60 protein-coding genes, 3 tRNA genes and 2 pseudogenes (1 of these 65 running past the window's edge) are annotated in these 56,423 nt (G+C 56.8%); 13 read left to right on the plus strand and 52 right to left on the minus strand.

Annotated features, from left to right (window positions below):
* Positions 1-77: 77 nt before the first annotated feature.
* Both ABD720_RS06720 and ABD720_RS06725 read right to left on the minus strand, forming a co-directional pair.
* Positions 78-263 (minus strand): hypothetical protein, encoded by a 186-nt coding sequence (locus ABD720_RS06720; protein WP_344762496.1) that lies wholly within the window; start codon positions 261-263, stop codon positions 78-80.
* Positions 264-697: 434 nt separating this feature from the next.
* Positions 698-2,317: an ABC transporter substrate-binding protein gene (locus tag ABD720_RS06725; protein ID WP_344762497.1), complete on the minus strand. Its 1,620-nt coding sequence runs from the start codon at positions 2,315-2,317 to the stop codon at positions 698-700.
* 206 nt (positions 2,318-2,523) lie between these two features.
* Between ABD720_RS06725 and ABD720_RS06730 the strand changes: the two genes are divergently transcribed.
* Complete coding sequence (locus ABD720_RS06730) at positions 2,524-4,578, plus strand: M13 family metallopeptidase (protein ID WP_344762498.1); 2,055 nt, start codon at positions 2,524-2,526, stop codon at positions 4,576-4,578.
* A gap of 129 nt (positions 4,579-4,707) precedes the next feature.
* On the opposite strand, the gene ABD720_RS06735 is transcribed toward ABD720_RS06730, so the two are convergent.
* Positions 4,708-5,142 (minus strand): CesT family type III secretion system chaperone, encoded by a 435-nt coding sequence (locus ABD720_RS06735; RefSeq protein ID WP_344762499.1) that lies wholly within the window; start codon positions 5,140-5,142, stop codon positions 4,708-4,710.
* Between the two features lie 218 nt (positions 5,143-5,360).
* Here ABD720_RS06735 and ABD720_RS06740 point away from each other — a divergent pair, with 218 nt between their 5' ends.
* From ABD720_RS06740 to ABD720_RS06750, 3 genes are all read left to right on the plus strand, one after another.
* The gene (locus ABD720_RS06740; protein WP_344762500.1) at positions 5,361-5,819 is read left to right on the plus strand and encodes a CesT family type III secretion system chaperone; all 459 of its coding nucleotides are present in this window, start codon (positions 5,361-5,363) and stop codon (positions 5,817-5,819) included.
* Between the two features lie 275 nt (positions 5,820-6,094).
* A complete protein-coding gene (locus ABD720_RS06745; protein WP_344762501.1) occupies positions 6,095-7,516 on the plus strand; it encodes an amidohydrolase family protein in 1,422 nt (473 codons plus the stop codon).
* A 207-nt stretch (positions 7,517-7,723) separates the two neighbouring features.
* Positions 7,724-9,721 (plus strand): hypothetical protein, encoded by a 1,998-nt coding sequence (locus tag ABD720_RS06750; RefSeq protein ID WP_344762502.1) that lies wholly within the window; start codon positions 7,724-7,726, stop codon positions 9,719-9,721.
* An 87-nt stretch (positions 9,722-9,808) separates the two neighbouring features.
* Here the strand turns inward: ABD720_RS06750 and pcaD are convergent, their stop codons facing one another.
* Entirely contained in the window at positions 9,809-11,962 is a 2,154-nt protein-coding gene (pcaD, locus tag ABD720_RS06755; protein ID WP_344762503.1) for a 3-oxoadipate enol-lactonase, read from the minus strand.
* A gap of 315 nt (positions 11,963-12,277) precedes the next feature.
* On the opposite strand from pcaD, the gene ABD720_RS06760 reads away from it, so the two are divergent.
* Positions 12,278-13,075, plus strand: a complete 798-nt coding sequence (locus tag ABD720_RS06760) for an SDR family NAD(P)-dependent oxidoreductase (RefSeq protein WP_344762504.1) — start codon at positions 12,278-12,280, stop codon at positions 13,073-13,075.
* Positions 13,076-13,232: 157 nt separating this feature from the next.
* Here the strand turns inward: ABD720_RS06760 and ABD720_RS06765 are convergent, their stop codons facing one another.
* The 17 genes from ABD720_RS06765 to apbC form a co-directional block, all read right to left on the minus strand.
* Positions 13,233-13,445, minus strand: coding sequence for a hypothetical protein (locus ABD720_RS06765; protein ID WP_344762505.1), 213 nt, complete (start codon positions 13,443-13,445; stop codon positions 13,233-13,235).
* A gap of 220 nt (positions 13,446-13,665) precedes the next feature.
* Entirely contained in the window at positions 13,666-14,508 is an 843-nt protein-coding gene (locus ABD720_RS06770) for an ABC transporter substrate-binding protein (RefSeq protein ID WP_344762506.1), read from the minus strand.
* A 40-nt stretch (positions 14,509-14,548) separates the two neighbouring features.
* The gene (locus ABD720_RS06775) at positions 14,549-15,223 is read right to left on the minus strand and encodes an ABC transporter ATP-binding protein (RefSeq protein WP_344762508.1); all 675 of its coding nucleotides are present in this window, start codon (positions 15,221-15,223) and stop codon (positions 14,549-14,551) included.
* Entirely contained in the window at positions 15,220-15,909 is a 690-nt protein-coding gene (locus tag ABD720_RS06780) for an ABC transporter permease (RefSeq protein WP_344762509.1), read from the minus strand. The genes ABD720_RS06775 and ABD720_RS06780 overlap by 4 nt, the downstream gene beginning before the upstream one ends.
* Before the next feature lie 12 nt (positions 15,910-15,921).
* A complete protein-coding gene (locus ABD720_RS06785; RefSeq protein ID WP_344762510.1) occupies positions 15,922-16,767 on the minus strand; it encodes a formate dehydrogenase accessory sulfurtransferase FdhD in 846 nt (281 codons plus the stop codon).
* Between the two features lie 9 nt (positions 16,768-16,776).
* The gene (locus tag ABD720_RS06790) at positions 16,777-17,163 is read right to left on the minus strand and encodes a DUF4399 domain-containing protein (protein ID WP_344762511.1); all 387 of its coding nucleotides are present in this window, start codon (positions 17,161-17,163) and stop codon (positions 16,777-16,779) included.
* Positions 17,164-17,175: 12 nt separating this feature from the next.
* Positions 17,176-17,535, minus strand: a complete 360-nt coding sequence (locus ABD720_RS06795) for a hypothetical protein (protein WP_344762512.1) — start codon at positions 17,533-17,535, stop codon at positions 17,176-17,178.
* Between the two features lie 13 nt (positions 17,536-17,548).
* Positions 17,549-18,676, minus strand: a complete 1,128-nt coding sequence (locus ABD720_RS06800) for a formate dehydrogenase subunit gamma (RefSeq protein WP_344762513.1) — start codon at positions 18,674-18,676, stop codon at positions 17,549-17,551.
* A gap of 22 nt (positions 18,677-18,698) precedes the next feature.
* Positions 18,699-18,935, minus strand: a complete 237-nt coding sequence (locus ABD720_RS06805) for a hypothetical protein (protein ID WP_344762514.1) — start codon at positions 18,933-18,935, stop codon at positions 18,699-18,701.
* Positions 18,932-19,558, minus strand: coding sequence for a formate dehydrogenase FDH3 subunit beta (gene fdh3B, locus ABD720_RS06810; RefSeq protein WP_344762515.1), 627 nt, complete (start codon positions 19,556-19,558; stop codon positions 18,932-18,934). The genes ABD720_RS06805 and fdh3B overlap by 4 nt, the downstream gene beginning before the upstream one ends.
* 36 nt (positions 19,559-19,594) lie before the next feature.
* Positions 19,595-22,555: a formate dehydrogenase subunit alpha gene (locus tag ABD720_RS06815; protein ID WP_344762516.1), complete on the minus strand. Its 2,961-nt coding sequence runs from the start codon at positions 22,553-22,555 to the stop codon at positions 19,595-19,597.
* Positions 22,556-22,572: 17 nt separating this feature from the next.
* Positions 22,573-22,764, minus strand: a complete 192-nt coding sequence (locus ABD720_RS06820; RefSeq protein ID WP_344762517.1) for a hypothetical protein — start codon at positions 22,762-22,764, stop codon at positions 22,573-22,575.
* A 158-nt stretch (positions 22,765-22,922) separates the two neighbouring features.
* Positions 22,923-23,540, minus strand: a complete 618-nt coding sequence (locus ABD720_RS06825) for a TorD/DmsD family molecular chaperone (protein ID WP_344762518.1) — start codon at positions 23,538-23,540, stop codon at positions 22,923-22,925.
* Positions 23,540-25,603 (minus strand): 4Fe-4S binding protein, encoded by a 2,064-nt coding sequence (locus ABD720_RS06830; RefSeq protein ID WP_344762519.1) that lies wholly within the window; start codon positions 25,601-25,603, stop codon positions 23,540-23,542. Before ABD720_RS06830 ends, ABD720_RS06825 begins: the two co-directional genes overlap by 1 nt.
* A gap of 432 nt (positions 25,604-26,035) precedes the next feature.
* Positions 26,036-26,674 carry a DUF3306 domain-containing protein gene (locus ABD720_RS06835; RefSeq protein ID WP_344762520.1) on the minus strand — a complete coding sequence of 213 codons (639 nt, stop codon included), beginning with the start codon at positions 26,672-26,674 and terminating at the stop codon, positions 26,036-26,038.
* Positions 26,649-27,158, minus strand: coding sequence for a DUF3305 domain-containing protein (locus tag ABD720_RS06840; RefSeq protein WP_344762521.1), 510 nt, complete (start codon positions 27,156-27,158; stop codon positions 26,649-26,651). Before ABD720_RS06840 ends, ABD720_RS06835 begins: the two co-directional genes overlap by 26 nt.
* Positions 27,158-28,246: an iron-sulfur cluster carrier protein ApbC gene (apbC, locus tag ABD720_RS06845; RefSeq protein WP_344762522.1), complete on the minus strand. Its 1,089-nt coding sequence runs from the start codon at positions 28,244-28,246 to the stop codon at positions 27,158-27,160. Before apbC ends, ABD720_RS06840 begins: the two co-directional genes overlap by 1 nt.
* 220 nt (positions 28,247-28,466) lie before the next feature.
* Here apbC and ABD720_RS06850 point away from each other — a divergent pair, with 220 nt between their 5' ends.
* Positions 28,467-29,183: a hypothetical protein gene (locus ABD720_RS06850; protein ID WP_344762523.1), complete on the plus strand. Its 717-nt coding sequence runs from the start codon at positions 28,467-28,469 to the stop codon at positions 29,181-29,183.
* A gap of 99 nt (positions 29,184-29,282) precedes the next feature.
* Here the strand turns inward: ABD720_RS06850 and ABD720_RS06855 are convergent.
* From ABD720_RS06855 to ABD720_RS06870, 4 genes and pseudogenes are all read right to left on the minus strand, one after another.
* Positions 29,283-30,023 (minus strand): annotated as a pseudogene (locus ABD720_RS06855) (IS3 family transposase); the annotation flags it as partial.
* A gap of 133 nt (positions 30,024-30,156) precedes the next feature.
* On the minus strand, positions 30,157-30,318 hold the full coding sequence (locus ABD720_RS06860) for a hypothetical protein (RefSeq protein ID WP_344762524.1): 162 nt from the start codon (positions 30,316-30,318) through the stop codon (positions 30,157-30,159).
* Between the two features lie 101 nt (positions 30,319-30,419).
* Positions 30,420-30,881, minus strand: coding sequence for a GNAT family N-acetyltransferase (locus ABD720_RS06865; RefSeq protein ID WP_344762525.1), 462 nt, complete (start codon positions 30,879-30,881; stop codon positions 30,420-30,422).
* A gap of 225 nt (positions 30,882-31,106) precedes the next feature.
* Entirely contained in the window at positions 31,107-31,373 is a 267-nt protein-coding gene (locus ABD720_RS06870) for a CopG family ribbon-helix-helix protein (protein ID WP_344762526.1), read from the minus strand.
* 474 nt (positions 31,374-31,847) lie between these two features.
* Between ABD720_RS06870 and ABD720_RS06875 the strand changes: the two genes are divergently transcribed.
* Positions 31,848-31,994 (plus strand): type II toxin-antitoxin system MqsR family toxin, encoded by a 147-nt coding sequence (locus ABD720_RS06875; protein WP_344762527.1) that lies wholly within the window; start codon positions 31,848-31,850, stop codon positions 31,992-31,994.
* Positions 31,995-31,996: 2 nt separating this feature from the next.
* On the plus strand, positions 31,997-32,212 hold the full coding sequence (locus ABD720_RS19290) for a type II toxin-antitoxin system MqsA family antitoxin (RefSeq protein ID WP_425547928.1): 216 nt from the start codon (positions 31,997-31,999) through the stop codon (positions 32,210-32,212).
* A gap of 232 nt (positions 32,213-32,444) precedes the next feature.
* On the opposite strand, the gene ABD720_RS06880 is transcribed toward ABD720_RS19290, so the two are convergent.
* Positions 32,445-32,807: a winged helix-turn-helix transcriptional regulator gene (locus ABD720_RS06880; protein ID WP_344762528.1), complete on the minus strand. Its 363-nt coding sequence runs from the start codon at positions 32,805-32,807 to the stop codon at positions 32,445-32,447.
* Between ABD720_RS06880 and ABD720_RS06885 the strand changes: the two genes are divergently transcribed.
* On the plus strand, positions 32,784-33,779 hold the full coding sequence (locus ABD720_RS06885) for an oxidoreductase (RefSeq protein ID WP_344762529.1): 996 nt from the start codon (positions 32,784-32,786) through the stop codon (positions 33,777-33,779). The genes ABD720_RS06880 and ABD720_RS06885 overlap by 24 nt on opposite strands.
* Positions 33,780-34,493: 714 nt before the next feature.
* Here the strand turns inward: ABD720_RS06885 and ABD720_RS06890 are convergent.
* Positions 34,494-34,982 carry a cysteine hydrolase family protein gene (locus tag ABD720_RS06890; protein ID WP_344762530.1) on the minus strand — a complete coding sequence of 163 codons (489 nt, stop codon included), beginning with the start codon at positions 34,980-34,982 and terminating at the stop codon, positions 34,494-34,496.
* Between the two features lie 73 nt (positions 34,983-35,055).
* Positions 35,056-35,298, minus strand: coding sequence for a hypothetical protein (locus ABD720_RS06895; RefSeq protein ID WP_344762531.1), 243 nt, complete (start codon positions 35,296-35,298; stop codon positions 35,056-35,058).
* 38 nt (positions 35,299-35,336) lie between these two features.
* Between ABD720_RS06895 and ABD720_RS06900 the strand changes: the two genes are divergently transcribed.
* The gene (locus ABD720_RS06900; protein WP_344762532.1) at positions 35,337-35,582 is read left to right on the plus strand and encodes a type II toxin-antitoxin system RelB/DinJ family antitoxin; all 246 of its coding nucleotides are present in this window, start codon (positions 35,337-35,339) and stop codon (positions 35,580-35,582) included.
* Between the two features lie 139 nt (positions 35,583-35,721).
* Positions 35,722-35,850: a type II toxin-antitoxin system YafQ family toxin gene (locus ABD720_RS19295; RefSeq protein ID WP_425547936.1), complete on the plus strand. Its 129-nt coding sequence runs from the start codon at positions 35,722-35,724 to the stop codon at positions 35,848-35,850.
* A gap of 196 nt (positions 35,851-36,046) precedes the next feature.
* Here ABD720_RS19295 and ABD720_RS06910 read toward each other — a convergent pair whose 3' ends face one another.
* The 3 genes and pseudogenes from ABD720_RS06910 to ABD720_RS06920 all read right to left on the minus strand — a co-directional run.
* On the minus strand, positions 36,047-36,220 hold the full coding sequence (locus tag ABD720_RS06910; protein WP_344762533.1) for a hypothetical protein: 174 nt from the start codon (positions 36,218-36,220) through the stop codon (positions 36,047-36,049).
* A 63-nt stretch (positions 36,221-36,283) separates the two neighbouring features.
* Positions 36,284-36,745, minus strand: coding sequence for a helix-turn-helix domain-containing protein (locus tag ABD720_RS06915; RefSeq protein WP_344762709.1), 462 nt, complete (start codon positions 36,743-36,745; stop codon positions 36,284-36,286).
* 44 nt (positions 36,746-36,789) lie between these two features.
* Positions 36,790-37,086, minus strand: a pseudogene (locus ABD720_RS06920) (type II toxin-antitoxin system HigB family toxin); the annotation flags it as partial.
* Between the two features lie 21 nt (positions 37,087-37,107).
* Here ABD720_RS06920 and ABD720_RS06925 point away from each other — a divergent pair.
* Complete coding sequence (locus ABD720_RS06925; RefSeq protein ID WP_344762534.1) at positions 37,108-37,965, plus strand: cytochrome b/b6 domain-containing protein; 858 nt, start codon at positions 37,108-37,110, stop codon at positions 37,963-37,965.
* A complete protein-coding gene (locus tag ABD720_RS06930; RefSeq protein ID WP_344762535.1) occupies positions 37,962-38,735 on the plus strand; it encodes a molybdopterin-binding protein in 774 nt (257 codons plus the stop codon). The genes ABD720_RS06925 and ABD720_RS06930 overlap by 4 nt, the downstream gene beginning before the upstream one ends.
* A 171-nt stretch (positions 38,736-38,906) precedes the next feature.
* Here ABD720_RS06930 and ABD720_RS19300 read toward each other — a convergent pair whose 3' ends face one another.
* From ABD720_RS19300 to ABD720_RS07025, 21 genes are all read right to left on the minus strand, one after another.
* Entirely contained in the window at positions 38,907-39,341 is a 435-nt protein-coding gene (locus tag ABD720_RS19300; RefSeq protein ID WP_425547937.1) for a GGDEF domain-containing protein, read from the minus strand.
* Positions 39,332-40,840 carry a Do family serine endopeptidase gene (locus ABD720_RS06935; protein WP_344762536.1) on the minus strand — a complete coding sequence of 503 codons (1,509 nt, stop codon included), beginning with the start codon at positions 40,838-40,840 and terminating at the stop codon, positions 39,332-39,334. Before ABD720_RS06935 ends, ABD720_RS19300 begins: the two co-directional genes overlap by 10 nt.
* A 130-nt stretch (positions 40,841-40,970) precedes the next feature.
* Positions 40,971-42,293 carry an ATP-binding protein gene (locus ABD720_RS06940; RefSeq protein ID WP_344762537.1) on the minus strand — a complete coding sequence of 441 codons (1,323 nt, stop codon included), beginning with the start codon at positions 42,291-42,293 and terminating at the stop codon, positions 40,971-40,973.
* On the minus strand, positions 42,290-42,961 hold the full coding sequence (locus ABD720_RS06945; protein ID WP_344762538.1) for a response regulator: 672 nt from the start codon (positions 42,959-42,961) through the stop codon (positions 42,290-42,292). Before ABD720_RS06945 ends, ABD720_RS06940 begins: the two co-directional genes overlap by 4 nt.
* A gap of 299 nt (positions 42,962-43,260) precedes the next feature.
* Positions 43,261-43,629 (minus strand): transposase, encoded by a 369-nt coding sequence (locus ABD720_RS19305; protein ID WP_425547930.1) that lies wholly within the window; start codon positions 43,627-43,629, stop codon positions 43,261-43,263.
* A gap of 210 nt (positions 43,630-43,839) precedes the next feature.
* Positions 43,840-43,913 (minus strand) — tRNA-Cys (locus ABD720_RS06950).
* A gap of 120 nt (positions 43,914-44,033) precedes the next feature.
* Positions 44,034-44,109: transfer RNA gene (locus tag ABD720_RS06955), tRNA-Gly, on the minus strand.
* A 107-nt stretch (positions 44,110-44,216) separates the two neighbouring features.
* Positions 44,217-44,292: transfer RNA gene (locus tag ABD720_RS06960), tRNA-Gly, on the minus strand.
* Between the two features lie 85 nt (positions 44,293-44,377).
* On the minus strand, positions 44,378-44,962 hold the full coding sequence (gene pgsA / locus ABD720_RS06965) for a CDP-diacylglycerol--glycerol-3-phosphate 3-phosphatidyltransferase (protein WP_344762539.1): 585 nt from the start codon (positions 44,960-44,962) through the stop codon (positions 44,378-44,380).
* Between the two features lie 62 nt (positions 44,963-45,024).
* Positions 45,025-46,887, minus strand: coding sequence for an excinuclease ABC subunit UvrC (gene uvrC, locus ABD720_RS06970; RefSeq protein ID WP_344762540.1), 1,863 nt, complete (start codon positions 46,885-46,887; stop codon positions 45,025-45,027).
* A 13-nt stretch (positions 46,888-46,900) separates the two neighbouring features.
* A complete protein-coding gene (gene nagZ, locus ABD720_RS06975; RefSeq protein ID WP_344762541.1) occupies positions 46,901-47,959 on the minus strand; it encodes a beta-N-acetylhexosaminidase in 1,059 nt (352 codons plus the stop codon).
* The gene (gene acpS / locus ABD720_RS06980; RefSeq protein ID WP_344762542.1) at positions 47,956-48,348 is read right to left on the minus strand and encodes a holo-ACP synthase; all 393 of its coding nucleotides are present in this window, start codon (positions 48,346-48,348) and stop codon (positions 47,956-47,958) included. The genes nagZ and acpS overlap by 4 nt, the downstream gene beginning before the upstream one ends.
* The gene (locus ABD720_RS06985; RefSeq protein ID WP_344762543.1) at positions 48,345-49,103 is read right to left on the minus strand and encodes a pyridoxine 5'-phosphate synthase; all 759 of its coding nucleotides are present in this window, start codon (positions 49,101-49,103) and stop codon (positions 48,345-48,347) included. The genes acpS and ABD720_RS06985 overlap by 4 nt, the downstream gene beginning before the upstream one ends.
* Before the next feature lie 16 nt (positions 49,104-49,119).
* On the minus strand, positions 49,120-49,959 hold the full coding sequence (gene recO, locus ABD720_RS06990; protein WP_425547931.1) for a DNA repair protein RecO: 840 nt from the start codon (positions 49,957-49,959) through the stop codon (positions 49,120-49,122).
* Between the two features lie 12 nt (positions 49,960-49,971).
* Complete coding sequence (gene era, locus ABD720_RS06995) at positions 49,972-50,874, minus strand: GTPase Era (RefSeq protein WP_344762545.1); 903 nt, start codon at positions 50,872-50,874, stop codon at positions 49,972-49,974.
* Complete coding sequence (rnc, locus tag ABD720_RS07000) at positions 50,871-51,818, minus strand: ribonuclease III (protein ID WP_344762546.1); 948 nt, start codon at positions 51,816-51,818, stop codon at positions 50,871-50,873. The genes era and rnc overlap by 4 nt, the downstream gene beginning before the upstream one ends.
* Positions 51,819-51,847: 29 nt before the next feature.
* Positions 51,848-52,234 (minus strand): DUF4845 domain-containing protein, encoded by a 387-nt coding sequence (locus ABD720_RS07005; protein ID WP_344762547.1) that lies wholly within the window; start codon positions 52,232-52,234, stop codon positions 51,848-51,850.
* Between the two features lie 59 nt (positions 52,235-52,293).
* Entirely contained in the window at positions 52,294-53,205 is a 912-nt protein-coding gene (lepB, locus tag ABD720_RS07010) for a signal peptidase I (protein ID WP_344762548.1), read from the minus strand.
* The gene (lepA, locus tag ABD720_RS07015; RefSeq protein WP_344762549.1) at positions 53,202-54,995 is read right to left on the minus strand and encodes a translation elongation factor 4; all 1,794 of its coding nucleotides are present in this window, start codon (positions 54,993-54,995) and stop codon (positions 53,202-53,204) included. Before lepA ends, lepB begins: the two co-directional genes overlap by 4 nt.
* Positions 54,996-55,202: 207 nt before the next feature.
* On the minus strand, positions 55,203-55,475 hold the full coding sequence (locus ABD720_RS07020; RefSeq protein ID WP_425547938.1) for a glutaredoxin family protein: 273 nt from the start codon (positions 55,473-55,475) through the stop codon (positions 55,203-55,205).
* A gap of 83 nt (positions 55,476-55,558) precedes the next feature.
* Positions 55,559-56,423, minus strand: partial view of a DegQ family serine endoprotease gene (locus tag ABD720_RS07025; protein WP_344762551.1) — the 3' portion only. It continues 548 nt past the right edge of the window; 865 of the gene's 1,413 nt are visible here — the last part of the coding sequence; its start codon lies beyond the right edge, outside the window — the gene reads right to left on this strand; the stop codon is at positions 55,559-55,561.

Below are 56,423 nucleotides of genomic sequence, written 5' to 3' on the forward strand. Positions count from 1 at the left end.
GGCCCGCAAACTCGCTGCGCTCAGACAGTGCGGGCCTCTTATCCTCTTGCCGTACCCCGTTTTTGGCAGCGATCTTTTTATGCGGAATTCAAGGTCAAGACCAAGCCCAGCCTTGGTGATTGATTGATGATCGGGCTCGCTTTGCGCGAGAAAACTTCCTCGTCGTGATCGACATCGACGTCAAAACCAACGTCAAAACCAGCTTCAAAATCAGTATCAAAACCAACGCCAAACTCAAAATCTACAAGGCTTTTACCAGCCATCTTTCTCGCGCAAAGCGAGCGAGAAGATCATTCAATCACCAAAGCTGGGCTTGGTCTTGACCTTGAATTCCGCATAAAAGGCCGCTGCCAAATACCGTGTCTGGGCAGGGGATAAGAGGGCCGCACTGTCTGAGCGCAGCGAGTTTGCGGCCCTCCCCCTGAACGGGCACAGTATTTGGGAACCCGAAGGGCAGCGGTCTTGCGGTCGCCTTTTTCTTGGTTACTGCTTTTTGGCGAAGCAAAAAGAAGTGACCGGCTGCCGGGCCGCACCCGGCTTGCATCAACGGAGCGCAACCCGTTTTAGCTACAGACGACCGTACGCCGTGGCGACCTACAAGGCAGCTTGACGCATGTTGGGCTTCGCAGCCCAACCTACGACCCAAAGCCGCCGCGCAAAAAACCGGCAGCCGGGATGCCCCCGGCCAACACTCCCCCTACTTCGCCATATCCACCTTGTTAAAGTAATGATGCGCCGTCGCATCCATCTTGAAACCAATCACCTCCTTGCGTACCGGCGTGAACCGCACCGAATGCGCAATCTCGATCAACGGCGCTTCTTCATGGGCAATTTCCTGCGCACGTTGATAGAATTTGGCGCGCTCTGCCTGCACCGAGGTGGCCTTGGCTTTCTGTAGCTGGGCTTCAAAATCCTTGTTGCACCAGCGCGCGACGTTGCCGCCACCTGCTACCGCGTCGCAACCCAGCAATGGCCCGAAGAAGTTATCCGGGTCGCCGTTGTCACCGGACCAGCCAAACATCATGGCCTGCTGCTCGCCGGTCTTGCTGCGCTTGCGGTATTCGCCCCATTCGTACGTCACAAGCCGGGCCTTGACGCCGACCTTGGCCCAGTCCGCCTGGATCAATTCGGCCATGCGCTTGCCGTCGGGGTTGTACGGACGGCTGACCGGCAGATACCAGAGGTCGACTTCGGCGCCGTTCGGGTAGCCGGCTTTGGTCAGCAGCGCCTTGGCCTTGGCGACGTCATACGGGTAATCGGTGATCTTGTCGTTGTAGGACCAGAGCATCGGCGGGATCGGATTCTTGGCTGCCTGACCCGAACCCTGGAAGACGGTTTTCAGGATGGTTTGCTTGTCGACCGCCATGGTCAGAGCTTGGCGCACCAGCTTGTTGTCGAACGGTTTTTTCTCGACATTGAAGGCGATGTAGCCGATGTTCAGGCCTTCCTTGGTCAGCATGGTCAGGGCCGGGTCGGCTTTCATCAGGGCTATGTCGGCTGGCTTCGGGAATGCCATCACGTGGCACTCGCCTGCTTTCAGTTTGGCGTAGCGCACCGAGGCATCAGGCGTGATGGCATAGATCAGATTGTCGATTTTTGGCCGGCCACCCCAGTGCTGGTCAAAGGCCTTGTAGCGGATCACCGCGTCTTTCTGGTACGAGACGAACTGGAACGGGCCAGTGCCGATCGGCTCGCGATCGATGACTTCGGGTGTGCCGGCGGCTTTCATTTTGTCGGCATATTCGGCCGACTGTATCGAATTGAAATCCATCGCCAGATTGGCCATGAACGGTGCTTCCGGATGCAGCAATTTGAAGCGCACCGTCATCGCGTCGACCTTTTCGATTTTGTCGACGATCTTGTTCATGCCCATGTCTTCAAAGTAGGCGTAGGTAGTGCCCGGCGTGTTTTTATAGAACGGATGCTTGGGGTTGGCCATGCGGTTGTAGCTGAACACGATGTCGTCGGCGTTCATGTCGCGGCTCGGTTTGAACTTGGCGCTGCTGTGAAACTTCACGCCCTTGCGCAATGTGAAGGTATAGCTCAGACCATCCGGTGCAATGACCCAGGATTCGGCCAAACCGGGGACGATGTTAGTCGTTCCGATATCGAATTCCACCAGCCGGTTGAACATCGGTACCGATGAGGCATCCATCGTGGTACCAGTACTGAAAAATTGCGGATTGAAACCTTCCGGGCTGCCTTCGGAGCAGAACACCAGCGTCTTGGCGGCGTTGGCATTGCTGGCCAGCCCTGCTGCGGCGCACAGCACTGCGATCATGCTTGCCTTGAGAATCAATTTGCCTTGTTGCTTCATGCGGGTTTCTCCGGTTCGGTGCTGTTCAGGTCGATCACACGGACCGGGCCAACGATCGGCCGGCCCGGCAAGCGCCCTATTCTGAACCATAAACCGGTGCGCTGGTACCCCATGCCGATGCGCGCAATCGGCCACCTGCAGTTATGGTAAATTCTTTCCCTTGCTTTGCCGACAACGGGCAAAGGAACTCAAAAGGAAACCCCTTCATGAATCGACTTCTGGTGAACGCGCTTTATCTCGGCATGGCTGCCACTGCGTCGACTGCTATCGCAGCCGAGCAATCTCCCGCCGGAACGCCAGCACAACTGGCAACCGGCATCGACCTGCAACACATGGACAAGGGCGTGCGCGCCCAGGATGATTTTTTCAAGTACGTCAGCGGAAAATGGCTGGCCACGACCGAGATCCCGGCCGACAAATCGAGCTGGGGCTCGTTCGCCAAATTGCGTGATGACACGCTGCCGCAATTGCGCGCAATCATAGAAAACGCCGCCAGGGACACCACTGCCAGCACGCCGGAAACCCGCAAGATCGGCGACCTGTACACCAGCTACATGGATGAAAAAAAGCTCGACGAACTGGGTCTCAAACCACTCGCAGCGGAACTGGCAAAGATCGCCGCTATCAACAACAAGAAAGACATCCCGGCCCTGATCGCACATCTGAATCAGCTGGGAGTGAACACGCCGTACGCGTTCGGCATCCATCAGGATGCCCGCGACTCGACCAGATACGTCGTCGATCTGGGACAGAGCGGACTGGGCTTGCCGGACCGCGACTACTACCTGAAACCGAACGACGCCAAGCTGGTGGCGGCACGCGCCGAGTACCAGAAATTCGTCCAGGCGATGCTGTCGATGTCGGGTGACAAAGCAGCCGCAGCGAGCGCACACGATGTGCTGGCACTGGAAACCGAACTGGCAAAAGTCCAGTGGACCAATGTCGAGAACCGCGATCCGGTCAAGACCTACAACAAACTCGACTTCGCCAAACTGAACGCGCTAGCGCCGAAATACGACTGGAAATCCTATCTCACCGCAGCGGGTATCGACGGCAAGGTCAACTACGTCATCGTCAGTCAGCCCAGCTATCTGAAAGGCTTCAATACGGTCTACCAGAAGACCAGCCTGCCGGTCTGGAAAAAATACTTCGAAGCGCAACTGATCAGCCGCTACGCCGGCATGCTGTCGAAGCCCTACGTCGATACCAACTTTGCCTACAAGGGCACCGCATTGCGCGGCATCCCTGAAAACGAACCACGCTGGAAGCGCGGCGTGGCACTCGTCGAAGCCTCGCTGGGTGAAGCGGTCGGCAAGGTCTATGTGACCGAACATTTCCCGCCGGAGCGCAAGGCGCGCATGGAAAAGCTGGTGCAAAACCTGCTGGCAGCCTATCGCCAGAGTATCGAGACCATCGACTGGATGAGCCCGGCCACCAAGAAGGAAGCACAGATCAAGCTGGCCAAGTTCACCCCGAAAATCGGTTACCCGAACAAGTGGAAAGACTATTCCAGCGTACAGATCAGCAAGGACGATCTGGTCGGCAACGTGATGCGCGCCACCGCCTTTGCGTATCAGTTCGAACTGAACAAACTGGGCAAGCCGATCGACCGCGACGAGTGGGGCATGACGCCACAAACCGTGAATGCCTACTACAATCCGGAGCTCAACGAAATCGTCTTTCCTGCCGCGATACTGCAACCGCCGTTCTTCGATGCGAATGCTGACGATGCGGTCAATTATGGCGGTATCGGTGGCGTGATCGGCCACGAAATCAGTCATGGCTTTGATGACCAGGGCGCGCAATACGATGGCGATGGCAACCTGCGCGACTGGTGGACCAAACAGGACCACGAAAAATTCGCGGCCAAGACGAAGATGCTGGTGACCCAGTACAGCGCGTACTCGCCACTGCCCGGCTACAACGTCAACGGTGCGCTGACGCTGGGTGAAAACATCGCCGACAACTCCGGCCTGGCGATTGCATTCAAGGCTTACAAGTTGTCGCTCGGCGGCAAGGAAGCGCCGGTGATCGAGGGCATGACCGGTGACCAGCGCCTGTATCTTGGCTGGGCCCAGGTCTGGCGCGCCAAGTCGCGTGACGCACAAACCATCGTGCAGATCAAGACCGACCCGCACTCGCCGGCCCAGTATCGCGCCAACGGCACGCTGTCGAATCAACCGGGTTTCTATAGCGCGTTCGAGGTAAAGGAAGGCGACAAGATGTACTTGCCGCCGGCACAGCGCGTCATTATCTGGTGAGGATGATGCGGGCATCATCAGCCCGCACGAATGTCTACCGATAAAAAATGCGGTTCGAAAAAAGCCCCCGACGCGTCGGGGGCTTTTTTTTGAGCGGAGCCCAGTGGCCGGGCGTTGAACGCGGCGCACTCAGGTCATTTGCAACCGGCGCTCGCGCCGCACCGCCGATTTCAGGAAATACGTGCTGCGCCATTCCTTCACTTTGCCGGTGAAGTACAGCATCGTGCCTGCGAGTTGCGCCGGCGTGGCGTCGCACAGACGCAACTGCAGCATGTACAAGACCAGGCCTGATGCCGGTGAAACACAGAAACCCGGCCCCTTGCCGGTGTAGCCCAGATGGTTTTCATTGAGCAGCGCGCGAAAGATCGCGGTCTCGTCTTTCAGCGGCGCATTGCCAAACACCACGCGCAAATGCATCGCATCAGCACAAATCTCTTCGTCATAGACGAATGAGAATTCAACGCCGTGCAATTCGACAGACTCGCCCTCAATCAGGCGCTCGGGCGCGTTAAATTTTTCGGCCCGGCAAAAGGCGTGAACGACGGCGTTGAACTGCTGCTGCATGTGATCTCCGGAGTGTAACCATTCAACGATAGGTCGCTGGCACGCCAATGCAGTTCCCCAAACCGGTTGTTCTGGCGAATTCCTGCTGATCCCATTTAATTTCCATTTATCACGGAACCGTCTGCGTCCCGACGTCACTTACTGCGTGTCACGACAAAAAACAGAATTTTTCACACCGCTGACGCTACTCCGGACAACCTCCCGCCTTCAAGGACAGCATGAATACCAACTTTGAACACCTGATTACCGGTCTGTGCCAGCTGACCGGATTCGCGTCGCCGCAAAGCATCATCGAAGGTGGCGGTATCGCGTTCAATGGCGTGTCCTTTGCGCTCACTCAAAAACCGAAGGCAGACCCGGACGGGCTGTTCCTGCATGCCGATTTCGGCCAGCTCGATCTGGAACAACAGGCGGTGCTCTATCCGCTGATGCTGCAGGAAAACCTGATGATGATGAGTAGTCGCGACTGCACCTTCAGCGTCTCACGGGTGCTCGATAGCGTTGTCATGATCGAACGAATCAGTCTGTCGACACAGACACCCGAGACCCTGCTGGCCATGATGCGATCTCTCGCGGGCAGAGCCAACTACTTCAACAAACACCACCGCGCACGCAAGGCCGTCACTCCACGACATCCGCTGCACGCTTCTGGCAAGCAGCTCACAAGCCGTATTTAATACATCAATAGCGTCAATTCATCATGCCAAAAATATTCACTATCGACAAAAAGCAGCTTGCGAAGACCGTCGTTCTTCATGCTGGGTTCGAGCAAATTGTGCCGCCTCTGTCACCTAATCAGGTGCCAGGGAAATTCACGGCACTGCCTCGCTCTCCCGCTGATACAGACCCATCGGCAGGAGGTTCTTCCGTCACTGTGCCGCCTGCAACCCTTCCGCGTGTCCATTGCGATGGGCATTTGCATCCCACCGGCTACGATCAGAAAGGGCCGTCATTGCTGCGCATGATTCAGATGGCCAACGACATCAACCTGAAGCACTTCGTTGCGATGAAAATTCCGACCAATATCATGTCGCTCCAGTGGGACGGGAAATATGGCAATCCGGATAGCGGCTGTGGCGAAACCTATTATCTGGACCAAGCGATGTTCGAAGACAACGTGCTCACCAGAGAAAAAATCATCGAAACGAAAAAAAAGGTGGAGCTGTATATCAATACCGAAGTCGACTGGGTGCAAGCCCGGGAATACATGGCGCTGACGGACGATCAAAAAGACCGTATCGATCTGGCTATTACCGGCTTGCACCTCGGCGATCCACGTGCACACTTTTCGTTTTTTCAGAAAATGGCCGATAACGATGCGCCGTTCTCGCTGGTCGGCGAGGTCACCCTGGCCAAGGAAATGGTCATGCACTTGCTACCTCACGAAAGCCAGGCTGACCTGAAGCGGCATATCAAACCGTTCTGCACGTTGATCGAAATGGTAGGACTTACCGGCTTGCCGATGAACATCCATTGCGACATGGATACGGCGATACCCGATGAAGTCAAACCCGGACATCCGTTAAACCTCAACGGCATGATCGCGCTGCTGAGCGATGTGCAGACAGAAGACACCAAGATCATCTGGTCGCATTTTGGCGGGATCGGCCGATTCGGTGGCATTCCCGACAATCATTACAAGAACATCGATTCGCTTTTGAAACGCTTTCCCCAGTTGATGATCGACTTGTCGTGGAGCCGTGTTGCCACCAAGCTGGACCCGGACAAGGTCGCCGCGATCATCAACGAATATCCAGATCGGTTCATCATGGGGTCGGATGCGCTGGCACCACGTGACACCTCGGTACTTGGACAAACCTACTCGGTATATGACCAGCCAGGCGGATTATTCAGTAAATTGACTGAGGAAGCGCTGGAAAAACTACTGGAAAAGAATTACGACACCGTGATCCGTCAGGGACGAGAAAACGGTAAAAAATTCAAGCAACATATTTTGCCCGGCATGACGGATCTGCTGCTCAACCCGGCAATCGACAATCTTCTCCCCGAGGGATTGCGCGCGTGGATGCTCAACGAGTACAAGGAAAAAGATCCGGATTATTACCATACGCTGATGGAAGAAATGCTGGTGCGCGGTCTGGCACGCAAAGCCGCCAAAACATTTATCGACGAGAACGGTCCACTGATATCGTCGTCCGAAAGCAGTAGTTCGTCGCCGGTGGTCTCGACCGCTTCGCGGCTCCGGCGCACGCTGGCGGGTATCTCCATCGCACCGATAACCGATCGGGACGTTTCTTCCGCAGCAATAGCGATGCCGGGAACAAGTCGACAGACCAACGTCCGCATCGCCCGGACAACCGCCAGCGAAACGCCTACCGGAACACCGTCCAAGAAACCTGTGTGGAAGTTCTGATGCCGCACCTGCAAAAACCGATGCCATTGTGGCAGAAGGAAGTTGCGGCACAAGAGACGGGCCGCGAGCGTCATCTGGCGCGGCGGTGTCAGGTTAAATCGCGCGTCCTTTGCGCTCACACGGAACCATCCCGGCCAAACACCGGCCACGCGCACTCGGTGACCCGTTCATGCGCCGCAATTCATTCACGCTCAAAGTCAATTTATCATGCCAAAAATTAATACTTCCGCTGAACAACAACGTACAAAATTCGTTGTTTTTCACAGCCAGCAGGCGACCCTCGAGAAACCGCTGACGCCTGACCAGGTGCAAGGCAAATTCGAAGAGCTAAAGATCTCGCCGGCTGCTGTCGATTCGTCGGCGACAAGTTCATCCGTCAATCCACCGCCAAAAGTGGCTTTCCAGGTGCACTGTGATGGCCATTTGCATCCCACTGGCTATGACCAGAAAGGGCCTTCATTGCTGCGCATGATCCAGATGGCCAATGACATCAATCTGAAGCATTTTGTTGCGATGAAAATTCCAACCAACATCATGTCGCTGCAATGGGACAAGCATTACGCGAATCCGGAAAGCGGTTGCGGCGAAACCTATTATTTGAACGAATCAAAGTACGGCAACGAAAAGCTGACCAAAGAGATCATTCTGGAGGCAAAAAAGAATGTCGAGCTGTTTATCAATACCGAAGTCGACTGGGTACAGGCCAGGGAATACATGGCACTGACGGAAGACCAGAAAGACCGTGTCGATCTCGCCATTACCGGATTGCACCTTGGTGATCCACGCGCGCATTTTTCCTTTTTACAAAAAATTGCCCTGAACGAGGCACCGTTTTCTTTGGTCGGCGAGGTCACGCTGGAGAAGGAAATTGTCATGCACTTGCTGCCCAATGAAAGCCAGGCCGACCTCAAAAAGCACATCAAGCCGTTCTGCAAACTGATCGAATTCGTCGGCCTGGCCGGCTTGCCGATGACCATACATTGTGACGTTGATACGGCCATCGCCGAAGATGTCAAAAAAGGCCATCCAAAAAATCTGAATGGCATGATCGCGCTGCTGAACGACATTCAGACAGAAGCCACCACGATTATCTGGGCGCATTTTGGCGGGATTGGGCGATTCGGTGAAATTCCTGAGGGCCATTACCGCAAAATCGATTCGCTTCTGCACCGTTTTCCACAATTGATGATCGATTTGTCATGGAGCCGCGTTGCCGCCAAGCTTGACCCGGAAGAAGTCGCCAAAGTCGTCATGGCACATCCTGATCGATTCATCATGGGTTCGGACGCGCTGGCCCCACCCGGCACCGACGTCCTTGGACACACTTACGCGGTATACAACAAACCTGACGGATTGTTCAGCAAACTGGATCCGGAGACTCTGGATAAGATACTTGTCAAAAATTACGACAAGGTGATCCGTCAGGGGCGAGAAAACGGTAAAAAATTCAAGCAGCACATCATGCCCATCGTGGAGAAAATGCTGGCCGATCCGGCCGTCGACGACATCAATCCCGTCGAGCTACGCAAGGCTATGCTGGGCGAATACAAAGTAAAAGATACACCCTATTTTATGGCGCTCAGTGAGGAGGCACTCCAGCGTGCAACTGCCCGGCGTACCGCCCGCCAATATATTGAAGAGAACAGCCCGCTTCAGTCAGCATCGTCCGATAGCGATGAAGCGTCTACAACGGTCTCGACGCGTACCAAGCTTCACAGATCACTGTTAACTGGTTCCGCACCCCAGTTGACCGAAGTGCACTCCTCTGGCAGATCAAGTGCGATGGGCGGAGGAAAAGCAGTATTCAGTCAGCCTAGGATCAGTGAAACAGGCGGCAGCACTCCTACGTCGCCTTTGCATATCCCGCGCTCGTGCAGTCCAATCCTGACCGCTGACCGAGCTCGGCTGGCCGAACAATCCCCGTTTATGGAAACCGACGCACGTATCCAGATGAGTCCAATGCAGGTCCGGCGCTCTTTGGAGTCGGACCAGGCAGCCGCAAAAGAACAGGCAGCCGGCCATACAACGGTCAGTGAATCAGGCAGAAGAGTGCATGCCAGACCGATAGCCAGCCAAATCTCTTCTGACTCAAATCTGACCGCAGGGGGCGTATCACCATCCGACCGCTCATCTCTCGCCAGAAAAACCAGCAAGGAAAGCATGACCGAGAAAAAGCCTCCTGGGCCGCGTCGCTGGAGAGGCTGATGCAGCCGACGTGACGGCGGTCTTCGACGTGCCTGCTTACAAGGCAATGGCAATGGCAAGGAACACGCCGCCAGCGATCTTTGCGCTTCACGATACCCGCCGCAAAAAACTCACCAGGTCGGCATTGAAGCGCTGCGCTACTTCCCAGTTCGGCAAGTGGGCGGCGTTCAGTTCCAGGTAAGTGGAACCGGCGATGTGTTCGGCCATGCGTCGTGTCTGGGCAGGTGCCGTGACCTTGTCGCGCTTGCATCCGATCACCAGCGTCGGCACATGGATGCTGACAAGGCTGTCCCGCAAATCCATATCGCGGATGGCCGTGCAGGCAGCAATGAATCCGGATTCGGATGTGCTGAGTAACATGGCGCGTACCGCATTCACCTGCAGCACCGCATGCCTGCGGAAATCGTCGGTGAACCAGCGTTCGATCACCAGCGGCATGATCGCCGCGATCCTGCGCTGGCGCACCAGCTCGATCCAGCTATCCCACAACGACGACGGCCCCAGCAGCGGCGCCGCATTGCTGACCACCATCCGTTCGATGCGGGCAGGATGGTGGGCCGCCAGCCAGAGTCCGGTCATGCCACCGAGCGAGAGGCCACAAAAATTGGCGCGGGCAATTCCCAGGTAATCCATCAGTGCAATCACGTCCTCGCCGAGTTGTCCGATGCTGGCAGGTCCCTCGCCCATCGCCGACTGGCCGTGGCCGCGCGTGTCGTAGCGCAGCACCCGAAAATGCGGCAGCAAGTCAGGCATTTGCGGCATCCAGATGTCGAGCGAGGTGCCCAGTGCATTCGATAGCACCAGCCACGGTGCATCCGCGGCGCCATCGATCTCATAGTGACAATGCGAGAGCGCCGACGCGACTTCGGGCAAGTCTGTCCGGTCGGCTACGGCCTGGCGCTCGCGTTGCTGCAGGCGACTTTGCAAGACACGCTCGACGAAGCTGGCCGATTGACCGGTGTACGCCGCAGGATCCAGCAGTCGGTCCAGTTCCAGCGGAGTGAGGCGGCTAGTGACTGCCCTCTGCCGGTCGAGTACGTGGCGCAGTGGTTCACCGCCTCCGGCAGCTTCTTGACAGGCTTGCCAGACCAGCTCGGTGGCCGGCAACGTACCCATCTTGCGTGCCAGCGCGAGCAGCACCGGCTCAGCCATGATCCTGCCCTGGGTCAGATCGAGATTGCGGCGCATGCGCTCAGCATCGACCGTCATGGTGCTGGCCAGTTGCAGCATCTGTGCCAGTGCAGCGGATGTAAAGCGCACGATCCGGTGCAAGGTGTCCAATTCGGACTGAGCGACTTGCAGCCCGCGCTCGTGTTCTTGCTGCAAGCCCGCCAGCATGACGGCCACCAGTGCCGGCCCCTGTTGTGCGGCCGCTAGTGCAATGGCACAGGCGGCAGGAACTGCCGGATGTGCCTGCATTGTCAGGACCGGCAGGGCCAATTCTGCCACTTCATCCTGCATCAGTAACGCGATGTCGTGGGCCATCCTGCCCAATGAGCCAATCAGCAAGCCCAACGTCGTGGCCACTTCTGCGAAGCGGTCGTGCTGGGTCTGCCAGGGCAGGTCCGGCAAGGCGAGATCCAGCATGGCGGCGAAGGAACCGGCCACCGGCAGGGCTGCGTCGCCGAGTCCGGCCAGCGTTCCGGCAGCGCCACCGATTTGCGCAACCAGCAAGCGCGGTCGCAGTTCCTGCAGGCGTTGCTGGTGGCGCAGCAGGCCATCGATCCAGCCCGCCACTTTCAGTCCGAAAGTGATTGGCAATGCATGGCGTAATCCGGCGCGTCCGATTTGTGCCGAGTGCCGGTGCTGGTCTGCGCGTTGCGACAACACCGCTAGCAAGCGATCCAGATCGGCCTGAATCAAGCACAGCGCCACCCGCAAGCGCAGCACCGTCGCGGTGTCGACCAGATCCTGATGACTGGCGCCCCAGTGCACGTAGTTAGCCGCGTCTTCATCGCGTGCGGCCACCACATCACCGAGCCGGCGCAACAGCGCATCCGCCGGATTTGCCGCTACCGCAAACGCAGCTTCCGACAAACCGGGCTCGATCAGTTCGACGTTACAGCACGCGGCGATGTGCTCTGCCGCGGCGTTGTCGATCACACCATGCCGGGCCAGCGCGTGCACCAGTGCTGCTTCGACCTCCAGCATCGCTATCATCCAGCTACGGGCAGAAAAGACGTCACCGGAGGCAGCTCTGTCAATTGCCGGATCTTCCGAGTCAGGGGTGGCTGGATTCATTGTATGGCTGCATCCGATAGGTCAAAGGCTGGCGAGACGTGAATAGACAGAGCGGCGCGAGAGTTTTTCCGATGGCGAAGGCCCATACACGTCAAGGTCAGCTTGAGGGTCGGGATCGACAACGCCACACGGCGCTTGAAAAGCCGAGTGTGTCATTGATCTTTTCGCGTGGGTCGGGTCGGTAATTGATAAGAATCAACGCTGCGACAATCAGCGGACCGATCGCCTTGAAACGGGAAAATAGCTGTGTCCAAACGCCAATTCGCCAGCACCGCTACACTGGACATTCTGCTAGTTACATCCCCGGAATCCAAGATGACCCAACCAACCAACCATGCGCTTCCACCTGTCCTGCTCGACGGATTAACCGAACCAGCGGAAGTGCTGGTGATGGGTGCGTCGGGCGGGATCGGACTGGCGCTGACCACGCAGTTGCTGGCGCATCCCGGTGTTGCCCGAGTGACCGCCGCTGCACGTGGCACAGCTGACTCGGCGGGCCTGGCGGAACTTGCCGCACACCATCCATCGCGACTCGTCATTGCACAGGCCGACATTACCGACAGCAGCAGCTTGCATGCACTCGCTTTACGCCTGGGTGGAGCACGTCTGCATCTGGTCATCAACGCGACAGGCCTGCTGCATCAAGCCGAACTCGCACCAGAAAAATCGCTGGCTGCGGTGACCAGCACCAATCTTCAGCAGGTCTTTGCCGTTAATGCATTCGGGCCTGTGCTGCTGGCGCAGGCAATGCTGCCGTTGATGCGGCATGACGCGGTTGCCGTGTTCGCATCGCTATCGGCGCGGGTCGGGTCGATCAGCGATAACCGGCTGGGCGGCTGGTATGCATATCGCGCGGCCAAGGCAGCGCAGAATCAGTTGCTCAAGACCGTCGCCATCGAAGGCCGTCGCAGCCATCCGCGATTGAGTGTTCAGTTGCTGCATCCGGGGACCGTTGACAGCGCATTGTCGCGCCCTTTTCAGCGCGGTGTTACGCCGGAAAAACTGTTTTCGCCAGAACGCGCAGCGGCGCAGTTGCTGGCAGTGATCGCGACTGCAACGCCGGCCAATAGTGGGCGATTTATTGCGTGGGATGGGATTGAAGTGGCTTGGTGAAAGCGAGCCACGAGGCATGCGTCGCTGATTGAGTTGCGGGCTCAATGGTTGTGGTTGCGCTCATGCATCCGGGTAGCGCAACCCGATCCGCAGGGTGCCGCGTGACGATAGACACGCATAACGGCATCTGCGATCTCACTGAGCGCATCCCGCTTGCCTACCCGCGTACCGAACAATCCTCCTCCGCATCCCGCCTCCCCCGCCCGCTACGCAACATCTGGCAAGTCACCACCGGCAGCAAATCGGTTCGCACCACCGCCACAGCAACCACGCCTGCTGAGCCGGTGTCCCGGACCACTTCCACGACTACCAGCATCGACAGAATCAAAAAAACCAGCAACAACGGCACCAGCAAATAAGTCAGTGGCACCGCGCCGATTAACGCAGTACTGAAGAACAAACAAAATGAAGGAAAAAATAATCGCCCGGGACCGGTCAGGAGGGATTTGAAACGCAAGAGTGACATCATCAATCTCCACCATTACGCCGCCAAAAGGTTTATCAGCGGTAACGATTCAGTGTGACTCTTGGTTTCAATAAAGTAAATACATGTAACGAAAAATTATTCAGAATGCACTGATTGGCAACTTTTAATTTGCCGCAGGAACAGCCTTGCCAGCACCTGCTCGCGCCGATGGAAAAAACACTTGCTGGCCACCGACCTGGAAGGCCGCGATTTTTTGCTGGCCGTCAGGAGAAGTGATCCATTCGATCAACTGGTTCGCACCTTGCTGGTTGACGCCCGGATGACGCGCCGGGTTGACCGCGATGATGCCGTACGGGTTGAACATCAGGGCGTCACCTTCGACCGCGATGGCCAGTCCGGTTTTGGCGCGGTAGGTGTTGTAAGTTGCCCTATCGGTCAGCGTGTAGGCCTGCAGCTCGGCGGCCATGTTCAGTACTTCGCCCATGCCGAGTCCGGCCGCGATGTAGGCACTGCCCTGCGGTTTGACGCCGGCACTTTTCCAGTAGGTCTGTTCCATTTGGTCGGTACCGGAATTGTCGCCGCGCGAGATGAAGCGGGCTTTGGAATCGACCAGCTTTTTCAAACTTTTCAAAATGTCCTTGCTGCCTGCCAGGCCGGCCGGATCAGCCACCGGGCCGACCAGAATGAAGTCGTTGAACATCACGTCACGCCGGTTAACGCCATAGCCGTCGGCCATGAATTTGTCTTCCGACGGCCGCGCATGGACCAGTGTGACGTCGACATCGCCATTTTTTGCCAGTTCGAGTGCCTTGCCGGTGCCGACTGAAATAACCTGCACCTTGGCGTTGAACTGCTTTTCGAATTCGGGCAACAGGACTTTCAGCAGTCCGGAATTTTCGGTGCTGGTCGTTGTGGATAGCTTGATGATTTGCTGCGCAGAGGCCAGTGGAACAATGGCGCTGGCGCACACGGCAAACAGCAGGTGAAGGGCGAGACGACGTGTCATGGAATTTTCTTTCAATGGAAGTAAAAACGTGGAATCGCGATTAGTCGGATTGGGTATTTGCGTCGCGCAATTCCAGCCGACCTTCTTTGAGCTTCAGGCGCTGCACGCCGGGCAAGCCGATCAGGTCGCGGTCATGGCACGCCATGATAACGCTGCGCCCTTCGGCCAGCAGGGTCGGGATCAGTGCGATGACCTGTTCGCGTGCGGGGCCGTCGAGGTTGGCGGTGGGCTCATCGAGCAACAGCAATTGCGGTCGCAGCACACGGGCACGTGCCAGTGCGACGCGCTGCTTTTCGCCACCCGACCAGTGCGATGGACGGGTGCCGCGCAAATGCTCGACGCCAGCCCATGCCATCGCATCAGCGACGCGCCGGGCCTGCGCGGCACGGGCGATGCCGCGCACCGCCAGGCCATAACCGATATTGGCTTCCACGCTGGTCGAGAACATGACCGGATGCTGATGCACGTACAGCACGGCATCGCGCAGCAATGCCGGATACGGCGACAGGCTGATCGGCGCGTCGCAAAATGTCGCCGCGTCGATCTGGGCTGATTCCAGGCCCGCGAGGATGCGCAGCAAGGTGCTTTTACCGGAGCCATTAGCACCAGTCAGGACATAGGCGCTGGCAGGAGCGATCTGCAGCCGGTCGATGTCCAGCAGGCGCCGTTGTGCGAAGCTTTTTTGCAGTCCGTCGATCGACAGCAAACTGTTCATCGTGCATCTCCCTGCAACAGTAGCAGAGCCGCATTGATCACCAGTGCGATCGCGATCAGCACCATGCCCAGCGCAATTCCCTGGGCGAAATCGCCCTTGCTGGTTTCGAGCGCAATGGCGGTGGTGATGGTGCGCGTTTCACCGGCGATATTCCCGCCCACCATCATCGCGCAACCGACCTCGGAGATGACCCGGCCGAACCCGTTGGTGATCGCCGCCATCACGCCAAACCGCACTTCGCGCAGCATGGTGGCCATGACGCGCCAGCGTGATGCACCCAGCGTGATCGCGGTTTCCGCCAGCCGGGGGTCGGCGGCCTGCACCGCCGCCAGCGTGAATGCCACCAGCACCGGCAGCGCGATGAGCACCTGACCGACGATCAGGCCCGATTGTGAAAACAGCCAGTGCAACTGACCCGCCGGTCCCTGCCGGGACAGCACCAAATAGAGCAGCAATCCAATCAGGACAGTAGGAAAGGAGAGCGCCACCTGGGACAGCCAGATGACGATACGTCGCCCCGGAAAAAACCGGGTCGCGACCAGGTAGCCGAGACCGACAGCAATCGGTGTGGCAATCAGCAGTGCAACAAGACAGGTAGAAACCGAGACCCAGACGATGTGCCACAGATCGGCATCACCGGACAACAGGAGTCCGAAGGCCGCACTGATCGCATCGATCAGTGCCATGCGCACATCAAATCAGGCAACCTTCAGCACGCCATCAAGCAAGTGCGGTTCGAACACCACGCGCTCCTTGCCGGCTAGTAATAGAAAATGCTTGCCGGTACAGCGCGCCACCAGTGCCATGCCGAGTTGCTCGGCGACCATATGGCCCATCTGGGTCGTACCAGAACGCGACAGCAGGAAAGGAATTCCCATCTGCCCGCCCTTGATCACCATCTCGGACGTCAGCCGTCCGGTGGTATAGAAGATCTTGTCGTCGCCACGCATGCCATCGAGCCACATGCGTCCGGCAATCGCATCGACCGCGTTGTGACGGCCGACATCTTCGACGAAATACAGCAACTCGCCGGTCGACGAGAACAACGCACAGCCGTGCACCGAACCGGCCTGTTTGTAGATCGATTGCTGGGTGCGGATCGTGTCGATGATGCGATACAGCGTGGACTGCGTCATGCGCGCGTCGGGCGACAGCGAGATCGCCGCAACATCATCCATCAGGCCACCGAATACCGAACCCTGTCCGCAACCGGTGGTCACGACCCGCTTGGCGGTACGCGCCTCGATATCGTCGATCCCGTTGCGCGTGACCACCGCCACTGCCTCGACATCCCAGTCGACCTGCACCGAGACGATGTCCTCGATCTGGCGAATAAACCGCTGATTGCGCAGATAGCCCAGCGTCAGTGCTTCCGGTGCGCCGCCCAGCGTCATCAACGTGACCAGTTCGCGCTTGTCGACATACACGGTCAGGGGCCGCTCGGCAGGAATCGCAATCAGCGACACCCGTCCGCGCTCATCCATGACCTCGACTTCACGCGTCAGGTCGACACTGGCCTCGGTGAGTTGCGGACGGTAAGTCATGGGCCCGATTTACTTGACGTTGACGGTGATGGATTTGCTCAGAGGCTCACCATAAGACTGGTGTGCACCGTTCGCGAATTGCATCGTCAGTTTGTAAGTGCCTGGCTTGAGCGTGACGGTCGCCTCGGTCTGACCTTTGCCGAAATGGATATGGGTTTCGTCAAACGGCACCACTTCACCGGAAGGAATCGCTGCCGCATTGATCAGCAGATGGTGATGGCCACTGGTCGGTGACAGTTCGCCCGCCGGTTTCACATCCATGCCTTCAACCGCAAACTTCACGGGGAAGGTGGTACCAACGGTGGCACCATCTGCCGGCTCGATGAACGACACCGAGGCGGCGTATGACAGGGACGACAACAGCAATCCGGCACATAACAGAGATAAACGTTTCATCGGCTGGTTTCCTTATTTTTTGACAGGTTCTTTGGCTGCGGGAGCTGCGGGAGCAACTGCTGCTGCAACGGCCGGTGCTGCCGCCGGAGCAACCGCTACAGCGGCTACTGGTGCTGCGACATACGGTCCTGGGTCCGCACAAGCTGGCAAGCCTTCCATCGGCTTGGTCGCCGGTGACTTGGCTTTCAGATAATACGCTGCCGTCTTGTCTTGCACCAGACAGAGTTTATAGGCCGAGACCTTGTCGCTCCAGGCGGCCTTGGCTTTGGTTTCGGCGGTCTTGGCTTTGGCTTCGTCGCTAGGCGCAGGCAGCTTGGCCGAAGCCATGCCAGCGAGCGTGAGTCCGAACAGTAATGCGATCAATTTTTTCATGCTGAATCCTGAATCAGGTTGCGCTACGGGGCTGCGCGCCGGACGGCGTCGCGCCTTTTTCTTGGGTGCGGATGCGCGGCACTTTGCCGGCTTCGATATCGTCGTACCACAGGTCATGGTGTTCCTTGGCCCAGGCGTCATCGACGTAACCGGTACGCATGGCGGAATACGCGCCTTCCATACCGATGCTGCCGATATAGATATGACCCATGGCCATGGTCGACACCAGCACGGCGGCGATCAGGTGCACCACGTTCGCGATTTGCATCACGCCGCGTGAATAGTCCATCCCGGGAACCAGCATATTGAGTACCAGACCCGACGCGCTGATGATCAGGCCCAGTCCGACGATGCCTGACCAGAACCACATTTTTTCACCGGCATTGAAGCGACCGGACGAGACGTGCTTGCCACCAAACATGCCGCCTAGACTCAGCATCCATTGCAGGTCGCCTTTTGACGGGAAATTATCTTTCACGAAAACAATGAACGTGACGATGAGCGACACCGTGAATACCGGTCCGACAAAGTTATGCACGTTCTTGCACAGGAAAGACAACCAGCCAAATAGCGTGTGCCCGAATACCGGCATCAGTATGTGCTTGCCGAACAGCAGAATCAGGCCCGACAGCGCCAGCAGTACGAAGCTGATCGCGGTTGACCAGTGCGCCATGCGTTCCACCGACGTGAAGCGCTCGATCAGGCGGCCGGTCGGTGTCGACTTGAGCTTGATCGGTCCTTTGAGGAAGTACACCCCGGCGACTCCCACTGCAGCGAGAAACAGCAACCATCCCCCCAGCAGCGTCAACGGCCCGTTGCGATAGTTACGCCATGCTTCACCAGCGGTAGTTGCCCGTGCCTGCCCCGGAAACTGCTGCTTGGGCTGGATCAGGACGCCGGCTTCCAGTGCCGGCAAGCTGGAATAGTTCTTGGTGCCTTCCTTGATGGTGCGAAAGGTCGGCGCCGAGTTGCCAGGCTGGTCGCGGGTGCGCTCGGCCTGGTTCTGTTTCAGGATATCGACAGACTCGACAGCCGGCGCAGCCGAAGCGGCAGCCGGGTCCGTACTTTGCGCCAGCGCCGGTCCGGCGATGGCTGCCGTCAGCGACAAGCCGACGGCAAAACGTGCAATCCAGTGATTCATGATGGCTCCCGTCGCTGCGCGATCAATTGGATCGGTTGTAGTCGTTTTGTAGCTGGCCGCGGGCGCGCATCTGCAACTCCCACTTGGTCTTGTCGCCTTTTTCGTAGCCCTTGGCGTTGTACCTGGTCGCTTCGCCTTCCCACGGTTTGCTGTCGGGCTTGCTGCTGGAACTGGACATGACCTGGCTTTTTTCGCCACATCCGGCCAGCGCCACCAACGCCACGGCGACCGCAATTAGCCCGCCATGCGCGCGCATCATGATTTCCCCGCAGGTGCTTTGGCTTGCGGATTTGGCGACTTGCCATACGCCGTGCCCCAACCCCAGACTTCGCTACCCTTGCCGCGACGCAGAACCCGGCTGCGGAAAATGTCCGCCACCACGTCACCGTCACCGCCCAGCAGCGCCTTGGTCGAACACATTTCGGCGCAGGCTGGCAGCTTGCCTTCCGAAAGACGATTACGACCGTATTTTTCGAATTCGGCTTTCGAGCCATCTTCTTCCGGGCCACCTGCACAGAAGGTGCACTTGTCCATCTTGCCGCGCAAACCGAACGCGCCATTCGATGGGAATTGCGGTGCGCCAAACGGGCAGGCATACGAGCAATAACCGCAACCGATACAGATGTCCTTGTCATGCAGGACCACGCCTTCGTCAGTGCGATAAAAGCAGTCGACCGGGCAGACTGCCATGCACGGTGCATCCGAGCAGTGCATGCAGGCCACCGAGATCGATTTTTCCTGGCCGACGATACCGTCATTGACGGTGACGACGCGGCGGCGATTCACGCCCCACGGTACTTCATGCTCATTCTTGCAGGCGGTGACGCAGCCGTTGCATTCGATGCAGCGCTCTGAGTCGCAGATAAATTTCATTCTTGCCATGGTATGTCTCCTGAGTCCTGGTGTGGTCAGCGTCGCTTAAGCGATGCGCTCGACCTGGCAGATGGTTGTTTTGGTTTCCTGCATCATCGTTACCGAGTCGTAGCCGTAAGTGGTCGCTGTATTGACCGCTTCGCCACGCACCATCGGTGCCGCACCCTCAGGGTAGTACTCCAGCATGTCCTTGCCCTGCCACCAGCCAGAGAAGTGGAACGGAATGAACGCCGTATCCGCACCCACCCGCGGCGTGACCATGGCCTTGACCTTGATGCGCGCACCCGTCGGGGTCGAGACGATCACATACTCGCCATCGCGGATACCGCGATCGCTGGCTGCCTTCGGGTTGATCTCGACAAAGTTCTCCTGCTGCAGTTCAGCCAGCCACGGATTCGAACGGGTCTCTTCGCCACCACCTTCGTATTCGACCAGACGGCCGGAGGTCAGGATGATCGGGAATTTCTCGGACAGCTTGGCTTCGACGTTCTTTTGCTGGATCGACTTGTACAACGTCGGCATGCGCCAGAACGCCTTCTTGTCATCATGCGTCGGATACTTGGCAACCAGATCCGGACGGGTACCAAACAGCGGCTCGCGGTGCAGCGGTACCGGGTCCGGGAAGTTCCAGACCACGGCGCGGGCCTTGGCGTTACCGAACGGATAGCAGCCATGGACTTTCATGACGACGCGCTGGATACCACCGGACAGGTCGGTTTTCCAGTTCTTGCCTTCGGCGGCTTTCTTTTCTGCCTCGGTCAGGTCATCCCACCAGCCGAGCTTTTTCAGCAGCAGGTGATCGAACTCCGGATAGCCGGTGGTGATCTCGGCGCCCAGTGAATGGGAGCCGTCTTCGGCCAGCAGATTAATGCCTTCGCGCTCGACACCGAAGTTGGCGCGGAAGTTACCGCCGCCTTCCATCACGTGCTTGCTGGTGTCGTACAGGTTCGGCGTACCGGGATGCTTCATTTCCGGTGTGCCGTAGCACGGCCATGGCAGACCGAAATAGTCGCCGGTCATGTCGTAGCCTGAAGTGGCATCCTTGCCGCCCTTGCAGCGCAAGGTTTTCACGTCGAACAAATGCATGTTCTTCATGTGCGCTTTCAGGCGCATCGGTGACTGGCCGGTGTAGCCGATAGTCCAGTTGCCGCGGTTGATTTCTTCCAGCATCGATTCCGGTTCCGGTTCCATCATGCCGCCTTTGCCCGGCACCATTTTCAGGCGTGCGACCAACTCTTTGGCGAAGCCCAGTTTCTCGGCGAACTGATACATGATCATGTGGTCGGTACGCGACTCGAACAACGGCTCGATGACTTTCTCGCGCCATTGCAGCGAGCGGTTCGATGCGGTGACCGAACCCGAGGTCTCGAACTGCGTGGCTGCCGGCAGCAAGTACACGGCACGCTTCGGATTGAGTTCCTGGCCATCGACCTTCATGTTGGCCATTGCAGCAGACGCCGACGGATACGGATCGATCACTACCAGCAGATCAAGCTTGTCGAAAGCTTTTTTCATTTCCAGACCGCGTGTCTGCGAGTTTGGCGCATGGCCCCAGAACACCATCGCACGGACGTTATTGTCCTGGTCGATCAGCTCGTTCTTTTCGAGCACGGCATCGATCCAGCGCGACACGGTAGTGCCGGATTTCTCCATCATCGCTTGCGACGCATACTGCTTTTTGATCCACTCGTAGTCCACGCCCCAGACAGCCGCCCAGTGCTTCCATGCGCCGGTTGCCAGGCCGTAGTAACCCGGCAGCGAATCCGGATTCGGACCGACGTCGGTGGCGCCCTGCACGTTGTCATGGCCGCGGAAAATATTCGTGCCGCCGCCCGCAACACCGATGTTGCCCAGCGCCAGTTGCAGGATGCACGATGCACGCACGATGGCGTTACCGATCGTGTGCTGAGTCTGACCCATGCACCAGACCAGCGTCGATGGCTTGTTCTTGGCCATCGTCTCGGCGCATTTGTAGACTTCGGCTTCCGGTACGCCGCAGGCTTCCTCGACTTTTTCCGGGGTCCAGGTCATGACCTCGGCACGGACTTTGTCCATGCCATAGACGCGGTCATTGATGTACTTGGTGTCTTCCCACTTGTTCTTGAAAATATGGAACAGCATGCCGTACAGGAACGCAATATCCGAGCCGGAACGCAGGCGGATATATTGGTCCGATTTGGCGGCGGTACGGGTGTAACGCGGATCAATGACGATGATCTTGGCGCCGTTTTCTTTTGCATGCAGCATGTGCAGCATCGACACCGGATGTGCTTCGGCAGCATTCGAGCCGATGTACATGATGGCCTTCGAATTCTGCATGTCGTTGAAGCTGTTGGTCATCGCACCGTAGCCCCAGGTGTTCGCAACGCCGGCGACCGTGGTCGAGTGGCAGATACGCGCCTGATGGTCGGTGTTGTTGGTGCCGAAGAACGAGACGAACTTGCGCAGCAACTGGGCTTGTTCGTTGTTGTGCTTGGACGAGCCGACGAAGAACACGGAGTCAGGTCCGGTGGCCTTCTTGATATCGAGCAGCTGTGCCGAAATTTCGGTCAGTGCGACATCCCAGCTGATGCGCTGGTACTTGCCGGCGACGAGCTTCATCGGGTATTTGAGACGGTATTCGCCGTGGCCGTGTTCGCGCAGCGCAGCACCTTTGGCGCAATGGGCACCGAGGTTGATTGGCGAATCGAAGACCGCTTCCTGGCGTACCCAGACACCGTTTTCGACGACGGCATCGACGGCGCAGCCAACCGAGCAGTGGGTGCAGACGGTACGTTTTACTTCGATCTTGGCGCCGCCCTTGGCAGTACTGCCATCGGCTGCGCGTGCGCGCTGGATCAGCCCGAGCTGGGCAGCGGCGATACCTGCACCGACACCGATACCGGAGCGTTTCAGGAAGGAGCGACGATCCATTGTCGGCAAGGCACGCGCCAGGCTGTCGGCGAGACCGGCAGAAAAGCGTGTGGAGGAGCGTTGGCCATCAAGGCCCTTGCGTGTTAGCAGCATGGAGGATCCCTCAATGATTAAAGAGTGGTGGTGCGGTAGTATTTTTTGACGTGTTCCGTCAGGCGGTAACCAGTGCCTTCGGGTTCAGCCGGCGTGGCCGTGACTTCGGCGACCACTTGCGGCGCCAGTTTGACAGCGACACCAGCCGCGGCCACCAGCCCAAGTCCGGCGAAAAAGCTGCGCCGTGCGATTTTGTTTTGCTCTGACATTTTCGTCTCCCGCGGATATCGGGCAAAGAGTGACGAACGATATCGTCAATCCTGCCACTGTTTTTTGATGATTATTTACTGATTGTTTATGGATGACAATATTCGTATTACTACGTACGGATTTACTAATGAATAAATTATCAACGTGACGGCACAGTTCAGCTCATGTCAAACGCCTGCATTTCAACCGTAAAAAACGCCCGCGCCAATTGGGTCACCGGCTGATAGAACACAGTCGATGGATGCTGCTCCAGCGCGGTACACATGTCCTCGACCCACGCCTGCATGTGGTCACTGAAAAACGTCTTCTGGGTCGCCAGGTTGGCATGCATCACATCATCGGACGCAATCAGATAGCGCATCACCTCGCACAGCGAAGCGATGTGATCCTCGCTCTCGACGACGGTGCCGACACGCTCCAGCCCGAGCATCGACAGGTCGGTACGCAGTGCCGCCAGCGGCTTTTCCATCAGAAAACCGGACAGGTAATACGAGCCGTAGAGCATGACTTCCGGCTTGCCGACACCCAGAAACAGCAGCTCGTACTCATCACGCACGATGTACGCATCAGCGCTCTTGCAGACCGCAACCAGATCGGCCCAGGCCTTTTCCAGCACGCCGTCACCTTCGGACTGCGCCGACGCGATGGTGTCGATCAGCGCCTGCGATGGCGGCGCATTGAACAGCGTGGCGAGCAAGCCGTACAGGTCGGCACGGGCCGTTTCTTCGCCCTGATCCTGGCGTTCGAATGTCAGCGGATGGGTCGTGGTTGTCATCAGGCACCCCGCTTCAGATCGGTGATCGAGGTTTCTTTGGTATTGCTCATCATGTCCACCACGCGGCAGTCGGAACACATCTTGATGCGATCGAGGTTGCCGGCAAACGCGCCGTGCAGCGACAACTTGCCCAGCATGGTTTCGATCATCTGCGCGGTACCGAACGGCTTGCTGCAGCGGATGCAATGGAATGGCGCAGCTTCATTGAGCACGCGCGATTGCTTCGCCACATCGGTCAGCAGCAGGCGTGGCGTGAGCGTGATGGCGTTTTCCGGACAGGTCGTTTCACACAGACCGCATTGCACGCAATTCTTTTCGACGAAGCGCAATTGCGGCGTCTCGGCGTTGTCCATCAGCGCCGATTCGGGACAGGCACCGACACAGGACATGCACAGCGTACAGGCGGACGTGTTGATATTCACGGTGCCGTACAGCGAGCCCGCCGGCAGCGCAATTTGCTCCGGTTTTTCAGGCGCAAATTTCAGCAGATGACCGATCACCAGATCGAGCGTTCCGCGCTTTTCGGCGGCCACGGCAAACAGCGCGCGCTGGCTCGGTACCGCTGCCACAGCCAACTGCTGCATCGCGCTGTCGAGCGCGGCAGGCGAGGCGGCCCGGATCAGCGACAAATGGCTGCCCTGATAGCCGAGTCCAGACAAAATGGTCTGGCCGATCGCGATTTGCTGTTCCAGCGCCGTCACGTAATCGGGCGCCTCTTCCCCGCTGAGCAGGATCGTCACGTGACTAGCGCCATACGCCACCGCTGCCAGCCACAGGTCGATGCCGGTCGATGCGGTGTGATGCAACGCTAGCGGTAACACGCGTGCTGGCACGCCCTGCAACTTGCCGCCGGCCTTGGCCAGACGACCGAGCTGGGTGATCAGTGCAGCACCTTTGTCGGCACTGTGCAGCAGCAGCGCCGGCTGCTCGCCACCAGCTTTTGCGAAGGTGGTGAGCATGGTCTTGATGCGCTTGCCGGTGTCGGGCGCACGCGGATACGCATAAGTCAGCGCACCGGACGGGCACACCGTGGTGCAGGCGCCGCAACCGACACACAGGTTCGGCGTCACCTTGACCAGATTGCCATCGTGGCTGATCGCTTCTGCCGAGCAGACATCGATACAGGATGTGCAACCGATCTGGCCGTTACGGCCGTGCGCGCACAGCTTGTCTTTGTAAAGGAAAAACTTGGGCTTCTCGAACTCGCCCACCATCGCGGCCAGCTTCAGGGCGGCATCGGTCTGGCGTTGCGCATCGTCGCCGGCTGCGAAGTAGCCTTGCGGCGGCTGATGCATGGTCAGGACTGGCGTATCGCACAGGTCCAGCACCAGATCGAAGTCGCCGCTGCGCTGGGTTGCGCTGCGATTGAAATCGATTGCACCGATCGGGCCGCAAGCTTTGACGCAATCACTGTGGGAGGTACATTTGTTCAGGTCGATCTGGTACATCAGATCGATCGCCTGCTCGGGGCATGCATCGACGCAGGCATTGCAGCGGGTGCAGATTTCGAGGTCGATCGGATTGGCCTGCTGCCAGCGCACCTTGAATGCACCGAGCCAGCCATCAATCTGAATCTGGTTACCGGAAAATGTCGGGAAAGTGCGCTCCTGCAGCATCCCGCTACCGCCATCGGTCAGCAGCACGCTGATGTCGAGCTGCGCGCCAAGGCGTTCGGCCCACGGCAGCACACGGTTGGCCGGACCGGTGATCAGCAGGTGGCCGCCGGATTGATAAGTGACGACCGGCACCGGCTCCGGATCGGGCAGCGCCGCGGCAGCGAGCAACGCCGCCATCTTCGGCAACGCTTTGGCTGCATCCTTGCTCCAGCCACCGGTTTCGCGAATGTTGACGAAGCGGATGGGGGCGACCGAATTCTTTTGCTGCGCCAGCTCCGAGAACAGGGCGCGCTCCTGCGTGCAGGCGACCACGACGTCATCGACGCCATCCGCAACCTCGAGAAAGGCCCCAACCTGATGGCGACAAAGTTCGGTAACTATCGGAAGTGCCGTGCCGGTATTTAGCGCCATACCAAGCTGCACACCGGCGGCATCATCGATCGGCATCGACCGGTTGCAATTGCAAACTTTGAATTGAGTAGACAAATTAATAACGCAATCTTGTGCGTGTAGAGGAGATCATTTGGAAAATGTTCGCCATTGTAGCCTTGCAGTGGGAAAAAATCTTGGCGCGCACTGACAATTTCCATTGTGCAATGCAACCATCTGCAAACGGTATATAGGCACAACAAAACCGTTATTTTTCCGATATGACTTATTTTGCTTTAATGACAATTTAAATTGACATCGTGCAGACCAGGTCGGCGTGAGCTTTTCAACGTGCGTCGCTGATGCGGGCGTTGGGATTTGAGAGCACTAATGGCTTGAGGGCATGGAGCGCATCGGTTTGGAGACCGACTATCTGGCGAACCTGGCGGCGCGATGCGCCGCCAGTATGCAGCGCGCCCCGCAACACGCAAGTTAGTGTGACCGCTTACGCTACGAACGATCGACCGCTATTCCAGTCGGCAATACCATCGAAGGTTCCGAAAGAACAGGCGTTTCCCGATCAGCTGGAAGCAGCGCCCGGTCATCATCCAGATCAGCTGCAACGCCAGGCGCATCCTCAGCCGGGGCAACCATCACCTCCGCTTCGGCAACGGTATCCTCATCCTCGATCGACTCCGATTCATCCACCGACGCATCAGCGACCTCCTCGACGACCACCGCAGTTGGCGGCGTCTCCAGCATCTGCATGAACGGTTTTTCAAGGTGCGCCAACGGGTTCATCAGCAGCTTTGCATGGTTGAGCTCGGCGACCATCTCGGCCGTCATTGGCACGAACGTGTTGTAGTCCTCGATGTAGGTATCGAGCCCGTCCATGATGTTGAAATGCGGATCGGCGAACAGTTTTTTTAACGCCAGCCGCTTGACCGCTTCATCGATACCGCGCGCCACGAAGGGCGTAAAGTCCGATGACATCGTCAGCGCTGCCGCGTCTTCCAGCGTCGGCGGTGCCACCGGCTCGGCGGGCGTGACTGACTCGACAGGTCGAAGCGGTGCAATTGATTCAACCGGCGCAGGCTTCCTCGCCCAGCGCGCAAAAAAATCTTCAGCTGCCACGCGGTTTCCCTTCATCCAGTGCCATCTGCGCAACCGCGGCGCCGCCCTCGAACGATGGCTTGCGACGCTTGCGCTTTTGTTCGGGCACGTAATAGGTTTTCACGAAGGCTGTCAGGCGCTCGATGATGTCTGCCGACGCCGCAATCGTATCGACCTTTTCGCCGCCATCCATCAGGCGGGCGCCTTCGTGATACGACAGCGTGACGGTTTTGGGTACCGCGATTTCGACCCCGTCGACTTCTTCCATGCGCCACATCACAAACCAGCACGGCGCCGGCGAACTGATGTTGAGGAAGTAGCCTTCGGCCTCGTCACTGTACAGGCGCACGTCGAAGCCGCCGAACAACCAGCGCTGATCGTCATCGCCACCACGCAGGCAACGTCGCTCGTCCGGCACACCACTGAGAATTTCCAGAGGTTGCCATTGATGGGATTGCCAGCGATTGTCGATGCGCAATCGCTGCATCACCACGCCGATATTGAGGGCCTCGGTTTCCATCAGTCGTTCTTGATCACGATGCTAGGGAATTTGCTCGACATGTCCTTGGCTTTTTCGGCCACCTTGACGGCGATCTTGCGGGCGATGCTGCGATAGATTTCTGCCACCGGACCATCCGGGTCGGCGACCACCGTTGGCATGCCGGAGTCGGTTTGCTCGCGGATCGACATCGTCAATGGCAATGCGCCCAAAAATTCGACACCGTATTCTCCGCACATTTTTTCGCCGCCGCCCTGCCCGAAAATCGCTTCCGCGTGACCGCAGTTCGAACAGATATGGGTGCTCATGTTTTCAATGATGCCGAGGATGGGAATGTCGACTTTCTCGAACATCTTGAGGCCCTTGCGTGCATCCAGCAGTGCGATGTCCTGCGGCGTGGTGACGATGACGGCGCCGGTGACCGGTACTTTCTGGGACAGCGTCAACTGGATGTCGCCGGTGCCGGGTGGCATGTCGACGATCAGATAATCGAGGTCGCGCCAGTTGGTCTGGTCGAGCAATTGCTGCAGCGCCTGCGTGACGATCGGACCGCGCCAGACCATCGGCTCGTCCGGATCGATCATGAAGCCGATGCTGGAAACTTGCAGACCGTGGTTTTCCATCGGTTCCATGGTCTTGCCGTCGACGGTTTCCGGACGACCGGTGATGCCCATCATCATCGGCTGTGACGGTCCGTAAATATCGGCATCGAGGATACCAACCTGCGCGCCTTCGGCCGCCAGGGCCAGCGCCAGATTGACGGCAGTGGTCGATTTGCCGACTCCGCCCTTGCCGGAGGCAACGGCGATGATGTTCTTTACATTTGACATCAGCTTGACACCGCGCTGGGCGGTATGGGCGATGATTTTCGAGTACACGTTGGCGCTGACGTTGCCGATGCCTGAAAGCTGACGCACGCCGGCAATGGCGGCTTTGCGGATGCCATCGATCTGGCTTTTGGCGGGGTAGCCGAGTTCGACATCGAAGGCGACATCGTTACCATCGAGCTTGATATTCTTGACGCACCTGCCGGCGACCAGATCCTTGTGAGTGTTCGGATCGATGACCTTGGACAGGGCTTCTTTGACGAGTTCTACGGTAATGCTCATTGCTGCTTCTCCAGTATTTTTTGCGCCGCCTAGTCTAAACCAAAACGTCCGATGGCTGGTCGAGATGGCTGGAATGCATAGCGTCTGCCTCTGAAAAAAACACCCACGCACGACTGGGCAACAGGTTGCGTGATATCCCTGAAAGGCTCTGCGCATTACAATGCGTGCGCATGATCGCGACCGCCTTCCACCTGGTTCATGGCAAAAGAAAGCAAGAACGATGACGATTCCCCTTCTGCCTTTTCGGGCCAGCACGGCGCAAGCCTGCCACTGGCTTGCCCAGCAAACCGGTTCGCCCTGGACACTGGCACGCCTGATAGAGAATGGCGTGATTCCGTACGTATGGCTGGACTATGACGCTGCGTATCCCGAGCTGTTCGGTGATGCCAATGGAGGTTACCCGGCGCCGATTTTTTTCGAAGGCGACACGCAGCGACTGGCCGCGGGCAGCGAGGATGTACTCATCACGATGACCAAGGATGTGTACCGCATTGTCACCCAACTCAAGCCCCCTGGATTTCGACGACCACTGGATGCACTGCGTTTTTTGAAAAAGGATCTGGAACGCCTGGCAGGCAAACTCAAGCGCGACGCCGAGCGGGTTAGCGTCGACGTCGACGTCGACGAGCCCAAAGAATCACAGCTTGGCATCAGTAAAGACCAAGTGTTGATGGCATTTGCCAGCCTGGTAAAAATTGATATGGAACAGGCACTGGCCGCTGCCGGTGGCATGTTCGGCGACGAAGGCGCACGCGTAAAAGGCAGCGTCACCAAATCAAAAAACAAGGCCATCTGGAATCCGGTGACGCTGGCGCTGGGTCTCAATGATGTGTACCGGGTACCGATGTCGCATCTGAAAAGGGCGTTCGCCACGCAGGCATGTTTAGCTGCGTGGGTTTCGGAATGGAATCAGACATTGGCGCTGCTGGGCAAGTAACGCGCAGCGGTTTGAATCACGGGCTCGAGCGGCAGTCGATAGCACCGCGACAAGCGCATTTATCGACACAAGTGCGGTGGTCAAGTTATTTCGGACACCTCAATGGAAGTTTTCTGTCAATTTCCGCTTGAAGACGGCGGGCGACAGGTTGTCCAATGCTGAGTGCAAACGCGAGCAATTGTAGACGTCGACGATGTAGGACGTGACGTCCTTGCGAGCCTCTTCCTGATTGGCATAGCGGGTACGCCAAACCCATTCCATCTTGAGATTCAGAAAGAAGCGTTCGGCCACTGCGTCAGAGCCGTGCTCTGACGCACAGCAGTTCCCCTTACGACTCATGCTGCAGACCATGCCATGTCGGTTCAGCAGCGCCTGGTACTGGATGCTGGCGTAGGGACCGCCGCGGTCCGAATGCACGATCAATCCCGCCGGCGGACGGCGACTGGAGATAGCCATGCGCAACGCGTCGCACAGCAGTGCGGCAGGCATGGCCGGTGCGGTGGCCCAGCCAATCAGCTTGCGCGGGAACAGGTCCAGTACCGTCGCCAGATACAGCCAACCGGTCTCAGTACGGATGTAGGTGATATCGCTCGTCCATGCAGTGTTTGGCGCAGCCGGATTGAATTGCCGGTTGAGCACGTTGGGAGCAATCGCCAGATCATGTTTGCTGTCGGTGGCGTGAATGAACTTGCGCTTCCCCACCGGTTTCAGGCCGGCCTGACGCATCAGGCTGCGCGTCTTGTAGCGCCCCATCCGGATGCCCTGCAGTGTCATCGCGCTGATCAGCCGCCGGCTTCCGTAGCTTTGACGATTGGCGGCAAACGCGGCCTTCAGGTGGACCGCTTCCTTCGTGAAAAGCGGTTTGGCAGCACGGGCTGTGCGTCGTAATACCCGGAGCGGCTAACGGCCTGCATTCGGAAACTACGGGCAGTCGATACGGCCTCCTTGTGCAACTGGGTCAAAAGCTGGTGGCTTATTTCAGTTCCAGGGCAACGAAGGCCGATGCTTTTTCTAAGATGGACACATCGGGGCGCAATTCCCGATTCTCGCGTTCCAGGGCACGAATGCGTTGCTGATACGACAGGTGTCCGTACAAATTAGACCACGACACATACACCTCAAATACATCGTTCAAAAGTGATTCCTGCCTCGATGAAAAAACGCTTCATTCAGGTCGATAACAAATACTATTTTCCCGACAAGACATACGCGTTTGAAGACCGCGAAACAAACATTTTATCCAGTAAATCGTAGCGACATGAAAATGCTGTTCGGGTCCTCGACATAATCACCGAAGGGACCACAGCGTACGAAGCCGACACTCTCATACAGACGGTGCGCAGGCATAAATTCCACAGCCGAGCCGGTTTCCAAACTCAAAATTTCGTAGGATCGTTGTTTCGCCGTTTGTATGATGTGAGCAAGAATGGCACGTCCAGCCCCCTGGCGACGGCGTGCTGCTTGAGTGCGCATTGACTTAATTTCCCCATGTTTGATATCTAACTCCTTCAGCGCACCGCATCCGAGTAGAAGAGGCCCCTCCCACGCGGACCAAAAGGTAATGTCCGGCTTTCGAAGTTTTTCTAAATCGAGCGCGTGGACGCTCTCGAGAGGCGAAAGCTGCCGCATGCTTTCCAAATGCTCCTGAAGCAACGAATGGATTTCCAATCGCGACAGGTCGTCGATTTCAATCTTCATTTTTCACCCTATGTATATTCAGTCGGATATCGAGACGCGGAGTTCTTATGTAAGTAAAGAAGCGGGTTGAGGTGCGGTGGAAAGGAACATCGCGTTAAGCCGGTGAAGCACAGCATCCTCAACCTTCGGGAACGGCCTGGACGGCACGTTTCGCGAACGTCAGAATACTTTCCAGACGGGAAAAGATGGAGGCGCGCATGTCGCACAACGCGACCTGCGACCCCATCAGATATGACATTCAGGAGGTTCGATATCGTCGCCATCTGCGAGCTGCGCCAGCCAGGCGTCGGCCTCGCCAGCAGTAACAGGCAACCCCGTGGTCCGGTACTCTTCCCACGCCTTCGGGGTATCTTGCCGGAAGACTTCGCGCTTTTCCTCGCGCTCTACGTATTGCGCGACAGCCTCGCGAAGCATCCGGTGCAGGATCCTGCGGCAGGATTGCGCCAACTGATCGAGGCGAGAGCGAGTTTCCGAGTCCAGCTTGACGGACATAGAGCGCAGAATTGCGTCAGTCAGGGTGTATCTCCTTTCAATCAATCATAGATAATACCTTTTCAAACGTTGCCATGACGGCAAGCCGCGATTCGTTCTGCCCAGCGAGAATGGACTTCAAACTGACGCCAGGGATGTGGCGTCAGTTACATCATGATGAGGCCGATTTTGGCAAATCGCGACGCCCACGCGTCGGCACCAAGGTCCCCAACCTGGCAGGTCTGGCCTTTAACCCGGTTTTACATTCCGTTGCGCCGGAAACACTATTATCTGCACAGACAACTGCGCGCCGAATGAAGTAAATTAACCAATTTGCCAAATTATCCAAGCAGGGAAAATTTCGCTCACGGAGAGATCAACCCGATATTGCAAGCTCACTGTAGCCCGATCTTTGGTTAACACTGGCAAGGCGCGCACCGCCCACGCCGCACAAATGAGCTGGGTCTCGCTTTTTCCAAAATGCTGGATGTGGTGATGGCACTCACGCTAGCGGATTTCTACACGAGCAGGAACACCCATACCGACCACACGATATTGCAGGATCTGTTCCGCCTAGGCGACGTGTACCTCAAGCTGAAAGTCCTTGATGACGTCCTGATCGTGTCCTTCAAGGCGCTCTGAACTTGAAGTGTCCCCTTTGCGGTGCGGTCGCACTGATTCACGACACCCGCGACCCTCCCGACAGCTACAAAGGTCAAACCACCGCCATTGCAGCAGTGACGGGTGACGTATTCCCGGCGTGTGGAGAGTCCACTCGGGATGTAGCGGTATCCAACCGCGTCATGCGACAAATGCGCGGCTTCTCGAAGCAGGTGAATACAGCCATCGTTGTATCCTGACTTCACCACCAGCGTGCGCAAAAAGCTCTGGATTGACCAGCACGAAGCCACAGAAATCTTCGGTGATCACATCGCCGCGAGTTCCGGAACCCATAATCGGGGAGAAGTGGAAAAACGAAAAATTGCGCGCTACGTTTTCGCAAAGCTTGAAAATTTGCTATTGCCTTTGGCGACTTGCCGTAATGCCTCAAAACGAATTTTGCTGTTCCGCTCACAGACACACAATAAAATCTTACTCGGAAGATTGGCTCATCCGAATGGGGCGGCTACCTAGCTTTGCTCCCGTGACCGCATCCACACCAATTGGCTGAATCTCCAGGCCTGTTTCGCCGTCCATATAGCGCGCGAGATTCTCGCCACAGTTCCGCTGCGACCATGCTCCCAACATCATCAGCACTGGCAGGAAGTCGCGGCCTGCCTCTGTCAACACGTATTCCTCGCGCGTCGGGCTTTCGGAGTACACGCGCCTTGCCAGCACACTTGCCGCCACTAACGCGCCAAGACGCTTGGTCAACATGGTAGGAGCAATTCCCAAGCTCTTGCGAAATTGCTCGAAGCGCGTTAATCCCGCGTGCGCATCGCGCAGTATCAGCATGCTCCACGCGTCGCCGACCGATTCGAGGCCGCGAGCGACCGGACAGCACAACATAAAATTATTTTTATCGATCATATCTTTTTAGTAGTGAATCAGTACTGTTTTGATAGTGCCGTTCTCTTTATCAACAATCAACCGCTGCGTCATGAAGGAAATCAAATGAACCAGAAAAATAAAGGTATTGCGCTCGTCACAGGGGCATCATCGGGCATCGGCCTGGTAACTGCCAAGTCGTTGGAACGTGCCGGCTATCGGGTGTTCGGCACCAGCCGTAAGCAAGTTGCCAGCCCTTCAGGTGTGGCGATGTTGGTATGCGACGTCACGGACGAGGCGTCGGTGAAGAATGTAATCGATGAAGTTGTCAAGCAGGCGGGACGCATCGATCTGGTGGTCAATAACGCCGGCGTCGGTTTGCTCGGTGGCGCCGAGGAATCGTCGATCGGCCAGGCGCAACGCCTTTTCGATGTCAATGTCTTCGGCGTGGCCCGTGTCATCAACGCAGTGCTGCCCGTCATGCGCGAACAGAAAAGCGGCCGGATCATCAACATGAGCTCGATCCTGGGCCTGATTCCTTCACCTTTCAACGCCTATTACGCGTCCACCAAACACGCGATCGAAGGCTATACGGAATCGCTGGACCATGAAGTACGTTGTTTTGGCATCCGGGTGGTACTGGTGCAACCCGGCGTGACGCGCACCGCCTTCGAAGAGAACCTTACCCGGGCCGACCGCCTCCTGCCCACGTATGCGCAAGACCGTTCACGCAGTGAAGGCCTGATGCGTAAATGGGTCGAGACCGGCGACGACCCGCAGGTTGTCGCCGACACGGTGGTCAAGGCCGCGACCGCTACCAAGCCAAGCTTGCGCTATCCAGCCGGCAAGCAATCGAGCCAGGTCAGCATGTTGCGCCGCTTCCTGCCGCGCGCCGTGTTTGACAAGATGATGCGCAAGTTCAACGAATTCCCGGCCTGAAGCAGTAGCGCCGGCATTGACCAGTAACCGGCTGGCGAGGCGCAGTCCGACCAACACCGCCAACAGAAGACTACTTTGAATATAATTTCCTCAGTAGAAACCCGGCGCTCGTTACGCCAGTTCGATGAAAAACATCGTATCCGCGCCGGTGGTTACGAATTGGCCCGTACGAGCATGTGTATGATTTGTGAGCGCCTCACCAACGACGTCTGTACAGCACGCCATTGACCCGCCAAAGTGGTGCCCACCAACTGGTAGTGGGGACCGCTTTGAACACAACCATCCAATCTGGCAGCCGCAAAGGCTGTCGCAATTACCCGATTGATTTCAAGAAGCAACTGGCGATCGCCGCTTGCGCTCCCGGCGTATCCGTCGCCCGTCTGGCTCTGGACAACGGGACCAACGACCACATGTTGCACAAATGGCGGCGCGCGTGTCTCGCCAGTGGGGTCGCCAGCGAGGTCGTCACGCGTAAAGCTGCGCCATTCACGTTCGTGAAAGTTCATATCACGCCTGTCACCAACGTGACGCCGGTCGTTCCAGTCCCGCTGCAAGACCCGGTTAATTCCATTGCGCCGAATGCGATACCGGCATACCCGCAAGCCATCCAGCCTGACGTTATCGAGATTAGCCTGGCGGCCATTACCTTGCGCTTGCCGAACGACCCGTTCCAAGACAGGGTCCGCTCGAACCCATTAAAACGCAGTGATCGCTCTACACAACGTCGCATCGAGCGCTCAGACCTTGCAAGGCCAGGTCACTCAAGGCTTTGGCGGGAGCTGCACAGCCTTTGGCGATGATGTGGACGTTCATGTCGCGCGCTTGCGGAGACAGGGCGGTGTGGGTGATGCAGTGCTGCGTCATCATGCCGGTGAGATAAATGTCGGTGATGCCAGCGTCGCGCACAATCTGCTCCAAATTTGTTTTGAAGAAACTGTCGGCTTCACTTTTTACAATCATTGGCGCATCACCTAATGCGGCAACGATAGCGCTGTGGGTTTTCACGCCTTCGGTATCGGGCCTGAAAAGGGGTGCATCCGGAGCACTGACGTGCTGCACCCCAACGACCAGCCATCCATCGCGCTTAGCCTGTTCAATGGCCTCTACGGCACCTCTGCAAGCTTCGTCGGCATTTTCCAGTGTGAATGCGCCAGCAGGAAAATAATCATTTTGAATATCGATAACGATAAGTGCTTGTTTCATTGAGTTTCCTTTAATAGAGTTAGGGTTAGGGTTAGGGCGAATGCGCAAACTTTTAGGCAGTCTTATTTCATTCTCAGAAGTGGTAAATTTCCCCATCGAGCGGAACGAGCACGCGTCGACGGTCCATGCCCGCCTTCCGAATGAAGTCGTTCAGGTCCTTTCGGCTTTGCCCCGCATGATTGATTGTATCCATATGCCTTGCGATCACTGTTGCCTCGGGTGCAAGGTGATAGGCGCGCAGTAGGTCCTCCTTACCCATGATGATCGATTTGCCGGACCCGTCGAGCAGCGCATAGGCGGCGTTGAGAATGATCACGTCCGTTCGATACTGCTTGATCGTATCAGTTACCACTTGTGCAGGCCCGCATCGACGGGGCAATACAAGAAGAGGCCGCTGCCGTCTTGGCCGCGATGGGTCTTACCGTGTCCGACGCGGTATGGTTGCTGTTGACGAAAATTGCGCGGGAACACGCCTCGCCTTTCGATCCACTGATTCCCAATGCGACCACTATCGCTGCCATGAAAGAGGCCCATAACGGTAACCTGCCCCGTGTCAACAGCATTGCTAACCTGAAAGCCGCACTCCATGAGGGCGATTGAATGGACAACCCAATTCAAATGCGACTACATGCGTGAGAGTAAAGGCCAGCATCGGGCAACGCTCGACGATGACCTGTTCCCAACGATAGACGCGCTGGCAAATGATCAATTACAGGAGACACGTTACTAAGACTGCGCACTGACCGGTGAATGCAAAGAGCATCGGAATTGCCACATCGAGCCCCACCTGGCTTTGATCGATCAAAAACCGGATATTGTAATTTTGCGGCTCGTTCGGATTGGGTCGCACAGCAAACTTGGCTTGTGAGGCTGTAAAAAACGCCCTGTTCAACGATGGCAGTATTTTTAGGGGATTCGAATTAATAACGACTATTGCTGAACAGGCAGATAAAAATCGATTTTGGCCACGAATCTTAGCTATTCCGGCCCGCTTCCATCATCGCGGTCTGCGGCTCCCTAGTTCCATCGACCTGATCGCGTAACGAACCAGCATCCTCGCGCGCTTACACCGCGTCCTTGCGTAACTGATCGATATCTGAGCAGGTGCCCACCAGGATATTGCGCTGTTCCTGGTGTGTCTCGTTGGCTGCAGCGGCATTTGCCGTAACCATCGCAAGATGCGAACGCAGCGTGTCGATGGTGGCAGCGTCTTGTATCTCCCTTGCTTTTGCTGACAACAATTCGGGCACAGCAAAGGAAGCCAGTGAAACATGATTTAGTCGAGCGCGAGGAAGCCCAACTCAGGAAGATGATGCCAAGCAAAAATAAGACCGTGTACGAGCCGACGCCGAAAAATGGACTGTTAGAACAGCACATTGCGCCGGGAACCAACCCGACGACGCCGAACCGCTAATCAAGCTTTCCGCAGAGATATGCAACCCGGCTTGCAACCGCCGAATCATGGCCAGTATCAGTGGCCGTTTGCAATTGATGATTTCATAAACGCGATCGAGTTTGCCGATCATCGCCACCAGATCCTTCGCCACAAGTCCGGCTTGTTCCATGCGAAATTTGATGGCCGCAACCGGGTCGGGAGCCGAGGCCGGATAGATCGTGTTTTCATATGCCTCGATAAGCATCAGCAGCACTTCGAAGCGGTCTCCTTCCGGCGAATCCGGAACGGGTTCGTGGTCAACGTACCAGCACGCCACTTCCAGCGCCCGCTGATACTGCTCTCCCATGCGAATCGGCTTGAGTTCCATTCATTACCCATGGTGATCGTGGCAGCGTCGGCGCGGTCGTATTCGATGTGTGTGACGATGAATTTGCCATCAAATGCGCCGAACTGATAGGCAGTCGCGACAAGCATGCGGTGGTCATTGCCCTTGATGTTGAACACGATACGGTTGTGTCCGACCACGCCGGCACTGCGATATTGATTCTTGAGTTCCTGCGGTGTCTGCCAGCGTGCTACGCTCACTTTCTCGTGCCAGGCGTTCAGTGGCTGCTCGGTACCGGGATACGAGAAATGCCTGCCGAAAAATATAGCATTAGATCGACGATCCAGATTATGTTGCGTCCGCAGATTTTCCAATTCGACCATTAACGATTTGAGAGAAATTTCATGGCATCTACCGCAATGCTGACCTACCGGCACCGCCTACCGATTCGCCTTATGCATTGGATTAATGTGGTCTCGTTGACGATCCTCTTTATGAGCGGACTGCATATTTTCAATGCGCATCCAACACTGAATTGGGGCGTATCCTCGTACACTAACCGCCCCGCCGTACTCGAAATCAGCGCGCAGGAGACCGACGATGAAGATGCGACGCCATCGGCGAAACCCAACGTGCAAGGCATTCTGACGGTGTTCGGCCATGAGTTTGACACTACTGGTTTTCTGGGCGCCCGCTTGAAAGCCGATGGCAGTACGGATACCAACGCATTTCCATTATGGATGACCATACCCGGCGCGTATTCGCTGGCCGAAGCACGCGACTGGCATTTCTTTTTTGCCTGGCTCTTTGTCATTAACGGCGTAATCTATTTGCTATACGGTTGGTTCAGCGGCCATCTGAAGCGTGATATGGCACCTACCGTTCCGGAATTGCGCAACATCGGCACCTCGATAAAAGACCATGTCCAGTTCAAGCATCCCACTGGAGAAGCCGCCACTCGCTACAACGTGCTGCAAAAACTGGCGTACCTGATTGTGATATTTGTCCTGCTACCGCTGATCATTTTGATGGGTATGGCGATGTCGCCCGGACTTGATTCGCTGCTGACCGGCTGGGTCGATCTGTTCGGTGGCCGCCAGTCGGCACGCACTATTCACTTTGTAGTGGCATGGCTGCTGGTCGCGTTCGTCCTGATTCACGTGTTTGAAGTCCTCATCAGCGGTCTGTTCAACCACATGCGCTCGATGATCACTGGCTATTACCGTATTCCTGCCGATCCAGTTTCAGGAGAGAAGTCATGAAACATCAACCAGAAAAGCGTCGATTCTTCCGCATGTCGCTGGCAGGTGCCGGCGCAGTGCTGGTGGCAGGCTGCGATCGACTGGCACAAACCAGCTGGTTTCCGAAGATACTGGCATCCGGAGAAACTTTTAACCACGCCGCGCAGAAAGCGCTGCTCTCGCGCAAGGCAATGGCGCAAGAATTTTCAGAAGCCGATCTCTCCCCAAGCTTTCGCAGCAATGGCACCAGCGATCCGAACAGCGCTGCCTATCAGGCGATGGTACAAAATAATTTCGCCGACTGGTCGTTAAAAGTCGATGGACTGGTTGAACAGCCGATGCAATTGACGCTGGCACAATTACGTGCAATGCCAAGTCGTACGCAAATTACCCGGCATGATTGCGTCGAAGGCTGGAGTGCGATCGGCAAATGGACCGGGGTGCCGCTGCAGCAAATCCTGGTAGCGGCCAAGCCAACCGCTGCAGCGCGCTTCGTGGTTTTTCATTGTGCTGATCCGATGGAAAGCGATGGCAGCAGCCTGTACTACGAAAGTATCGATTTGGACGACGCTACGCATCCGCAAACGATTCTGGCTTACGCGCTCAATGGTGAAACCCTACCTGTGCAGAATGGCGCGCCACTGCGCCTGCGAGTCGAACGACAATTGGGCTACAAGCAGGCAAAGTATTTGATGCGCATCGAACTGGTTGACAGCTTTGCCCATATCAAAGGCGGCAAAGGTGGCTACTGGGAAGACAGTAACGGGTATCAGTGGTTTGCCGGGATTTAAACCTTTTCTGTACAAGTCGCACTTATTCTTTCGTCTCGAATATTGGCTTTTAGTAATAGCGCTCTTCATTCAGCGATTTTTTGACCAGAATTAACGGTGACCAGCGCTCACCTCAAATCAGCAATGACTGCTGCTGACGGACGACCATAAACTCGTTGCATCATGCAAAATTTAGCTTCGCATGAGGGCTGCTTTCGACCCGTCACGGCCATCCACTATCTTCCCGTGATAAGACTCCCACATCGCCGCTAGCTGACATTCGTAGACAATAATGTTCATTTGTCGCAAGCCGGTTGAACAGTTGGATGACGAGTTACAAAGTACCTGATTTCGACCACTGTCTTTGGCCATGTAGGAAGCAGCATCGGCGCGTTTAAAGATGTCGTCGACACTCTTACCATTGATAAATAGACTGCTTGCGCCAATCGAAACCGTATAAGACGCGACAGCCCCATCGGAAAGGGTAATCGAGGTGTTTGCAAGTACCCCGCACAGGCACTCAGCAACGACCACAGCCGTGTCCGATGATGTGTCGGGCAGGAGTAATACGTATTCTTCACCACCGCGCGGGCAGTCAACCGATCCGCAATCGATCCTCAGCCCAATGCGACAGGAATAAAAATCCTCTCATCGCCGCGCTGAATCAGGACCGCCAGATGCTTGCTTTCTTTCTTTACCAAGGTCTGCAGTTGTTCTACGGATCTGACTGACGTGCCGTTGACCGACACGATCACATCACCCGCTTCGATACCCGCTTTGGCAGCAGCGCCGGCGACCTGTTCGACGACGACACCGGATTCAAGATGGGCACCTTGCTGTTCTTCCGCTGTCAGCGGACGGACCGCAACGCCGAGTCTGGCTTGGCGAGCACCCTTCTCGCTATTGCTTCCTGCTACGGTGATGTCTTTTGCCTCGGTCAACGTGGTAGCGAGATCAATCTTCTTGCCGCCTCGCCAGACTTCGAGGGTCGCCTTGTCGCCCGGTACGCCCAGTCCAACCAGCGTTGGCAAGTCCCCTGATCGCGCGATAGGTTGAGTATTGTATTTAAGGATGACATCGCCGGGTTTGATACCCGCGTTATCAGCAGCACTGCCCGGCGTCACGCTGGACACCAACGCACCATCGGGTCTGGTCAGGCCGAACGATTCTGCCAAAGACGGACTGAGCTCCTGAATCGTCACACCGAGTCGCGCGTGCTCTGCCTTTCCGGTCTTCATGATCTGATCCTTGACCTGCAACGCGACGTTGATCGGAATCGCGAACGAGACGCCTTGATAACCGCCAGTCTTGCTGTAGATTTGCGAATTGATGCCGATTACTGCGCCGCTCGCGTCAAACAAGGGACCGCCTGAATTGCCGGGGTTGACGGCGACATCGGTCTGAATAAAAGGAACATAGGCATCGCCGGGAAGTGATCGGCCCTTTGCGCTAACAATGCCGGCAGTGGCGCTTTGCTCGAAGCCGAAGGGTGAACCGATCGCGAGCACGTAATCGCCGACGCCTAGCTGACTTGGATTACCCAGACTGACGACCGGCAAATTACCGGCGTCGATTTTCAATACGGCGACGTCGGTGGCCTTGTCGCTACCCAAAACTTTTGCCTTGTATTCGCGGCGATCACTTAATTTGACGATCACTTCATCTGCATCACGCACGACATGTGCATTGGTAAGAATCACGCCATCATGGCTGACGATAAATCCAGAACCAAGCCCGCGAACCGGTACCTCGCCTCCACGTGGCGCATGACCATCCTGACCACCGAAACCTGGCATGCCGCGAAAAAACTTGAAATAGGGATCATCTGCCCCAGCACCATCGGAGCCCTCCATGCTGGTCTTGGACATGCCTTGTGTATTAATGCCGACCACGGCAGAGCCATAACGCTCGACAATTGCGCGATAATTCGGTGCAGTCATCGGCCCGATGGGCCCAATCGGAACGGCAGGCAAAGCTGTCGCGGGCGCAACTTGTGTTGTCGTTTGCCCGGCTGATGGCGCCTTCTTGAACCACTCTGCCGGATTCCACGTGACTGCACTGGCGGTAGTGGTGATGGTAATGATTCCTGCTGCAAGGAGTGCGATTGTCAATGACTTGGTTTTCATTCCATTCCCCTTCTAAGATTTGGACCGAAGCTGCCTACAGGTCCAACAATAGCGGCGAAGACTTAACTCAGACTTAAGGAAGTACGCAGAATTAAATGCAGCGTATTCGCAGTCGACGAATCCGGAAGGTCTATTTGCGAAAGTCAGACTCGCTAGTCCGATGCGCGAAGAAAATAGTCACCTTGAGCCCGCCCAATCGAGAGGGTTCGAGCTCGATACGGGCGCCATGCTGCTCAACAATATTCTTGACGATAGACAGTCCGAGACCGCTACCCGACTGTTGTTGCGCGGGTCCGCGATAAAACCGGTCGAATATCCGCTCACGATCATGAGCGTCAATTCCTGGCCCATCGTCTTCAATGACTAGCAATACGCGGTCATGATCATTTGATAGCTGCACATGAACAGAACCATCGTCACGGCCGTAGCGAATCGCATTGTCGAGCAAATTGCGCACGAGGATGCGTATCCGGGCAGGATCGATAGACAGTTGCAGATGCTCGGGGGCGTTAGCTTCAAGCGTTATTCGTCGTGTTTGCGCAAGCGAAAACACGTCCGCGATTGACTGTCGAACCAGTTCGGACAGATCGGTCGATTCAAGCTGCGCCACGGTATCGTTGGGCGCCGTTTGTGCTGCGACGAGTAACTGTTCGATGAGATGGGTCGCACGGTCTACGCCCTCATGCAGCTTGGCCAGCGCATCGGCTTTCGCTGCGTCATCGGGTGCGCGAGCCAACAATTGCAATTGCAATTTCAATGCGGTCAACGGCGAGCGCAATTCGTGCGCCGCATCGGCGACAAAAGCGCGCTGATTGGCAAACGCGCGCTTGAGCCGGATCAGCAGCGAATTCAGCGCCTGGACCAGCGGCGCGATTTCATCCGGCAAACCGGCTACCGATACCTCGTCAAGAATCCGCGCATCCCTTTGCCCGACTTCGGTTGCCAATCGCTTTAGCGGTGACAACGAACTGCCGACCAGCCACCAGATCAACAGCGCCATCAACGGTGCAAACGCCAGCAATGGCGCCAGTCCGCGAAGTGCTGCCGTCGCCGCCAAATCGCGCCGCAGTTCAAGTGGTTGCGCGACCTGGATAATTCGGTCCCTGGCAGCAAGGCTGAACACGCGCCAGCGACGGTTGTTCGCATTGACATCAGTGAATCCGATAGTTGCTCGATCAAAAATCGGGTCGCCCGGATTTGACAGGTAGAGCATGGTGCCGCTGACGGTCCAGATTTGCACGACAACCTCGAGGGTCTCGTCGTTTGAATCGGCGTACGAATTCACAACCAGTCCCTGGTTGCGTAGCGACAGCGCAATCTGTCGCAACTGGTAATCGAACAGTTCTTCGTTTTCCGCCAGCGTTTGCCGATAGGTGACGACGCCTGTTCCCAGCGCCGTCAGCATCGCCGCCAGCAACAGAAATACGGATAGTCGGGAGCGTATTGAATTCACGATTGCGGTTCGGCTTTGCGAATGAAATAACCAACGCCGCGCAGGTTCTGAATAAAATCAGTACCCAGCTTGCGTCGTACCGCATGGATATGCACTTCGACCGCGTTGCTTTCGACCTCGTCGCCCCAGCCATACATGCGTTCCTCCAGTTGCGCGCGCGACAGGATCGCACCTGGACGAAGCATCAACGCTTCGACGAGCGCATATTCGCGGGCCGACAAAATGACTGGATTTCCATCGCGATTGACTTCGCGGCTTGCCGGATTGATGTGAACACCGCGTAACTCCATTTCGGGTTCTGCATGACCGGCACTGCGACGCAGCGCCGACCGGATACGGGCCGCCAATTCGTCGATGTCAAATGGCTTAACGACATAATCATCGGCGCCGGCGTCAAGTCCCTTGATCCGCGCATCGATGCCGTCGCGTGCGGTGATGATGATTACCGGCAGGCCCTTTTTACGATTGCGTAGATTACGCAGCACGTCGATGCCGTCCTTGCCGGGTAGTCCCAGATCAAGCAGGGCGAGGTCAAAATGATCATGCAACAGCGCGGAGTCGGCCGCATTGCCATCACGCACCCAGTCGACGACGTAGCCTTCTTGTCGCAGCGAAGTGCGAACCGCATCGCCAATCATTCGGTCATCTTCGGCCAACAATATTCGCATCACTCACCAATTCGTTGAGACCAGCAGGTCGACCTACCTGGACAATCGCCGCACTGTGCGGGGAAGTGGAGTGGCTTTTAGCAGTCTTGCCTTATTTTGAGTCTACCATTACGTCGGTAAAGGTACCGGTTCGCCGGAACGATGACGTAGCAGAAAGTAATGTTGTCAATCCTGTGACGATAAATTTGTCAACTGACGCCGGGAACCGCGATGTGTCCACATCATAGCGATGGCACTCATCGACTTAGCCAATTCGGAAAGGAAAGTTGTCCACGCAATTTTTGATTCTGAAGCGCCAATCAACGCTTGAAAATATGAACAATACTGCAGTGGTGAGCGCGTGATGGCCACGTGTGACTTCTTCCTAAACAAACGGCCGACCGAAATGACGGGTCAACGTGATGCATATGTCTACATCGCCACGTAATCGCCGGTGCTCGGTTTACAGTTGGCGGATACCCAGCTCGTCCATGGTCAACGGTCAGCGAATTGCCGATACCTTTTTGACCACTTTGCTCCGCAAAGTATTGCTTCAGCCAGCGGCGCACTGCCGTCTCGCCGATGTACGCACTATCGCTGACCTGCTTGACGCTCGACCCTTGCTCACGAACCATTCGAACGACCTCAAGTTTGCGGCTCGTATCAAAATTCCTGCGCCGCTTTCTCATAGGCGATTCCTCTTTTGGTGGATTAATTGGAAACACGCAGCTGGAAATTACCGCTGGGGAGGCGTTTGATCGTCGACACGCGAATTATTTTTGACCACAGCGCGTGAACTGTCCAAGGCAAGTTGGCCTTATCAGGTGTGGTTGACCACAAATTTGCAGTAGTCGGATAGGGTATGAACGGATGAAAGAACTGCTAAGTGCTTGATTTAATGGAGGCGGGGGTCGGGTTCGAACCGGCGTAAACGGCTTTGCAGGCCGCTGCATAACCACTTTGCTACCCCGCCATGGGATAAATTGTACTGCCAAATCCGGTGCATGCAGCTATCGAATTTGCTGTAAAAAAATCGCGCGGGTCGATTTTCTGTAATGAAAAAGGGAAGCTGAACAGCTTCCCTTTTTGCATCTGGAGCGGGAGAAGAGGCTCGAACTCTCGACCTCAACCTTGGCAAGGTTGCGCTCTACCAACTGAGCTACTCCCGCATGAAACTTGTCGCTGGCTTATATGGATGCGTGCCACAAACTTCGCATCACAATGAAACCGTCTTTATTAAAATTGCACCTGAAAACCAGCTTCAATTTTTTTATTCTGGAGCGGGAGAAGAGGCTCGAACTCTCGACCTCAACCTTGGCAAGGTTGCGCTCTACCAACTGAGCTACTCCCGCGTCGACAACAGTTGCGTATTATAGAGGCCTGCCTTTTTTTGTCAAGCTGCGGAGCCCGTATTCGACATGAATCAACTGTGAATTCCTACGGCAGATTCTTGGAGTTTTCTTTCATGAGTGGCCAAGCTTTTCTCAGGTAATAAAACATCGACCAGACCGTCAGCACGGCTGCCACTGCCAGCAGGCACTGGCCCCAGAAACGCGTATCGATCACGCCGAACAGTGAGTCGTAATACAGCAGCATCGGGATCGCTGTCATTTGCGCGGCTGTCTTGATTTTGCCGATCGAGCTGACCGCGACGGATTTCGATGCGCCCAGCTGTGCCATCCACTCGCGCAATGCCGAAATCGTGATCTCGCGGCCAATGATGATGAACGCCACCACTGCATTGACGCGATCGAGCTGCACCAGCACCAGCAGGGCCCCCGCCACCATTAATTTATCGGCGACCGGATCGAGGAAGGCACCAAACGATGACGTCTCGTTCCAGCGCCGGGCCAGGAAGCCGTCAAACCAGTCGGTAGCAGCCGCGATGACGAAGACGCAGGTGGAGGCAAGCCCTTTGTCGAACGGCGACATCCATGTCACCGGCAGATAAAAAACGCCCACCACCAGAGGGATTAACGCGACACGTAACCACGTGAGCAAGATAGGAATATTCAGAGGCATTGTTCAGACTTTTAACTGGATTTCTGCGAGTGGATTGCGCTGATCGCAATGGTGAGCGTAATTTAATGCAATTGCTTGTAAATGTCTTCCGCCAGTTGGCGCGAGATACCGTCGACCGAAGTCAGTTCCTCGACACTCGCATTCGTGACTTCGCGCAGACTGCCAAATCGCGCCAGCAGCTTTTGGCGGCGCTTGGCACCGATGCCTTCGATTTCTTCCAGTCGGGACGCCTGCCGGGTCTTGGCGCGGCGGGCCCGCATGCCGGTAATGGCGAAGCGATGTGCCTCGTCGCGGATCTGGGCAATGAGCATCAGTGCAGCGGAATCCTTGCCCAGTTCTTTGGCTTCGCGACCGTCGACGAAGACCAGTGTTTCCAGTCCGACGCGGCGCCCTTCTCCCTTGGCCACGCCAACGATCAGGCTGATGTCGAGCCCGAGTTCGGCAAACACCTGACGCGCAACTTCGACCTGTCCCTTGCCGCCGTCGATCAGGACGATATCGGGCATCACGCCTTCGCCATTGGCGACTTTTTCATAGCGCCGCATCAGCACCTGACGCATCGCCGCGTAGTCATCGCCGGGGGTAATGTCGTTGATGTTGTAGCGCCGGTATTCACCGTTCTGCATCGCGTGGTGGTGGAACACCACGCACGAGGCCTGAGTCGCTTCGCCTTGCGTATGGCTGATATCAAAACATTCGACACGCAAAGTCTCGAGGTCTTCGCTATCGAGCGCCAGTACCTCGGCCAGAGCACGCGTGCGCGATTGCTGTGAGCCCTGTTCGGAGAGCAGTCGCGCCAACGAAATTTCGGCGCCCTTGCACGCCATCTCCAGCCACTGGCGGCGCTGCGATTGTGGCTGAAACAGCAAATTGATGCGATGGCCACACTGCTCCATCAATGCCAGCATCAGTTCGGGTTCGTCGAATTCCAGATTCAGGATCAGGGTGCCCGGAATGAATTTTTCGAGGTAATGCTGCGCCAGAAAAGCCTTCAGCACTTCGACATCGATGGCATCGTCCGCCGTCGCCAGCGCGTTGTCGACATGGGTCGGAAAATACGCCCGATCGCCCAGATGACGGCCCCCGCGCACCATCGCCAGGTTCACGCAGGCGCGCCCACCTTGCACGATGACGGCGATGATGTCGATATCGGCGTCGCTGCCGGTTTCCATGGTTTGCTGATGCAGCACACGCGATAGCGCACTGATCTGGTTGCGCACGGCGGCAGCTTGCTCGAACTTGAGTTCAGCCGCATAGCCGTGCATTTTTCCGTCCAGCGTCTGCATGACTTCGCTCTGCCGGCCACGCAGGAATTTTGCGGCATTCTCGACGTCGAGGTTGTAATCCTCCTGGCTGATCGCCTTCACGCACGGCGCACTGCAGCGATGGATCTGATGCAGCAGACAAGGTCGCGTGCGATTGGCGTACACGCTGTCTTCGCAGGTTCGCAAAAGGAATACCTTCTGCAGAATCTGCATCGATTCCTTGACAGCCCACGCGCTCGGGAATGGTCCAAAGAACTGACTGCGCTTGTCGACCGAACCACGGTAATACGCCATGCGTGGAAATGGCTGGCCGGTGATTTTCAGGTACGGATACGATTTATCGTCGCGAAACAGAATGTTGAAGCGCGGCTGCAAGGCCTTGATCAGATTGTTCTCAAGGATCAGCGCCTCGGCTTCGCTGCGCGTGACCGTGGTTTCCAGACGCGCAATGCGCTCGACCATCATCGCGATGCGCGAACTGCTGAGGGTCTTCTGAAAATAACTGGACACTCGCTTTTTCAGATCTCGCGCTTTGCCGACATACAGCACATTGTTGTCGCTGTCGAAATAGCGGTACACGCCAGGCAGGTGCGGCAGCTTGGCGACCGTGTCGAGAACGATCGCGCGCGGGTCCGGCGGCGTGGGCGTGATATCGGTCATCGACGGCGACTGGTCATGGGGTGGTCAGTACCTGTACGGTGCGCAGCGCGGACTGATAGCGCGTGTCGGCTTGCAGCGCGTCCCAGCGAATTACCGCTGCGGTCGGCATCAACGACGCAATGCGCGCGGCACTTGCCGCGCTCGCCAGTGACGGATTCAGATCAGCCAATAATTGATCGGCCATGTCCGGCCGGTTGCAAATCAGGACCATATCGCAACCCGCATCCAGCGCAGCGGTCGCACCGGCGACGACGTCACCGGCGACACTGGCGCCTTCCATACTCAGGTCGTCACTGAAAATTACGCCCTCGAAACCCATGTCGTGACGCAGTATCGACAGCCATTTTTTTGAAAATCCGGCAGGTGCAGGATCGACCTGCGGATAGATCACATGCGCTGGCATCACCCCGGACAGGCTGAGTCCGAGCCAGTCATAGGGCGCAGCGTCCTCGGCCAGGATGGCTTCCAGCGTGCGCTCATCGACCGGAATGGCGACATGCGAATCGGCCTGCACGAAGCCGTGACCCGGAAAATGTTTGCCGCAATTGGCCATGCCAGCCAGCAGCAGACCGTGGTTCAGGCTCTTTGCCAGTTGCGTAACGACTTCTGCATCGCGATGAAAAGCACGGTCACCGATCACGCCGGATTCACCATGATCCAGATCGAGTACCGGCGTGAACGACAGGTCGACACCGCAAGCGCGCAATTCTGCCGCCAGGATAAAACCTACCGCAGTGGCAGCACGCTGCGCCGCCTGCTGATCACTGGCCCATAGTTCGCCGAGACGACGCATCGCTGGCAGCGCCGTGAAGCCATCGCTACGAAAACGCTGGACCCGCCCACCTTCGTGATCGACTGCGATCAGCACGCCCGGACGGGCCGCATGAATCGCCTCCGTCAACGCGACCAGCTGGGTGCGGTCCTCGTAATTGCGTGCGAACAGGATGACACCACCGGTCAACGGATGGCGAATGCGCCCGATATCCTCGGCAGTCAGCACCGTGCCCACCACATCCAGCATGACCGGACCGGCCGGAACCACCATCTTGTTACTGCCTGCTAGTTGATTCATTTTTTCTCCACAATGGCGAACGCGACGGCATAGTCGGCTTCGTCGGTAATTGATATTTGCGCGGTCAAACCCCGCTGTGCCATGAACTCGGCCAGCACACCGCTGGTGACCACGACAGGTTTGCCACTTGGGTCATTGACCGTTTGCATGGCGCGCCATGTCATGGGCATGTGCAGGCCAAGACCAATCGCTTTTGAAAAGGCTTCTTTCGCAGCGAACCGGGTGGCCAGAAACCGCAATCCACGCACGTCCGCCCGCGCCGCGCGCTGATGGTATTTTGCCAGCTCGTCGATGCCAAGGATTTTCTCGGCAAAGCGCGGGCCATGCCGCTTCAGGGCAGCCGCAATACGGTCTATCCGGATGATGTCGGTGCCGATGCCGAAGATCATCGTGAGACTCCGGTACGACCCGAACGAGCCTGCGACAGCGCTGCTTTGAGCTCTCCCACCGCCCGTTGCCAGCCGACGAATATGGCACGCGACAACAGTGCCAGGCCGCTCTGGACTTGGGCGATATCTGCCAGCGCAGCGAGCGCGCCAAGATTGGATGCATCGAGACCATGGGCCACCTGCACCCGCAACCCTAGCCGTACAGCAGCAGCGGCACAGGTGGCGATATGGTCAAGCTCGAGCCCGACCTGATCTGTCTTGCCCGCTGCGGCGTAATGCGTTGCGTCCAATTCAATTGCGTCCACACCTGCCTCGAAGGCAGCCTGCAGCTGCTCTGGCGTCGCAGCGATGGCGAGCGCAATGCTGACTGACATTGGCGTCGCCTGAAGCTGATCGACTACAGCCTTGATCGCATCGATCTGCAGCGTGGGATTGAGAGAGTACGCGGGAACCAGACAGATACGTTGCGGCTGCAGGCCAGCAACCAGTTCGACCATCGCGGCGGTTGCAGGTATCGTCAACGCCAGCGGCAATTGCAGCCCTGTCATCAACATCGGTAACAGCGCAGCGAAACTTTCTCCATCCGGACCGCACAACGACAGGCCGATTGCATCGGCACCCGCCGCCTGGGCCTGACTGGCGGCCAGCGCGAAGTCAGGGCCCGGACGGTCGGGCCGGGCTGCAGCCAATCGCAGCAATGGCGTGATGTCGACACACAGGTCAGCGGCAACGGAATGCGGATTCAAATAGCTCATCGGCGGGAGGTCCTTGTCAAAGCTGTGTCAGGTCGATCAGTATCTGCCGGGTGTTCAGTGGCACACCACCCAGCTGATGGGCCAGCAGGAAACGCATCAGGAATTTGCTCTGGCTTTGCGTGGTGAGACCTGAATAGTCTTCCCGCTCCATGTCGAGCAAGGTCTGGCCCGATACACGCGGCCAGGTGTCGGACGGTACAGCCAGTCGCGGACCGCGCTCGGGATCCACCACGTAACTGCGTCCGGCTTCGACGCCTCGACCTGTACTGAAACACTGAGCCAGGTCGGCCGCGACGCCCGTTTCTTTCATCAGACTGCGTTCGAACTTGCGCAAGACAATCGGCGCGGATTCGTCATGGGCCAGCTGATTCAGCGCAGCGACGTAATGGTCGAACAGACCCGGATGCGGATCATCGCGCGCGAGCAGCTTGACCAGCAGCTCATTGAGATAAAACCCGCAGAGCAGCGCCGATTTTTCCAGCGGCAGCAAGCCACCTACCCATTCGGCACCAATCAGCGTACGCACTTCGGATTTGCCGCTCCAGCTCAGCGAGAGCGGCTGGAAAGTTTGCAGCACCCCGCGCAATGTCGAATGGGGCCGCTTCGCCCCCTTCGCCACCAAAGCAATCCTGCCATGATCACGCGTGAAGACGTCGATGATCAGACTGGTTTCCTTGTGCGGATAACTGTGCAGGACAAAGCCAGGCTGACCAGAGATGCGTTGCACTACCTTGTCGGTCGATGCCGCTCGGCGAGGCCGTGCGGGCGCCTTCGCCGGAGTCGCGGTATCGGTGCCCGATACGGGTGGCGCTTTCGGCGATCCGGCCGGATCGATAGGCTGCTCTGCCACGGACATTACCGCGTCGACTTATTCGTAACCGTAAGCCCGCAGGCCGGCTTCATTGTCTGCCCATCCGGATTTGACCTTGACCCAGATTTCAAGATATACCGGGCCACCGAACAGGCGTGCCATGTCTAGGCGGGACTGGGTCGAAATCTCTTTGAGACGTGCACCCTTCTGGCCGATCAGCATCGATTTGTGGGTCGAACGTTCGACCAGGATCGCGGCAAATACACGCCGCAGATCACCTTCCTGTTCGAACTTTTCGATCAGGACCGTGCTGGTGTACGGCAGCTCGTCACCGACGAAGCGGAAGACCTTTTCCCGGATGATTTCGGCGGCAAGGAATTTTTCGCTGCGGTCGGTAATGTCATCCGGTCCGAACTCTGGCGGATTTTCCGGCAGGAAGCGACGCGTCTCTTTTTGCAGGCCGTCGAGCTGGAAGCGCAGCGTTGCCGACACCGGCACGACTGCCGCAAAGTTGTGCTTGGCGGCGATTTGCTGGGCGAACGGCAACAGCACGGCCTTGTCCTTCACCCGATCCGCCTTGTTGATGACCAGAATGCAGGGAACCGACTCGGGGATCAGGTCAAGCACCTGCTGGTCTGCCGGCCCGAAGGTACCGGCTTCGATCAGGAACAGGATCACGTCGGCCGATGTCAGCGTATTGGCGACGGTCTTGTTCAGCGTCTTGTTGAGTGCATTGGCGTGCTTGGTCTGGAAACCGGGCGTATCGACATAGATGAACTGTGTGTCATCGATGGTCTGGATACCGGTAATCCGGTGACGGGTGGTCTGCGCCTTGCGCGAGGTAATGCTGACTTTCGCGCCGATCAGCGCATTCATCAACGTGGACTTGCCTACGTTGGGCCGGCCGACAATGGCGATGTAGCCACAGCGGAAATTCTCAGGTGATGCAGATTCAGTCATGCGGTTTTCGTGTTGGTATCAGTGATGGATGGAATGACTTCAGGCGATGCCTGCGAGTGCGGCACAGCAGGTGGCACTGGCACACCCGCTTTGCGTTCTTTTGCAGCACCTTTCATGGTGTCTGCCTTGCCTTCGTGTAGCGATGACAGCAAATCGTGATATTGGTCGGACGCGTCGTCCACCGGTGCGTCCTGCTGGGCCGTCGCGATACCTGACAATTTGAGTTGCGAGGCGCGCGGCTTGCTTTTCCGTCCGGCAGCGGGACCCTTTGCGGCAGCAGCCTGCACCGCGTCGAGCGCACACTTGGCAGCCGCCTGCTCGCCTGCCCGGCGACTGCCGCCGGTACCAAACACTTGGATATCGAGTTTCGGCACCAGGCATTCGATTTCAAATTCCTGATTGTGTGCAGCACCATGCGTAGCGACGACGTTGTACTGCGGCAGCGCAATTTTTTTGCCTTGCAGATATTCCTGTAACAAGGTCTTGGCATCCTTACCCAGCGTTTTCGGATCAACGGAATCGAGTATCGGGATATACAGCGAGCGGATCACATCGCGCGCAGCATTGAATCCTGCGTCGAGATAAATGGCGCCGAACAGTGCCTCAAGCGTATCCGCAAGTATGGACGGGCGACGAAAACCGCCGGACTTCAACTCACCCTCACCGAGACGAAGGAACTGCGACAACTCCAGCCGCTGGGCAATTTCATACAGGGACTGCTGCTTCACCAGATTGGCGCGTAAGCGCGACAAATCACCCTCGTCGATTTTGCTGTATCGCTCATACAGGAGCGATGCCACAACACAGTTGAGGATGGAGTCGCCCAGAAACTCCAGACGTTCGTTATGCGTGATGCTGTGGCTTCGGTGCGTCAGCGCTTGCTGCAATAACGCAGCGTCTTCAAACCTGTAAGCGAGTCGATCTTCCAGAAGCATACAATCCATTTCAGTCGGTACATCGGTACTGTTGCGGCCTACAAAGCCGGCGTCTTGGCTACCCCGCCCTTTGCGGTCGTGGCAGCATAATCAAGCAACAAGGTTGCAGGTCCAACCAGCGGAATCTTTTTTTGATACGCGACACTGACTTCAAAGGTATCGCCATCCTTGACGAGCACAAGATCCTTGCTGGAGACAGAATCGATATAGCCAGTCGTTGCTTGTCGGTCGAACGATGCTTTGATTTCAGCAGGCGTATTGCCTCCGGCCTTGGCTGCAAAAATTGCTTTTTTTATCGACATGAACTCGATCGCAGTCGGGACTATTTGCAAGGCGAGTACGCCTACCATGCCCACCAAACCAAGCACAAAAATCAAACCAACCAGTGTGATTCCTTGCTGCCGATGCAATGAACTAGAACGCATTAACCTGCTCCCTGTGGTCACTGGCAGCGCGACCGCTTGCGTCAGTCGATCCACCAGATTTATTGAAAACCGCCGATACGCTTTAGATTACCCAGATTCATCCACACATAAAACGCTTTTCCTACGATGTTCTTGTCCGGCACAAAGCCCCAATAACGGCTGTCGGCGCTGTTGTCCCGATTATCCCCCATCATGAAGTAATGTCCAGCAGGTACCGTGCACATGAACCCCTCGGAGTTGTAATTGCACGCATCGCGCATCGGGTAGGCATCGATGTTGCTCAATTCGTTTGGGGCCAGCGGGTTGTTCAATATCTTGTGTTCAGGACCGTCGAATGACTCAAGATATTGCTTTGAATAGGTCAACCGTTCCTCGTCCAGATAATCCGGCAATGGTGCGTAGACCGCCGGTTGCCCGTTAATCGACAGACGTTTGTTTCGGTAAACGATTTTATCGCCAGGGATACCGACCACGCGTTTGATATAGTCCAATGACATGTCTTTGGGATATTTGAACACCATGACATCGCCACGTTTGGGATCGTTGATCTCGATAATTTTCTTGTTGATCAGCGGAAGACGTATGCCATAAGTAAATTTATTTACCAGTATCAAGTCACCAACCAGCAAGGTCGGCACCATCGATGGCGATGGAATCTTGAATGGCTCGTACAAAAAAGAGCGCAGACAGAACACCAGGGCGATGACTGGAAAAAAACTGCCCGAATACTCGATCCATGTTGGCTGCCGTAACAAATCGGCCTCAAGAGCATGACGGCCCGAGGTTTCCAGCTTAATCCCTTCCGACTGCAATTTCAGGTTGCGGGCATCAAATTCTGCCAGCGCGACATTGGCGCGTGCGCGCCGCTGCTTGGCCAGATACAACACATCGAGAAACCAGATGACACCGGAAATAATGGTTAGTACAAACAGTATTAGTGAGAAATTGCCAAAAATTACCTGGAGGTTCATTTATCGTCCACTTGTAGAATTGCCAAAAATGCTTCTTGCGGAATTTCGACGGAGCCGACCTGTTTCATCCGCTTCTTGCCGGCCTTCTGCTTTTCAAGCAGTTTGCGTTTGCGGCTGATGTCGCCGCCATAACATTTTGCAAGCACGTTCTTGCGCAGCGCCTTGACGTTTTCACGCGAAATGATATTGGCTCCGATCGCCGCCTGAATTGCGACATCAAACATTTGTCGCGGAATCAGTTCGCGCATCTTGGCCGCTACCGCCCGGCCCCGATACTGGCTATTACTGCGGTGAACAATGATGGCCAGCGCATCGACTTTCTCGCTGTTGATCAGCATGTCCACCTTGACCACATCAGCCGACCTGTATTCCTTGAATTCGTAATCCATCGATGCATAGCCACGCGATGTCGACTTCAGCTTGTCAAAGAAGTCGAGCACGATTTCTGCCATCGGCATTTCGTAGGTCAGCTTGACCTGTTTGCCGTGGTAGTTCATGTCGATCTGCATGCCGCGTTTGGCAGTACAGAGCGTGATGACGGCGCCGACATACTCCTGCGGCATGTACAGATTCACCGTCACGATCGGCTCGCGAATTTCTTCGATTTTGGAGGGATCCGGCATTTTCGACGGATTATCCACCATCAGGATGGCGCCATCCCGCAACACCACTTCGTAGATCACGGTCGGTGCGGTCGTGATCAGGTCCATGTCGAACTCGCGTTCGAGACGCTCCTGAACGATTTCCATGTGCAGCAAACCCAGGAAGCCGCAGCGGAAACCGAAACCCAGCGCCTGTGACACTTCAGGTTCGTATTGCAGCGCCGCGTCGTTGAGCTTCAGTTTCTCAAGCGAGTCGCGCAGTGCATCGTACTGGTTGGCTTCCACCGGAAACAGGCCAGCAAACACTTGCGGCTGGACTTCCTTGAAACCAGGCAGCGCCTCAGCAGCAGGTCGACTGGCCAGGGTGATGGTGTCACCGACCTTGGCAGCTTTAAGCTCCTTGATACCAGCGATGATAAAGCCGACCTGACCAGCAGAAATGGTCTCGCGCGTCACCGATTTTGGCGTGAATACCCCAACGCTTTCCGTCAAATGCTGTGACCCGTTCGCCATCAGCAGAATTTTTTCCTTGGCGCGCAGCGTGCCATTGACGACACGCACCAACATCACGACGCCCACATAATTATCGAACCAGGAATCGACCAGCAATGCCTGCAATGGCGCGGTCGGATCTCCTTTTGGCGGCGGCACCTTCAGAATCAGTGATTCCAGTACATCCTGAACACCGAGGCCAGTTTTGGCGGAGCAATGCACCGCATCCGACGCATCGATCCCGATGACCTCCTCGATTTCAGCAATGGCATTGGCCGGATCAGCGGACGGCAAATCGATCTTGTTCAGAACCGGGACCACTTCGACACCCAGATCGAGCGCTGTGTAGCAGTTGGCAACGGTTTGCGCTTCCACTCCTTGCGACGCATCAACAACTAGCAGCGCACCCTCACAAGCCGACAGCGAGCGACTCACTTCATAGCTGAAGTCGACATGGCCGGGCGTATCGATCAGATTCAGGTTGTAGACTTTTCCATCGCGCGATTTGTACGATAGCGCGGCTGTCTGCGCTTTGATCGTAATGCCGCGCTCACGTTCGATGTCCATCGAATCGAGGACCTGCGCTTCCATTTCACGGTCGGAAAGCCCGCCGCACAACTGGATGATGCGATCCGCAAGCGTGGACTTGCCGTGGTCGATATGGGCGATGATAGAGAAATTACGGATGTTGTTCATTGACGAAAGCGCGATTACAAAAAAGGCGCTCCGGACGAGGATGGATTCCTCAGGCGAGCGCCTTGTTTCAAGAGGGTTGTTCAGGTCCGCATTTTACCGGATTCCAGAGTGGAAAGCCCGTCATATCAAGACCAGTACCGAATGAGAGCGTCAGCAGCGCTGCAAGCGGCTATCCCGAAGGCCAACGTCCGGGCGGAGAAAGTGCGATCAGCCTGATCGAACGGAACTGGCTTCGTCCTGCAGGAACTGTTCCACGCGTTGTGCATCCAGAAAATAATGGCAAAGCTCCTGGTCTGACGTGTCCCTGCCGCGTGCCATCAATACCGGAACCAGCTCATCATAAAGAGCAATCAGGGCCGGATCAGCATCCACGTCAACAACACGAATATCAGCTACCCGACCAGAGAGTTGCGCCTTTAGTGCTGCAAGCATGTCATCGCACAGATGACAATAACTACGGGAATACAAAGTGAAGTGAATCAAGCGACACCTGCTGGAACAACCTGCATTGACAAGAAAAAAGCTGCCATCAAGGAGGTGGCAGCTTTTCGATGCAGCGAGTGCTACTGGCCGTTCGGCCGGATCGGCACGAATTGGGATGCGTCACCCCGACGGACCAGAATGACCGCCATTTTTTTACTGTCGAGCTTGGCGACCAGGGCGGCGAATTGTTTTGCGTCCTTGATGTCGGTGTTATTCAACCGCAGGACGATGTCCCCGGCGCGCAATCCTGCACGTGCGGCGGCACCTTCCGCCAGTTCAACTGCTACACCGCCATCAATTTTCAGCTCCTTCTTTTGGGCGTCGCTGAGGTCGCTGGCAACCAGACCAAGAGCGTTTGCTGCCTGCTCGGCCTTCGGTTTCTTCTCCTCGCGTTTGGCGGTTTTTTCTTGCTCCATTTCAGCAACCGTCACCGTCAGATCGCGATTGGCACCCTTGCGCCAAACCGTGATCGTGGAACGAGTGCCCGGCTTGGTATTACCCACCAGCCTGGGCAAATCGCTCGACCGATCGATGGCTACATTATTGAATTTCAGGATGATGTCACCGGCTTCGACGCCTGCTTTTTCGGCTGGACCACCGGTTTCAACTTTCTGAACCAAGGCACCCTGTGCTTTGGCAAGACCCAGCGACTCGGCCACATCCTTGGTCAGTTCGCCGATCTGTACGCCGATGCGACCGCGCGTTACTTTGCCAGTTGCTTTCAATTGGTCTGAAACCCGGATCGCCTCATCAATCGGCACGGCAAACGAGATGCCCATGTAGCCGCCAGAACGGCTGTAAATCTGGGAGTTGATGCCAATGACTTCTCCGCGCATGTTGATGAGCGGGCCGCCAGAGTTGCCGGGATTGACGGCCACGTCGGTTTGGATCAGTGGCAGGTAGTCGCCTGTGTCACGGGCTTTTGCTGAAATGATACCGGCAGTG

Source organism: Actimicrobium antarcticum (genome assembly GCF_039536745.1).
Classification (GTDB): Bacteria; Pseudomonadota; Gammaproteobacteria; order Burkholderiales; family Burkholderiaceae_D; genus Actimicrobium; species Actimicrobium antarcticum.

Excerpts from the sequence above, each read along its gene's own strand:
- ABD720_RS06925 (WP_344762534.1), top strand. The coding sequence starts at position 37,108 with ATGGCATCTACCGCAATGCTGACCTACCGGCACCGCCTACCGATTCGC.
- ABD720_RS06775 (WP_344762508.1), bottom strand. The coding sequence starts at position 15,223 with ATGAACAGTTTGCTGTCGATCGACGGACTGCAAAAAAGCTTCGCACAA.
- ABD720_RS06835 (WP_344762520.1), bottom strand. The coding sequence starts at position 26,674 with ATGAAGGGAAACCGCGTGGCAGCTGAAGATTTTTTTGCGCGCTGGGCG.
- ABD720_RS06785 (WP_344762510.1), bottom strand. The coding sequence starts at position 16,767 with ATGACTTACCGTCCGCAACTCACCGAGGCCAGTGTCGACCTGACGCGT.
- ABD720_RS06930 (WP_344762535.1), top strand. The coding sequence starts at position 37,962 with ATGAAACATCAACCAGAAAAGCGTCGATTCTTCCGCATGTCGCTGGCA.
- ABD720_RS06720 (WP_344762496.1), bottom strand. The coding sequence starts at position 263 with ATGGCTGGTAAAAGCCTTGTAGATTTTGAGTTTGGCGTTGGTTTTGAT.
- ABD720_RS06725 (WP_344762497.1), bottom strand. The coding sequence starts at position 2,317 with ATGAAGCAACAAGGCAAATTGATTCTCAAGGCAAGCATGATCGCAGTG.
- uvrC (WP_344762540.1), bottom strand. The coding sequence starts at position 46,887 with ATGACCGATATCACGCCCACGCCGCCGGACCCGCGCGCGATCGTTCTC.
- ABD720_RS06820 (WP_344762517.1), bottom strand. The coding sequence starts at position 22,764 with ATGTCAGAGCAAAACAAAATCGCACGGCGCAGCTTTTTCGCCGGACTT.
- ABD720_RS06760 (WP_344762504.1), top strand. The coding sequence starts at position 12,278 with ATGACCCAACCAACCAACCATGCGCTTCCACCTGTCCTGCTCGACGGA.
- ABD720_RS06850 (WP_344762523.1), top strand. The coding sequence starts at position 28,467 with ATGACGATTCCCCTTCTGCCTTTTCGGGCCAGCACGGCGCAAGCCTGC.
- ABD720_RS06870 (WP_344762526.1), bottom strand. The coding sequence starts at position 31,373 with ATGTCCGTCAAGCTGGACTCGGAAACTCGCTCTCGCCTCGATCAGTTG.
- apbC (WP_344762522.1), bottom strand. The coding sequence starts at position 28,246 with ATGAGCATTACCGTAGAACTCGTCAAAGAAGCCCTGTCCAAGGTCATC.
- ABD720_RS06935 (WP_344762536.1), bottom strand. The coding sequence starts at position 40,840 with ATGAAAACCAAGTCATTGACAATCGCACTCCTTGCAGCAGGAATCATT.
- ABD720_RS06890 (WP_344762530.1), bottom strand. The coding sequence starts at position 34,982 with ATGAAACAAGCACTTATCGTTATCGATATTCAAAATGATTATTTTCCT.
- ABD720_RS06840 (WP_344762521.1), bottom strand. The coding sequence starts at position 27,158 with ATGGAAACCGAGGCCCTCAATATCGGCGTGGTGATGCAGCGATTGCGC.
- fdh3B (WP_344762515.1), bottom strand. The coding sequence starts at position 19,558 with ATGGCAAGAATGAAATTTATCTGCGACTCAGAGCGCTGCATCGAATGC.
- rnc (WP_344762546.1), bottom strand. The coding sequence starts at position 51,818 with ATGGATTGTATGCTTCTGGAAGATCGACTCGCTTACAGGTTTGAAGAC.
- ABD720_RS06915 (WP_344762709.1), bottom strand. The coding sequence starts at position 36,745 with ATGGAACTCAAGCCGATTCGCATGGGAGAGCAGTATCAGCGGGCGCTG.
- lepA (WP_344762549.1), bottom strand. The coding sequence starts at position 54,995 with ATGAACAACATCCGTAATTTCTCTATCATCGCCCATATCGACCACGGC.
- recO (WP_425547931.1), bottom strand. The coding sequence starts at position 49,959 with ATGTCCGTGGCAGAGCAGCCTATCGATCCGGCCGGATCGCCGAAAGCG.
- nagZ (WP_344762541.1), bottom strand. The coding sequence starts at position 47,959 with ATGAATCAACTAGCAGGCAGTAACAAGATGGTGGTTCCGGCCGGTCCG.
- ABD720_RS06880 (WP_344762528.1), bottom strand. The coding sequence starts at position 32,807 with ATGCTGATACTGCGCGATGCGCACGCGGGATTAACGCGCTTCGAGCAA.
- ABD720_RS06795 (WP_344762512.1), bottom strand. The coding sequence starts at position 17,535 with ATGAAAAAATTGATCGCATTACTGTTCGGACTCACGCTCGCTGGCATG.
- ABD720_RS06865 (WP_344762525.1), bottom strand. The coding sequence starts at position 30,881 with ATGAAGATTGAAATCGACGACCTGTCGCGATTGGAAATCCATTCGTTG.
- ABD720_RS07005 (WP_344762547.1), bottom strand. The coding sequence starts at position 52,234 with ATGCGTTCTAGTTCATTGCATCGGCAGCAAGGAATCACACTGGTTGGT.
- ABD720_RS19305 (WP_425547930.1), bottom strand. The coding sequence starts at position 43,629 with ATGAGAAAGCGGCGCAGGAATTTTGATACGAGCCGCAAACTTGAGGTC.
- pcaD (WP_344762503.1), bottom strand. The coding sequence starts at position 11,962 with ATGAATCCAGCCACCCCTGACTCGGAAGATCCGGCAATTGACAGAGCT.
- ABD720_RS06830 (WP_344762519.1), bottom strand. The coding sequence starts at position 25,603 with ATGCCGATCGATGATGCCGCCGGTGTGCAGCTTGGTATGGCGCTAAAT.
- ABD720_RS06770 (WP_344762506.1), bottom strand. The coding sequence starts at position 14,508 with ATGACACGTCGTCTCGCCCTTCACCTGCTGTTTGCCGTGTGCGCCAGC.
- ABD720_RS06750 (WP_344762502.1), top strand. The coding sequence starts at position 7,724 with ATGCCAAAAATTAATACTTCCGCTGAACAACAACGTACAAAATTCGTT.
- ABD720_RS06740 (WP_344762500.1), top strand. The coding sequence starts at position 5,361 with ATGAATACCAACTTTGAACACCTGATTACCGGTCTGTGCCAGCTGACC.
- era (WP_344762545.1), bottom strand. The coding sequence starts at position 50,874 with ATGACTGAATCTGCATCACCTGAGAATTTCCGCTGTGGCTACATCGCC.
- lepB (WP_344762548.1), bottom strand. The coding sequence starts at position 53,205 with ATGAACCTCCAGGTAATTTTTGGCAATTTCTCACTAATACTGTTTGTA.
- ABD720_RS06735 (WP_344762499.1), bottom strand. The coding sequence starts at position 5,142 with ATGCAGCAGCAGTTCAACGCCGTCGTTCACGCCTTTTGCCGGGCCGAA.
- ABD720_RS06945 (WP_344762538.1), bottom strand. The coding sequence starts at position 42,961 with ATGCGAATATTGTTGGCCGAAGATGACCGAATGATTGGCGATGCGGTT.
- acpS (WP_344762542.1), bottom strand. The coding sequence starts at position 48,348 with ATGATCTTCGGCATCGGCACCGACATCATCCGGATAGACCGTATTGCG.
- ABD720_RS06730 (WP_344762498.1), top strand. The coding sequence starts at position 2,524 with ATGAATCGACTTCTGGTGAACGCGCTTTATCTCGGCATGGCTGCCACT.
- pgsA (WP_344762539.1), bottom strand. The coding sequence starts at position 44,962 with ATGCCTCTGAATATTCCTATCTTGCTCACGTGGTTACGTGTCGCGTTA.
- ABD720_RS06815 (WP_344762516.1), bottom strand. The coding sequence starts at position 22,555 with ATGCTGCTAACACGCAAGGGCCTTGATGGCCAACGCTCCTCCACACGC.
- ABD720_RS06800 (WP_344762513.1), bottom strand. The coding sequence starts at position 18,676 with ATGAATCACTGGATTGCACGTTTTGCCGTCGGCTTGTCGCTGACGGCA.
- ABD720_RS06825 (WP_344762518.1), bottom strand. The coding sequence starts at position 23,540 with ATGACAACCACGACCCATCCGCTGACATTCGAACGCCAGGATCAGGGC.
- ABD720_RS06805 (WP_344762514.1), bottom strand. The coding sequence starts at position 18,935 with ATGATGCGCGCGCATGGCGGGCTAATTGCGGTCGCCGTGGCGTTGGTG.
- ABD720_RS06875 (WP_344762527.1), top strand. The coding sequence starts at position 31,848 with ATGGCACTCACGCTAGCGGATTTCTACACGAGCAGGAACACCCATACC.
- ABD720_RS06780 (WP_344762509.1), bottom strand. The coding sequence starts at position 15,909 with ATGGCACTGATCGATGCGATCAGTGCGGCCTTCGGACTCCTGTTGTCC.
- ABD720_RS06790 (WP_344762511.1), bottom strand. The coding sequence starts at position 17,163 with ATGAAACGTTTATCTCTGTTATGTGCCGGATTGCTGTTGTCGTCCCTG.
- ABD720_RS06985 (WP_344762543.1), bottom strand. The coding sequence starts at position 49,103 with ATGAGCTATTTGAATCCGCATTCCGTTGCCGCTGACCTGTGTGTCGAC.